Origin of the sequence: Streptomyces fradiae, from assembly GCF_041270065.1 — a bacterium.
Taxonomy (GTDB): Bacteria; Actinomycetota; Actinomycetes; order Streptomycetales; family Streptomycetaceae; genus Streptomyces.
This window is the reverse complement of sequence record NZ_CP065958.1, coordinates 3,425,207-3,482,143: the sequence shown is the minus strand read 5'-3', so window position 1 is coordinate 3,482,143 and position 56,937 is coordinate 3,425,207. Positions and strand designations below refer to the sequence as shown.

Here is a 56,937-nt window from a genome sequence, read left to right as displayed (position 1 = left end):
TCGAGGTCGACACGATGCACCAGGTCCGCGAGGTCCTGGACGCGGGCGCCGACCTGATCCTGCTGGACAACTTCACGCCGATCGAGACGGAGGAAGCGGTCGCCCTGGTCGCCGGCCGCGCGGTCCTGGAGTCCTCGGGCCGGCTCACCCTGGACAACGCGGCGGCGTACGCGGCGACCGGCGTCGACTACCTCGCGGTGGGCGGCCTCACCCACTCCTCCCCGATCCTGGACATCGGTCTGGACCTGCGCGAGGTCGACGCCTGATGCTGCTCACGATCGACGTCGGCAACACGCAGACGGTCCTCGGTCTCTTCGACGGCGAGGAGATCGTGGAGCACTGGCGCATCTCCACGGACCCGCGCCGGACCGCCGACGAGTGGGCGGTCCTGCTGCAGGGCCTGATGGGCATGCACCCGCTGCTCGGCGTCGAGCTGAGCGACGGCATCGGCGGCATCGCGATCTGCGCCACGGTCCCCTCGGTGCTGCACGAGCTGCGCGAGGTCACCCGGCGCTATTACGGGGACGTGCCGGCGGTCCTGGTGGAGCCGGGCGTCAAGACGGGCGTCCCGGTCCTCACGGACAACCCGAAGGAGGTCGGCGCCGACCGCATCATCAACGCGGTGGCGGCGGTCGACATGTACGGCGGCCCGGCGATCGTGGTCGACTTCGGCACGGCGACGACGTACGACGCGATCACGACGCGCGGCGAGTACGCGGGCGGCGCGATCGCCCCGGGCATCGAGATCTCCGTCGAGGCGCTCGGCGTGAAGGGCGCGATGCTCCGCAAGATCGAGCTGGCCCGCCCGCGCAGCGTGATCGGCAAGAACACGGTCGAGGCGATGCAGTCCGGCATCGTCTTCGGCTACGCGGGCCAGGTCGACGGCGTCGTCGCCCGCATGAAGCGCGAACTCGTCGGCCCGACCGGCGACCCCTCCGACGTCACGGTCATCGCCACCGGCGGCCTGGCCCCCATGGTCCTCGCCGACTCGAAGGAGATAGACGCCCACGAGCCCTGGCTGACCCTGATCGGCCTCCGCCTGGTCTACGAGCGCAACGCGCCGCGGATGTAGGCGGGGCCGGGGGCGGGGGGCCCTCGCACGCCGCGCCCGGTGTCCGCCCTGCCTCGGGGCCACGCGTGACGGGCCCGCAGCCGGGCGCGCGAGGCTGCGCCCGGTCTGACCGGGCTCGGCGTCGGCGCGGCCTTCGGCCGCCGCTTGGCCCTGGCCGCAGGCCGGGCCCGTGCCGCGGCGCCCTGCGGGGCGCGCACGCCCGCGGGCGTGGCCTTCGTCCTCTGCCTGACCAGTCCGCCCGAGGACCGGGTGGTGTACGCCGCACCCGGCGTGGGCCCCGGGCCCTGAGGGCCGCACCCGCCACCCCCGTTGCGCCGTACGGCTTGATTCCGCCGCCGCGAAGATCGAGAAGGGGCGGATTTGTCCGATTAGCGCGTATCGTCGGTCCATGCCCACGCCCTACGGATCCCGCGGCGGCATGGCGTTCAGCGCGGACGAGCTGCGGGTGCTCCGACGCGCGCTCGCCACCGCGCTGAACCCTGCCCCCCTTCAGGACGACGACGTGCAGGACTGCCTGCGTCTGGCCGACTCCGTGGACGAGGCCGTGCGCGAGGCCGGGCGGCTGCGCGCGTTCCTCGTCGACGATCTGGTCCGGTACCGGCAGGCCCTGCCCGGGTCTCTCGGCGGCTATCTGGAGCTGCTCCAGGACGCCCTGGCCGCGGGGTACGACCCCGGGGCCGACGACCTCGCCGCGCTCCGGGCGCTCCGGGGCAACGCGCGGGCCGCCGGGCTGCTCGCCCGCTGCCAGGTGCTGGCGGAACGATCCGTCCGGGCCCGGCTCGCCCGGGTCACCCAGGCGACGGCGCGGCCCCGCGCCCGGCTGCTCGCGCTGCCCGGAGGGCGGGCCGCCGACGAGCGGCCCAAGCCGCCGGCGCCGTCCGGCCCGGCCAAGCCCGCCCCGAACGCCCCGAAGCCGCCCGCGCCGGGCGAGAAGCCCGTGCCCAAGCCCTCCGAGGTGTTCCCGCCGCGCCGCCGCCCCGTACCCCCGCCCCCGCCCGAAGAACGCGCCGCCGGATAGCTACGCTGGACGCCATGGACTACGTATCCGCGCTCGTTCCCCCCGTGGTCATGGCGGTCTTCTTCATCGCCCTGATCGTCGTGATCGTGAAGACCCAGGGCGGGCCCAACAAGGCCAAGGAGGACGCCGCCGTGGACGCCGCCCTCGCCCGCGCCGAGGCCGCCCGCCAGCAGGACGGCACCCCCGCCCCGTAGTCACGGCGCCCGAGGACGTACGACCGGCAGTGCCCGGCCGTACGTCCTTTTTGCTGTCTCCCGGGGCGTTTCATCCATAAATGGACGTATATTCGGTGATCTCGCACTAAGGTGGCGCCGTGCCCCGTCAATTGGGAGAGCTGGAAGACGCCGTCATGACCCGCGTCTGGCAATGGAACCGCGCGGTGACCGTCCGGGAAGTCCTGGAGGATCTCCAGCAGGAACGGTCCATCGCCTACACCACCGTCATGACGGTATTGGACAATCTCCATCAGAAGGGCTGGGTGCGCCGGGAAGTCGAAGGCCGCGCCTATCGATATACGGCGGTCTCCACCCGCGCCGCCTACTCGGCCGCGCTCATGAACGAGGCCTGGGCGCAGAGCGACAACCCCGCCGCCGCCCTCGTCGCCTTCTTCGGCATGATGTCGCCCGAACAGCGCGAGGCGCTGAACGACGCCATCCGTATCGTCCAGCGCGACAACCCCGATCCGCCCCCCGCCGGCGCCGAGGGCGGCGAGGAGACGGAAGGCCCCGGGCGATAACGTCCCCCCATGTCATCCGCGTCATCCTTCTCGCCGGCGCCTTCCGCCCACGCCGTCACCGTGCGCCGGGCCCGTACCTCCGATGTCGCCGCGGTGCGCCGGCTCGTCGATCCCTTCGTGCGCCGCGGCATCCTCCTCGACAAGGCGACCGTGACGCTTTACGAGTCCATCCAGGAGTTCTGGGTCGCCGAACGCGACGACGACGCCACCGTCGTCGGCTGCGGCGCGCTGCACGTGATGTGGGAAGACCTCGCCGAAGTCCGCACTCTCGCCGTCGATCCCGACTTCAAGGGCGCCGGAGTGGGACATCAGGTGCTCGACAAGTTGCTGCACACCGCGCGCTGGCTCGGTGTCCGCCGGGTTTTCTGCCTCACCTTCGAAGTGGACTTCTTCGCGAAGCACGGCTTCGTCGAGATCGGCGAGACTCCGGTCGACGGAGATGTCTACAGCGAGCTCCTGCGTTCCTATGACGAGGGTGTCGCGGAGTTCCTCGGTCTCGAACGAGTGAAGCCGAACACCTTGGGCAACAGCCGGATGCTTCTGCACCTGTGAGACGGGCCCGGGGCCGAGTGCTTCGGAGTGCCTATGTCCGAATCGCGCACGTTTCCCGCGATGCCGAGGTTCTGAACCTCTGCCAGGGGTTTGTGTTTTTCCGGGAAAAGCGGTTTCCTTTCCGCGTACTGCATTTTCGATGAAAGGAAATCCGGTGGCACAGAAGGTTCAGGTCCTTCTTGTCGACGACCTCGACGGCGGCGAGGCGGACGAGACCGTGACGTTCGCGCTGGACGGCAAGTCCTACGAGATCGACCTCACCACCGCCAACGCGGACAAGCTCCGTGGCCTGCTCGAGCCGTACACCAAGGGTGGCCGACGCACCGGTGGCCGCACCGCCGGCGCCCGCGGCAAGGCCCGCGTCGCCGTCTCCGGCGGCAGCCAGGACACCGCGAAGATCCGGGCGTGGGCCAAGGAGAACGGTTACAACGTGAACGACCGCGGCCGCGTGCCGGCCGACATCAAGGCGGCTTACGAGGACGCCAACCGCTGACCGCCCGCAGCCGCCGGCTCCGGCCGGTGGGCCCGGGCAGCACTCAGCAGCCGCGCGCGATGGCACTCGGCGGCCGCCGCGGCCACCAGCCTGACCAGGCAGGGAGCGGCCCCGTCGGCCGAGGCGCCGCTCCGCGACGAGGGCCGCAGGGCCGGCAGCGAGGACTCCACCTCGCGCCCCGGCTCCGGGGCCCTCAGCCACACCGCGGGTCCGGGCGCCGCGCCGTACGCGCTCCGGCCGGTCGGGCGCCCGCCGGGGGGCACCGGGGCGGTCATCCGGCCGTCGGCGCCCAGCATCGCCAGATCCAGTGAGATCCCGCGCCACTCCAGCCAGTCGAGCAGCCCGGGCAGCTCCTCGGCGCTCCCCGCCGCGACGAGCAGCCGCATCCGCCGCCCCATCAGGGCCACCGGACCGGTCGCCGCGCCCACCCGGCGCAGCACACCGCGGCCGGCCGCCGTGGGCAGCTCGAGGACGTCGAAGCGCAGCCCCGTGACCAGCTGCACCGGAGGCCCGGCCGCCGTCGCCCAGCCGAGCTCGTGCTCGTACCACCGCGCCACACCGCCGTCCGACGGGGTGCGGGGCAGAGGCACGGCGATCGTCATACCGGGGGAACGCTCACGGGCGACTTTGGTCACGCTCGGTCCTTGATCCGGAGCGCAGAGTGTCCATGATGGGGGCGTACGGGTGCATTCGAGCGCGCAAGGTTGTTCGCCCGTAGCGGAGGGACCCGGGGTGCGCCGCATGGAGTGTCAGTACTTACGGGTAAGACATTCCATGTGAGGAGGGGCGTCTCGCGGGCAGAAGTCGGGCAGAAGCGTCTCACGTTCGCCATCGGCGTACTGGAGGCGTGGGTAACTGCTTGGCCTGCGGGAACATCGTCTCGCACCATCGAGTTGGAGCATTTGTCGGCTGTTCGGCAGCAGGTCTCCCCAAGAAGTAAGGGGGTGATCCGGACGGATGTCGGCAGTTGGAATGAGCGGTCCCCGCTTGCGGGACTAAGCTGCGGAAGGACAGGGAGGGGATCGACCCCTAACTGACTGACCGCTCTGAGGAGCGATTAACGATGTTCGAGAGGTTCACCGACCGCGCGCGGCGGGTTGTCGTCCTGGCTCAGGAAGAAGCCCGGATGCTCAACCACAACTACATCGGCACCGAGCACATCCTCCTGGGCCTTATCCACGAGGGTGAGGGTGTCGCCGCTAAGGCCCTGGAGAGCCTCGGGATTTCGCTCGAGGCGGTCCGCCAGCAGGTGGAGGAGATCATCGGCCAGGGCCAGCAGGCCCCGTCCGGGCACATCCCCTTCACCCCTCGTGCCAAGAAGGTCCTGGAGCTGTCGCTCCGGGAGGCCCTCCAGCTCGGCCACAACTACATCGGCACCGAGCACATCCTGCTCGGCCTGATCCGCGAGGGCGAGGGCGTCGCCGCCCAGGTCCTCGTGAAGCTGGGCGCCGATCTCAACCGGGTCCGGCAGCAGGTCATCCAGCTGCTCTCCGGCTACCAGGGCAAGGAAGCCGCCACCGCCGGCGGTCCTGCCGAGGGCACCCCCTCGACGTCCCTGGTCCTCGACCAGTTCGGCCGCAACCTCACCCAGGCGGCCCGCGAGTCCAAGCTCGACCCGGTCATCGGGCGCGAGAAGGAGATCGAGCGGGTCATGCAGGTGCTGTCCCGCCGTACGAAGAACAACCCGGTCCTCATCGGCGAGCCCGGCGTCGGCAAGACGGCGGTCGTCGAGGGCCTGGCGCAGGCCATCGTCAAGGGCGAGGTGCCCGAGACCCTCAAGGACAAGCACCTCTACACCCTGGACCTCGGCGCGCTGGTCGCCGGCTCCCGCTACCGCGGTGACTTCGAGGAGCGCCTGAAGAAGGTCCTCAAGGAGATCCGCACCCGCGGCGACATCATCCTGTTCATCGACGAGCTCCACACCCTGGTGGGTGCGGGCGCCGCCGAGGGCGCGATCGACGCCGCCAGCATCCTCAAGCCGATGCTGGCCCGCGGTGAGCTCCAGACCATCGGTGCCACCACCCTCGACGAGTACCGGAAGTACCTGGAGAAGGACGCCGCCCTCGAGCGCCGCTTCCAGCCGATCCAGGTCGCCGAGCCGTCGCTGCCGCACACGATCGAGATCCTCAAGGGTCTGCGCGACCGTTACGAGGCCCACCACCGGGTCTCCATCACGGACGAGGCCCTGGTCCAGGCCGCCACCCTGGCCGACCGCTACATCTCGGACCGCTTCCTGCCGGACAAGGCGATCGACCTGATCGACGAGGCCGGCTCCCGGATGCGCATCCGCCGGATGACCGCGCCGCCGGACCTCCGCGAGTTCGACGAGAAGATCGCCTCCGTCCGCCGGGACAAGGAGTCCGCGATCGACTCGCAGGACTTCGAGAAGGCCGCCTCCCTGCGCGACAAGGAGAAGCAGCTCCTCGCCGCGAAGACCAAGCGGGAGAAGGAGTGGAAGGCCGGCGACATGGACGTCGTCGCCGAGGTCGACGGCGAGCTGATCGCCGAGGTCCTCGCGACCGCCACCGGCATCCCGGTCTTCAAGCTGACCGAGGAGGAGTCGAGCCGCCTGCTGCGCATGGAGGACGAGCTCCACAAGCGCGTCATCGGCCAGAAGGACGCCGTCATCGGCCTCTCGCGCGCCATCCGGCGTACGCGAGCGGGTCTGAAGGACCCGAAGCGTCCCGGTGGCTCGTTCATCTTCGCCGGCCCGTCCGGTGTCGGTAAGACCGAGCTGTCCAAGGCGCTCGCCGAATTCCTCTTCGGCGACGAGGACGCGATGATCTCCCTCGACATGTCGGAGTTCAGCGAGAAGCACACCGTCTCGCGTCTCTTCGGCTCCCCGCCCGGATACGTGGGCTACGAAGAGGGCGGCCAGCTCACCGAGAAGGTGCGCCGCAAGCCGTTCTCCGTGGTTCTCTTCGACGAGGTCGAGAAGGCCCACCCCGATATCTTCAATTCCCTTCTCCAGATCCTGGAGGACGGTCGCCTGACCGACTCCCAGGGCCGGGTCGTGGACTTCAAGAACACGGTCATCATCATGACGACCAACCTCGGGACCAGGGACATCTCGAAGGGCTTCAACCTCGGCTTCGCGGCCCAGGGCGACACGAAGTCCAACTACGAGCGGATGAAGGCGAAGGTCAGCGACGAGCTGAAGCAGCACTTCCGCCCGGAGTTCCTCAACCGTGTGGACGACATCATCGTCTTCCCGCAGCTGACCCAGGACGACATCCTCCAGATCGTCGACCTCATGATCAGCCGCGTCGACGAGCGCCTGAAGGACCGGGACATGGGCATCGAGCTCTCCCAGTCCGCGAAGGAGCTCCTCGCGAAGAAGGGCTACGACCCGGTCATGGGCGCCCGGCCGCTGCGCCGGACGATCCAGCGCGAGGTCGAGGACAGCCTCTCCGAGAAGATCCTCTTCGGCGAGCTGCGCCCCGGTCACATCGTGGTCGTGGACACCGAGGGCGAGGGTGAGGAGCAGAAGTTCACCTTCCGCGGCGAGGAGAAGTCGGCCCTGCCGGACGTGCCGCCGATCGAGGCGGCGGGCGGGGCGGGCCCGAACCTGTCCAAGGAAGCGTGACGTGACGCTGCGCCGGGCCTGAGCCTGTAGCGCGTGAGGGGCGGCCCCGGGACCGGAAACGGTCCTGGGGCCGCCCCTTTGCCGTGCCTACCGGACGGTGAGCCGGTTGCCGAGGGCGGCGGCGCCGCGGATGCGCTTGCGCGGGATGCCTTCCACGGCGATGTGGACACCGGTACGGTCGGCCAGGGCCCTGAGGTCCAGGGTGGTGTCCGGACGCAGACCGGTCAGCTCGAGCAGTCTCAGGGCGCTGAGCTCCGCGAGGGCGGACACATCCGTCAGATTCGGGCACTTCGACACGTAGAGCATGGTGAGTCGGGCGAGGTTCAGGGAGCGGACCGGGGCGAGGTCGGTCAGCAGCGGATTCGCGGCGAGCGACAGCGAGCCCAGGTCGCGGCCGTGCAGTGCGGTCGCGACAGCGGCCGGGTCGTGCTCGCCGGTCAGGATCAGCGCCAGGGCGTGCGGGACGTGGCGCAGGGCGTGCAGTTGTTCCGGGGTCCGCACGATGACGAGGGGATTCTTCGCCTCGGCGAGCACGTCCCGGGCGAAGGCCTCGGTGGGGAAGGAGTCCCACTCCAGACAGATCTGCCTGAGCCCCGCCCGGGAGTACGCCCGGGCGTAGGGCAGTGCCTCGGCTCCGCCGATCGCGGCGATCAGGTGGACGACCGCGTCGGCGGCCTCCGCCGACAGGGTCTCCGGTTGCGGCAGCAGCGGCAGTACGTAGCCGCCGAGCCGGGCCAGCTGGGTCGCCTGTTGCTGGTTCCGGGGCGGGAGCACCGACCGCACCGCCTTCCGCACCCAGCGATGCACGCTCTCGTCCAGCATCGCCGCATGCTGCGCGCACAGTGCTGCCATCACGTACAGCGTCGTCTTCGGGTCCCGCTTCCGGGTCCCGGAGCCGGCCGTCAGCAGGCCCTCCACGAGAACGGGGAGGTCTCGTCGCGTGCAGTGGCCCGCGGCAAGGAGCAGGACGTCGTGCCACTGCTGGTCGTGGGCCTTGAGCAGGGCCTCGCGGAGGCAGTCGTCCTCGACGAGCTCCTTGGCGGCGAGGAAGTCCTGGAAGGTGCGGTGGGCGAACTGGAAGACGTCGTCCGTGCGCTCCTGGAGGAGGCCGCTGCGGTTGATCAGATGGGTGAGGATCTCCTCCGGGGTGCCCTGGTCACGGACCCGCGGCATGCCCGGCAGATCGCGCTCCAGGCTCTGCAAGGCCTGCTCGCGGGTGAACTCGGTCTGGCCGGTGCGGACCAGGCGGACGGCGATGCGCTGGAGGAGCTGGCGGTGCTCCTCGACCGACATGCGGATGCCGTCGGGGGAGCCGACCCGGCGGCGCTCGTCGCGGGTGCCGAGCAGCATGGTGAGGGCGGAGTCGTACAGCTCCCAGCGGGTCTCGGGCAGGAAGCCGTCCCGTAGCCGGTGCAGGGCGCAGATCACCGCGCAGAGCAGCGGGGTGCGGGCGAGCTCGGCGAGGTTGGGGTTGTGGCGGAACTGCTGGGCGAGGTCGCGTTCGAGCTCGTCGAGGGCGGCCCGGTCGTAGGCGTCGGCGTCGAGGCGGGCCGCGTCGTGCCAGGCGGTGACGAAGGCCTGGATGTCCTCGCCGCGCAGCGGGAGCAGAGTCAGCTCCTCGAAGCGTTCGGCGCCCAGCCAGTCGGGGGCGACGGCGTGCGGGCGTACGGTCGCCACGCACCGGGTGTCCGGGAAGCGGGCGAGCAGCCCGCTGAGCCAGGTGTGGGCGTCGTCGCGGTCGTCCTGGGTGACCTCGTCCAGGCCGTCGACGAGCAGCAGCCCGCGCCCGGCGGCGAGCACCCGGCCCGCCCAGCCCTCCGGGGCCGCGTCGATCATGAGCCCGGCGACCCGGGGCAGGTCGCCGGGGGAGGGGAAGCCGTCGTCCCGTGCCCGCAGCGACCGCAGGGGTACGACGAAGGGGACGAGCCCGTTGAGCGCGGCGAGCCCCGGCCCGAGGGTGCCGGCGGCGGCGTGCGCGGCCAGCCACCACACCAGGGTGGTCTTCCCGGCGCCGGCGTCGCCGCGCAGCAGCACCCGGGGCCGGTCGGCGAGCAGGTCGTCGATCCGGCGCGGTACGGGGACGGCGGCCCGGTCCCGTATCCGGTCGGTGTCCCGGGGCGCGGCCTCCAGGGAGATGTACGCGGTGTCGAGGTCCCACTCGGAGGCGCGCTTGCCGAGCTCGTCCAGGCCGAAGATCCGGGTGCGGCGGTAGGCGGCGCCGACGGCCTGGGCGTACTCCTCCTCGTAGGGCTGGTCGCGGGGGTGGGTGGCGGTGACGGGCCGGGGCGCGGCGAAGTCGTCGGGGAGCCAGCGGTACGCGTCCTTGTCGGCGAGCAGCGCCGTGAGCGGGAGGCATTCCAGGCGGCGGTGCCCGCGGCCGCGCGGGACGGCACGGACGATCCCGAGGAGTCCGTCGTCGGCGTAGACGGGAGCCCCCGACAGGCCGGCGAGGGGCGAGGGGCCGTCCGCGATCTCGGTGGCGGGCGGGCGGTCGAGCTCGACGGTGAGGGTGTGGCGCAGCAGCCCGGCCATGGGCAGGACGGTGCCGGTGAACTGGTCGAGGTCCGGTCTCCCCTCCTCGTACCGCTGGATGCGGGGGAAGCCGAGGATCGTGCAGTCCGGGATGGGCCGGTCGGTGGCGACGGCGCTGAGCCGGGGGGTCGGGCCGAGGCGTACGTCGCTGTAGAGGAGTGCGGCGTCGAGCCGGTCGTCGGACCAGACCACGCGTAACTGCTGGGGCGCCCGGTGCGCTCCGGCCACGGTGGCGCTGTGGGCGCCGCCAATCACATGGGCGGCGGTCAGGACCAGGTTCCGGGCGAGGAGCACGCCGCTGCCCTGGGCCCTGCCCAGGACGGCGAACACGAACTGGCTGCTCCTCACCGGGCCTCAGTCCCGCGCGCCCGAGTCCCGTCACCGGACCCGTCACCGGACCCCTCCCCGGTCCCGTCGCCGAGCCCCCCGAACCCCGACAGATCCGCCTCCTCCTCGTTCCCCACCAGCCACGCCCCGCCCGTCGCCGCGTTCCGCGGCTTCAGGGTGAAGGAGACCCGGTGGGTCTCGCCGCGGGAGCGGCCGGCCTCGGCGCCGGCCTCGACGACCCAGGCCTTGACCTTGCCGCCGCCCTTCGCCTCCTTGCGGAGCTCGACGGTGAACTCCATCTCGATGTCGCCGACCTCGAAGGAGACGGGGTGGCCGGTGGCGCGGCGGGCGGCGGTCAGGAGTTCGTCGCGTACGGAGGCGATGGCGTCGGCCAGTTCGATCTTGGGCGTGGTGTCGGTCATGCCTCGGAAGCTAGCCCGCCGAAAGCGGTGGTGGAGGGGGTTCCGGACGGTTCGGTCGCGTGACCCAGGTCGCAATGGCGGGGTGGGCGTGGTGACAAGGCGCACAGGGGTTTCGGGCGGTACTAGGCGGAATAGTGGTGGCGTTCCACCGTGATCCGGGCCTTTCGGGGCGAACCGCCGGGACGTAGGTCCCGGATAAGGCGGAAGCGGGCGGCGGCGGGCGTTTCGGGCGGTTCGGGGCGGGCGCGACATGGGGTTAAACGGGTCTACGCGGGTCGCATTTGTCCGATTTCGCGCCGCGGTCCGCGAGGGGGTGCGGGGTTGATTCCCGGCGAGATCGCTACGACGCAATGTCGTAGATGGGGTGTTTTACCCGGGCCGGGAGTCCGGGTTACCAAGGATGAGCAAGCCCGGTGCTGAGCCGCTCTCACGCCGGGTCCCGTTCTGTCCGGAGGTTCTCCCCCGTATGTCGAAGCGCGTCATGAAGCCCAGCATCCGTACCACCGCCGTCGCCCTCGCCGCCGCGGGTCTGGGAGCGTCGCTGGTGGCCGGAGCCGGCTCCGCGTTCGCCGCCGAGGGCAAGGCCGCCGTCGCGTCCACCACCAACGTCGCCGCGTCCGCCGCCGTCGCCCAGCAGGCCGCCACCCAGGCCAAGGTCGCCGCGCAGGCGAAGGCCGCGCAGCTGAAGGCGGCGCAGGTCAAGGCCGCCGTCGCCAAGGCGAAGGCCGCGAAGACCGTCAAGCCCGCCGCCGCCAAGAAGGCCGCGTCCTGGGTCAAGCCGGTCAGCTCCTACACCCTGTCCGCCAGCTACAACCAGGGCGGCGCCATGTGGGCCCACAAGCACTCCGGCCAGGACTTCGCCGTCCCGACCGGCACCTCGGTCAAGGCCGCCGGCGCCGGCACCGTCGTGAAGGCCGGCCCGAACGGCGGCGGCGACGGTCCCGCGTACGGCAACGCGATCGTCGTGAAGCACGCCAACGGCACGTACTCGCAGTACGCCCACCTGTCGAAGATCAAGGTGCACATCGGCCAGAAGGTCGCCGCCGGCCAGCAGATCGCCCTCTCGGGCAACACCGGCAACTCCTCCGGCCCGCACCTTCACTTCGAGATCCGCACCACGCCTAACTACGGCTCCGCCGTGAACCCGGCCGCCTTCCTGCGGACCCACGGCGTCACCATCTGACGCTGACGGCGGTCTCAGGACCGCAGTCAGGCCTGCTTGGCCTGCTTGGCCTGCTCGGCCTGCTCGATCAGATCGAGGGCGACCTCGAGGACGGCTTCCTGCTTCTCCTCGGGGTCGCCCTCGATGTTCTGCATGAAGAACGTCCCGGCGTGCAGCGCGAAGATCGCGCTCACGGCGCGCACCTTGTCCTTGATCGGGGCCGCGGGGTCCTGGATGAACTCGTTGAGCGCGACGAAGCGCTCCTTGAAGGTGAGCCCGATGCTGAGGTCGCGCACGGTCGCCTGGTTCTCGTGCATGAAGCGGAACAGCGGCGCCGCATCGGTCAGGGCGCTGTGGTAGCGGCGCAGGATCTCCTTCTTGGTCTCCAGGGTGCGCGGCTGCTCGGCTGCCCAGGCGACGAGCTCGTCGATCGGTCGCGCCAGGTCCTGGAAGATCCCGATGATGATGTCTTCCTTGGTCTTGAAGTGGTAGTACAGCGCCGCCTTCGTGACGTCCAGACGCTCGGCGATCTCGCGCAGCGAGGTCTTCTCGTAGCCCTGCTCGGCGAAGAGTTCGAGAGCCACGTCCTGGATGCGCTGGCGGGTGTTGCCTCGGGCCTGGGCCATGTCTCTGTCTCTCGTTTCCTTCGCTGACACACAAACTTACTTGACGACCGGCAAGTTACGGGTCTACTTTCCCCAGTGTAGTAACTAGCCGGGCGGCAAGTAAGGGAGCAAGGGGACGGCATGGCAACGACACTGACACCCGAGGCAGCCAAGGGGGAGGCCGCACCCGCGCGCAGCGTTCGCGTCGTCCTCCTCGCCCTCATGATCGCGATGCTGCTCGCGATGCTGGACAACATGATCATCGGCACCGCGATGCCGACCATCGTCGGCGAGCTCGGCGGCCTGGAGCACCTCTCCTGGGTCGTCACCGCCTACACCCTGGCCACCGCCGCGTCGACCCCGATCTGGGGCAAGCTCGGCGACATGTTCGGCCGCAAGAGCGTCTTCCTGACCTCGATCGTGATCTTCCTGATCGGCTCCGCGCTCAGCGGCATGGCGCAGGACATGGGCCAGCTCATCGGCTTCCGCGCCGTGCAGGGCCTGGGCGCCGGCGGACTGATGGTCGGCGTCATGGCGATCATCGGCGACCTGATCCCGCCCCGGGACCGCGGCAAGTACCAGGGCATGATGGCCGGCATCATGGCGCTCGCCATGATCGGCGGACCGCTGGTCGGCGGCACCATCACCGACCACTGGGGCTGGCGCTGGTCCTTCTACATCAACCTGCCGCTCGGCGCCGTCGCCCTCGCGATGCTCGCCACCGTGCTCCACCTGCCGAAGAAGGGGCGCGCGGCCGGCACCCGGATCGACTTCCTCGGCGCCGCGCTGCTGACGATCGGCATCACCGCGATCGTCCTGGTCACCACCTGGGGCGGCACCGAGTACGCCTGGGGCTCGGCCACCATCATCGGCCTCGCCGTCGGCGGCGTCCTGGCCCTCGCGGCCTTCCTCCTCGTCGAGACCCGCGCGAGCGACCCGATCATGCCGCTGCACATCTTCCGCAGCCGCAACTTCACCCTGATGTCCGTGATCGGCTTCCTCACTGGCTTCGTCATGTTCGGCGCGGTGCTCTTCCTGCCGCTGTTCCAGCAGTCCGTGCAGGGCGCCTCGGCGACCAACTCCGGTCTGCTGCTCCTGCCGATGCTGCTGTCGATGATGGTCGTCTCGATGATCGCCGGCCGGGTCACCACCAGCAGCGGCAAGTACAAGATCTTCCCGATCATCGGCGGCGCGTTCATGGTCGTCGGCCTGTACCTGCTGTCCACCATGGACACCGACACCACGCGGTTCGTCTCGGGCGTCTACATGGCCGTGCTCGGCGCCGGCATGGGCTTCCTGATGCAGATCACCATGCTCGTCGCGCAGAACAGCGTCGAGATGAAGGACATGGGCGTCGCCTCGTCCTCGACCACCCTCTTCCGGACCCTCGGCTCCTCCTTCGGTGTCGCGATCATGGGTGCGCTCTTCAACCACCAGGTCCAGAACGAGATGGCCGCCCGTGGCGGCGGCGCCGCGACCGCGCGCTCGGCGCAGCTCGACGCCGCGAGCCTGGCCAAGCTGCCGGATGCGGTCCGCGAGGCCTACCAGCACGCGGTCTCCTCCGGTACCCACTCGGCCTTCCTGGTCGGCTCGATCGTGGCCGTCCTCGGCTTCGTCCTCGCCTTCTTCGTGAAGGAGGTGGCGCTGCGCGGCACCGGCCTCCCGAAGGCGGACGAGGCCAAGACGGACGACGCCGAGCCCGCGAAGGCCACCGCCTGACGGCCCGCACCCGCGCTCCCGCGCGAGCCGCGGCCGGCAGCCGAACGGCCCCCGGTGTCCCTGTGGACACCGGGGGCCGTCGCCGTACGAGCGAGGAGCGGGGGCTCAGTCGGCTAACCGCAGTATCGGGAAGCTCCCCGTGGTCGTCGGCGCGTGCTCCGGGAGCCACAGCACCGCGATGGCGCCGCCCGCGCCGTCCGGGGTCCCCTCCGGGGCGGCGTTGCGGAAGGTGAGGCGGGCGCCGAGGACCCGGGCCTGGCCGGTGGCGATGGTCAGGCCCAGGCCGTGGCCCTGGCCCGCGCGGTCGCTGCTTCCCGTACGGAAACGGCTCGGGCCCTCCTTGAGGAGCGCCTCGGGGAAACCGGGCCCGTGGTCCCTGACCCGGACCACCCGGCCCTCGACGGTGACCTCCACCGGCCCGCCGGTACCGCCCGCGCCTCCCTTGCCGCCCTTGCCGTGCTTGGCGGCGTTGGCGAGGAGATTGCCGAGGATGCGCTCCAGGCGGCGCGGATCGGTGTTGACCCAGGACTCGTGGACCACATGGACCACCGCGTCCGGGTCGAGCGCCCGCACCCGCCGCTCGACGAACTCGCCCAGCGCGATCTCCTGCAGCTCGGCCCGCTCCGACGCGCTGTCGAGCCGGGCCACCTCCAGGACGTCCTCGACCAGGGTCCGCATGGCCTGCGCCCGGTCCCGTACGAGCTCGGTCGGGCGGCCCGGCGGCAGCAGCTCGGCGGCCGTGAGCAGCCCGGTCACCGGGGTGCGCAGCTCGTGCGCGATGTCGGCGGTGACCCGCCGCTCGGCCTCGATCCGCTCGCCCAGGGCATCGGTGAGGGCGTCGACGGCCCGGGCCAGCTCGTCGGTCTCGTCGCGCACGACGCCGCCGATGGCGTCCCGTACCCGTACCTCGGTGTTGCCCTGGGCGACCCGGCCGGCCGCCGCCGCGGCCTTGCGCAGCCGCCGCGAGAGCTGCCCGCCGATGAGCACGCCGAGCGCGCAGCCGCCGAAGACCACGGACACCGAGCCGATGATCAGCGCCCGGTCGAGGTCGTTCATGATCGTGGCGCTGCGGTCGGCGAACGGCACGTGGAGCGAGAGCACGTCGCCGTTGGCGAGCGGCACGGCCGCCCACACGTCCGGCGGGCCGCTGCGGTGCTCCTGTACGTAGGTGCCGCGCCGTCCGTCGCGCATCAGCTGGTCGAGCTGGGGCGGCAGCGCCGGGTCGTTGATCTTGGTGCCGAAGCGCGGCTCCTTCGGCTTGGAGGTCTCGTAGACCCGCTGGGCGAAGACGAGCCGCCACATCTGCACATCGCGGGCGTTGTCGAGCATCGAGACCCGGGCCGCGTTGTGGACGACCAGGCTGAGGGTGACCGCGACGAGCGCGCCGACCGCCGCGATGGCGACCGCGATCTTCCAGCGGACCCCGGTCCGGAGGGCTCTCCTCCGTCTGATCCGCTTCCCGAACGGCTTCATCCCTTGAGCTTGTAGCCGAAGCCGCGGACCGTCTCGATCCGGTCCTGGCCGATCTTGGTGCGCAGCCGCTGCACATGGACGTCGACGACCCGGGTGTCGCCGCCCCAGCCGTAGTCCCAGACCCGCTCCAGGAGCTTGTCCCGGGACAGTACGGTGCCGGGCGCCGACGAGAACTCGAGCAGCAGCCGCATCTCGGTGGGCGTGAGGGCGACCGGTGCGCCGGCCCGGCGCACCTCCATGCCCTCGGTGTCGACCTCCAGGTCGCCGAAGACCAGGACCCCGCACTCGGCGCCGGCCGCCTCCGCGTCGCCGCCGTTCCCGCCCGCGTGGCCGAAGCGGCGCAGCACGGCGCGGATCCGGGCCATGAGCACCGAGCCGTCGAAGGGCTTGGTGACGTAGTCGTCGGCGCCGGCCTCCAGGCCGAGGACGACGTCGATGGAGTCGGCCCGCGCCGACAGCATGATCACCGGCACGGTCGACTCGTCGCGGATGCGCCGGCACAGGCTCACGCCGTCCATGCCGGGCAGCATCACGTCCAGGAGCGCGATGTCGGGCCGGTGCGCGCGGAAGGCCTCCAGGCCGGACAGCCCGTCGGGCATGGCCGTCACCGTGAAGCCGTCCCGCTCCAGGGCGAGCTGGGTGGCCTCACGGATGACGTCGTCGTCCTCGACGAACAGGACATGGGTCTCGGCCATGGGTGGTGGTGCCTTCCGCTTACGCGCTTGCCGGTCGTGGGGGAGTGGGGGGTGCGGGGTGGGTGTGGGGGCTGCGTCTTTCGGATCAGGGGGATCAGGGGCTAGCTCGACGGGACCGGCGTCGGCTCGATGCCGCCGTCCCCGACCGCCTTGCTGTAGTCGTTGTGCACCCAGTCGTGCTGGGTGAACTTGTTCCCCGCCCAGCGGTACGTGATCACGTCCTCGCCCGAGGGGAAGGCGACCGGGTCGCCCTTCGCGTACACCTGCTTGGTGACGATCAGGTCCCCGCGGTCGATCGTCCCGTACACCGCCGCGTCCTCGGCCATGAACACGTTGCGGTACGCGTTGTTCTCCTCGCGGTACACGTACGTGCCGATGCCGACGGCGTCACCGCAGGTCATCACGTTGACGACGACATCGGGGGAGGAGGAGTTGGTGAGGTTCCCGTACGAGGTGTCCACCGGGTAGGCGTCGGCCGTGCACGGCTTGAGGTCGGCCTTCAGGCGCTCGCCGATCTTCGGATCGTTCTTGATCAGCGCGATCGGGTCCACCCGCTTGGCCTTCAGGCCCGCGTCCTCGCCGGACGGGGCGGACGGGCTCGGGGTGGCCGGGGCCGTCGAGGCGACCTCGTCGGACCGGGCGGCGCCCTCGTCGCGCGAACCGGTGCCCCCGGTGGAGCAGCCGGCCACGAGCAGCCCGAAGGCGGCGAGCCCGGCCGCCGCCGTGCCACCCGCCGCCCACCGTCCGCCGGCCGTTTCACCTGGTCTCAGGCCGCGCACCGCTCCTGCTTCCGCTCGTCGCCTCGTACGGTCGTGATCTTGTTCGTGTTCGCGCCCCGCTCCAGGACGCCGGCGCCCAGGGCCCGGGCGTCGCCCTCGGCGGCCCGGCTCTCCAGCTCCTGGCGCAGTCGGGCCAGGGCGCGGTGGAGCGTGCTCTTCACCGTACCGGTCGACATGCCGAGCGCGGCGGCGGTCTCCTCGGTGCTCATCTGCTCCCAGTGGCGCAGCACGACCACGCTGCGCTGCTTGGGCGCGAGCACCTTCAGGATGTCCATGAGCAGGGCCCGGTCGGCGTGCTGCTCGGTGGCGTCCTCGACGCGTGCGTCGGGCAGCTGCTCGGTGGGCACCTCTTCGAGCTTGCGGGCCCGCCACCACTCGGTCCGGGTGTTGATCATGACCCGGCGGAGGTACGCGTCGGCCAGCGACTTGTCGGCGATGCCGTCCCAGCGGCCGTACGTACGGACCAGGGCGGTCTGCAGCAGGTCCTGGGCGTCCACCGGGTCGGGCACGAGCCGGCGGGCGCTGCGCAGCAGCGCGTCCTGCCGCGTACGTACGTACTCCTCGAAGTCGAGCACCTCGCCGAGCGTCTCGCCGTGCGCCATCCCGAACCGCCTCCGATCCCCGTGACCAGCCCTGCCGCTGTTCTGATCCCTGTCCTGATCCCTTACGCCGACGACGCTACGGAGCAGTTGTCACGGGGCTGTGCGGGGCAGCCGTCGGCGGACGCACGGCTGTCCATCGGTTGTGTAACAGCGGATGCAAAGGTTCCGGATCCTTCGGATCGAAGGCGCGGTCCGGACCGGGGACCCGGATGCACGGACTGGAGGCCCGGATGCACGGACCGGGGGTCCGGATGTACGGATCAGGCCCGGCCGCCGGTCCCGGTGCCGGCCCCCGTCAGCCCAGCGGAAGCCGGTAGCGGCCGCCCTCCAGCGGCTCGACCAGACCGTCCGCGACCAGGCCGTCGAGCGCCCGGGCCCGCTGCACCGGCTCGTCCCACACCGCGTCGAGCGCGGCCTGCGGCACCGGGTCCACGGCCTCCCGCAGGACGGCGAGCAGCTTGCCCCGCACCTGCCGGTCCGTGCCCGCGTACGTCTGACCGCGGCGCGGCGGACCGTCGTGAGCCGGCTTGCCCGCGAGCCGCCAGGCGCACACCTCCGCCACCGGACAGCGCCCGCACTCCTCGTTCTTCGCCGTGCACACCAGGGCGCCCAGCTCCATGGAGGCCGCCGCCCACCGGGCGGCCGTCGCCTCGTCCGCGGGCAGCAGCGCCCGGGCGAGCCGGCGCTCGGCGGCCGTGGTCGCGTTCGGCGGGTACTGCACCCCGCTCGCCGCCCGCGCGAACACCCGTCGCACGTTCGTGTCGAGCACCGCGTGCCGCTGCCCGTACGCGAAGGAGGCCACCGCCGCGGCCGTGTACTCGCCGATCCCCGGCAGCGCGAGCAGCTGCGCGTGATCGCTCGGTACGTCCCCGCCGTGCCGCTCCTTTATGGCCACCGCCGCCGCGTGCAGCCGCAGCGCCCGGCGTGGATAGCCGAGCCGGCCCCAGGCGCGGACCGCCTCGCCCGGCGCCTCGGCGGCCAGGTCGGCCGGGCGCGGCCAGCGCGCCAGCCACTGCTCGTACACCGGAAGCACCCGCACCACCGGCGTCTGCTGGAGCATGAACTCGCTGACCATCACGCCCCACGCCCCGGCCTCGGGGCGGCGCCACGGCAGATCGCGGGCGTGCCGGTCGAACCAAGCGAGGACGGGCCCGTGCAGCGCGGCGGGCGACCCCTCGTACCCGGCGGCGGACGGGGCGTCGTGGGAAGCACCGCGGGGAGCGTCGTGTGGAGCGGAGGGCGCGGCGGCGGGTGCGGCGGCGCGGGGAGCGGCGCTGGAGGCGGAGGCGCGGGATGCGGAGGCGTCGATGGAAGTCATGGCACCTCCGATCCTGGCATGTCCGCCGGGGGATCAGCGCGCGCCGTGGCGCGCACCCACGGGGCGCGCGGAGGCGTGCGAGCGCACCCCGCGCCCCACGCACCACACCACCGCGCCGCTCCGGCTCGACCTGGCCGTCTCCACCAGGGCGAGGACCGGACGCCGGCCCGCCTTCACGGCCACGAACGCGACCGCGCCGCCGGCCAGCAGGCCGACCGTGACGTCGTGCGGGTAGTGCACGCCGACGAACACCCGGGAGAACGCCATGAGGAGCGCCATCGGCGCGGTCAGCCACACCATCCCGCGCCAGGACAGCGCGAGCGCGACGGCCGCGGCCCCGGCGATCGCCGAGTGGTTGCTCGGGAAGGACCAGTCGCCGTGCTGCGGGCACGCGACGAGCGAGACCGGCGCCCCGGCCACCGCCCGGCACGGACGCTCCTCGTCCACCAGGGACTTGAGACCCTCGCTCACCACATAGCCGAAGGCGGTCGCGAGCGGGGCGAGCAGCGCCAGGGCCATGGCGTCGGAGGAGCCGCGGCGCGAGCGCCACCAACCGGCCACGAACAGCACCCCGAAGAGCAGCAGCCCGAGTTCGGTCCACACCTCCGCGATCTTCTGGAACCAGTGCGGGGTGGTGTGGGCGAACTCGCTGATGTCGAGATACAGGCCGTCGGAGAGCTGGGGGAGGTTGTCCATGGTCAACGACGGTATCCGGCCCGGGGAGTCCCTCGCCCCGGCCCTTCGGCGACGCCTCTCCCCGACGAAAGTAGGGGGTGCGGGTGTGAGTCGAGGCGGGCCCGGATCCGAGCCCGGATGTGAGCCCGGATGTGATCATCGGCAAAACTTGGTGCCTGGAGCGGCATGGGGGGCGGGAGTTGGCCCTGATCTCTCGTAAGGTTCGTGGCGTGGGATCACTGCGCAATCCGGTCGGGCCGCTTCCCTCCTCCATCTACTGGCGTCGGAGGGCCGTGGCGCTGTGCCTGGTTGCCCTGCTCGCGCTGATCGCCGTATGGGCCCTCACCTCCGGTGGCGGCGGCGGGGGCAAGAAGCCGAACGACGCCGCCAACGGCTCCTCGCCCGCCCCCTCCATCACCCCCGGACCCTCCGGCACCGGCCCGGCGATCAGCCAACAGCCCGGTGGCCGCGACGAGTCGGGTGACTCCGGCGACTCGGACGGCGCGGGCGGCGACAGCTCCGGCGCCGGTGACGGCGGTACGGACGCGGGCGCGGGCGGCGCGGACGCCGGGGCCTCGGCCGGCAAGAACGGCGACACGGACGGCGCGGGCGGCGACGGCGGCGCGGGCACCGGCGCCGGACAGCAGGTTCCGGCCAATTCTCCGCTGCCGAACTGCCCGGCCGGCGCCCTGCAGTTGACCTTCCGCAGCGCCGAACTGGCCTACGGACCGGGCGAGAAGCCGCGCTTCCTGCTGACCGTCAAGAACACCTCGGCCGCCGACTGCAAGGCCGATCTCGGCCCGAAGAGCGCGGTGTTGACGGTCCGCGACACCAAGGGCGTGCTGTGGTCCTCCAAGGACTGCCCGGCCGCCGCGCCCCCGCTGTTCCTCAAGATCCCCGCCAAGGGCACCATCACCCACACCGTGGAGTGGGACCGCCACCGCAGCGCCCCGCAGTGCGCGAGCGCTCCGGCGGGCGAGGCGGCCCCGGGCAACTACTTGGTGGAGGCGGCGGTGCCGGGCCTGAAGGTGTCGCCGGTGGCGTTCCGCCTGGACAAGGACTGAGCGCCGGCACACGTACGGACGCGAAGAGGCCCCGGGACGAGCCGTCCCGGGGCCTCTTCGCGTACTCGCGTACGGGGATGCGGTGGCGCTGTGCGCTCTGTGCGCTAGACGTACCGCTCCAGGATCGAGGACTCCGCGAGCCGCGACAGGCCCTCGCGGACGCTGCGCGCCCGGGCCTCGCCGACGCCGTCCACGGTCTGCAGGTCGTCCACGCTCGCCGCGAGCAGCTTCTGAAGGCCGCCGAAGTGCTCCACGAGCCGCTCGATGATCGCGCCGGGCAGCCGCGGCACCTTGGCGAGCAGCCGGTAGCCGCGCGGCGAGACCGCCGAGTCCAGGGTCTCCATGGAGCCGCTGTAGCCGAGGGCGCGGGCCACTATCGGAAGTTCGAGCAGCTCGGCGTGGGTCAGCGCGTCCAGCTCGGTCAGCGCCTCCGGGACCGTGCGGGAGCGCTTGGCGGTGGGCTCCGGCACGTAGTCGCGGATGACCAGCTCGCGCTCCGGCTCCACGCCCGCGATCAGCTCGTCCAGCTGGAGAGAGAGCAGCCGGCCGTCGGTGCCGAGCTCCACCACGTACTCGGCGATCTCGGTGGCGATCCGGCGCACCATCTCCAGGCGCTGCGCGACCGCGGTCACGTCCCGGACGGTCACCAGGTCCTCGATCTCCAGGGCGGAGAGCGTGCCGGCCACCTCGTCCAGGCGCAGCTTGTAGCGCTCCAGGGTCGCGAGCGCCTGGTTCGCGCGGGACAGGATCGCGCCCGACTCCTCGAGGACCCGGCGCTCGCCGTTCACGTACAGGGCGATCAGCCGCATCGACTGGGAGACCGAGACGACGGGGAAGCCGCACTGCTTGGAGACCCGGTCGGCGGTGCGGTGCCGGGTGCCGGTCTCCTCGGTGGGGATCGACGCGTCCGGCACCAGCTGCACGCCGGCCCGCAGGATCTTCGAGATGTCCTTGTCGAGGACGATCGCCCCGTCGAGCTTGCACAGCTCGCGCAGCCGGGTCGCCGCGAAGTCGACGTCGATGACGAAACCGCCGGTGCACATCGACTCGACGGTCTTGTCCATGCCCAGCACGATCAGACCGCCGGTGTTGCCGCGGAGAATGCGTTCGAGCCCGTCGCGGAGGGCGGTGCCGGGGGCGACGGCGCTGAGCGACGCACGCATCAGTGCCTCGTTGTCCTTGGCTGCCACTAGACTCCTCCGGCTCGTACGGATGGGCGAGACCAGGGCAAAGTCTAGCGACACCGCCCCGCGGCCCAGGGCCCCGCGCCGCGAGCCCTTCGCGCCCGCACACCGCGAACCCCCGCCGGACGGCCCTCACGGACCCTCCCGGACCGTGCCCGGGGCCGGCGCCCGGCACCGTCGGCCGGCCGCACGGACCGGAGTCCGGCCCCCCCGTCCGCCGTCGCCGGCGGCTAGGCGCGCTCCTCCGCCTCGGCGCGCGGGCGCCGGCCGCGCGGCAGCACCCGCAGCGCGTCGCCCATGTCCGCGACCTCGGTCACCTTCATGCCCGGCGGCACCTTCCCCGGGTCGGCCGGCACGAGCGCGTGGGTGAAACCGAGCCGGTGCGCCTCCGCGAGCCGCCGCTGCACACCGGTCACCCGGCGCACCTCGCCCGCGAGGCCGACCTCGCCGATCGCGACCAGGTTCTTCGGCAGCGGGGTGTCGCTCGCGGCGGACGCCAGCGCCAGCGCGATGGCCAGGTCGGCGGCCGGCTCGGACAGCTTCACGCCGCCCACCGTCGCGCTGTAGATGTCCCGCTTGCCGAGCGCGCTGATCCGGCCGCGCTGCTCCAGGACGGCCAGCATCATCGACACCCGGGAGGTCTCCAGACCCGAGGTGGTCCGGCGCGGTGAGGGGATCTGCGAGTCCACCGTCAGCGCCTGCACCTCGGCCACCAGCGGCCGGCGGCCCTCCAGGGTCACGGTGAGGCAGGTGCCGGGCACGGCCACGTCGCGCCGGGTCAGGAACAGCCCGGACGGGTCGGCGAGCCCGGTGATGCCCTCGTCGTGCAGCTCGAAGCAGCCGACCTCGTCCGTCGCCCCGTACCGGTTCTTCACGCCCCGGACCAGGCGCAGGCGCGCGTGCCGGTCGCCCTCGAAGTGCAGCACCACGTCGACCAGGTGCTCCAGGAGCCGCGGACCGGCGATCGCGCCGTCCTTCGTCACATGGCCGACGAGGAGGGTCGACATGCCCCGCTCCTTGGAGGCCCGGATCAGCGCGCCCGCCACCTCGCGGACCTGCGCCATGCCGCCCGGCGCGCCGTCGATCTCCGGCGAGGCCACGGTCTGCACCGAGTCCAGGATCAGCAGCGAGGGCTTCACCTCGTCCAGGTGCGCGAGAACGGCGGACAGGTCAGTCTCGGCCGCCAGATAGAGATGGTCGCTGAGCGCGTGGATCCGGTCGGCGCGCAGCCGGACCTGGCTCGCGGACTCCTCGCCCGTCACGTAGAGGGTGCGGTGCTCGTCGCTCGCGGCCTTCGCCGCGACGTCGAGCAGCAGCGTCGACTTGCCGACGCCCGGCTCGCCCGCGATCAGCACCACCGCGCCGGGCACGAGCCCGCCGCCGAGCACCCGGTCCAGCTCGTCGACGCCCGTGCCGCGGGCGGTCGCCTGCCGCCCGTCGACCTGCGCGATGGGCAGCGCGGCGCTCGACACCCGCCCGGCGGCGGTGGTCCGCACGGCGGGCGCGCCGTACTCCTCGACGGTGCCCCAGGCCTGGCACTCGGGGCAGCGGCCGAGCCACTTCGCGGTCTGCCAGCCGCACTCGGTGCAGCGGTAGGACGGCCTGTCCTTGGCGGTTTTGGTACGAGCAGCCATGACCGACACCGTATCGGCCCCCACTGACAACGCCTTTTTTGAGGCCTCGGCTCGCCTCCGGGCGCTTTCAGCCGGGCTCACGACCCCGACCGTGCTCGCCTCCTCGTTCCTCGGAGACTCCGCGCGCTCGGCGCCGTTCCCCCGGCGCGCCCTTTGGCTCGCTCGGCGGTTTCCCGGGCGGGCCCGCCCGGTTCGGCACCGGTCTAGGGGTGCCGTTAACCCGTACGGGTTAAAAGCGTGCAAGGGGTGAGAAGTGGCGCCGCCCTCCTGCCTACGGTCGCCCAGTGACGAGCAGCCGCCTGGAACGACCCGACCGAAGCACCGGAGGCCCCCGCACCCTCGGCCGGCGGCCTCCCGCGCGCTACGAGGAGTATCTGGACGGCCTGTTCACGTACTGCCTCTCCGTGCTCTGCGACCACGACACCGCCACCGCCGTCCTCGGTGACGTCCTGGCCGTCGCCGAGCGGCACCACGGCCGCTGCCCGTCCGACGCGAGCGGCCGCCGGGCCTGGCTGTACGCGCTCGCCCGCTGGGCCTGTCTGCGCAGCCTCGGCGAGCAGCGCCGCCGCCGGCAGGGCGCGCACACCGGCCGCCCGGCGGTCGCCGCGCCCGCCCCGCCCCGGGTCTCCCCGGAGGTCGCCGAGCGCCGCCGTACCGAGCTCGCCGCACTGGCCTGGCCGGAGGCGGCCGGGACGACGCCGGAGCAGCGCGAGGCCCTGGAGCTCGCGGTGCGCCACGGGCTCGGTTCCCGTGAGGTCGCGGCCGTGCTGTCGCTCGACCCGGTCGCCGCCCGTGAGCTGCTGTCCTCGGCCGGCTGCGAGGTCGAGCGCACCCGGGCCGCCCTCGCGGTCGTCGAGACCGGCGACTGCCCGACCGTGGCCCGGTTGACCGGCGACCACCAGGTGCTGCTCTCGGCGACCCTGCGGGCCGAGCTGGTGCGGCACGTCGACGACTGCCCGCGCTGCCGCCGGGCCGCCGAGCGGGCGGGTGCCGCCGGGCCCTGGCCGGGCGCGACCGCGTTGCCGGCCGGCCGGCTCCCGGTCGTCGAGGCGCCGCGCGCCGCCGCGTACGTGGCGATGCTGCACGTCCCGCGGGCCCGCGCGGGTGCGCCCCGGTTCGGGCCGACCGGCTTCCCGCTGGACCCGAAGGACCACGCGGCCCGCCGCGACCGGATGCGGGCCCGCGCGGTCACCACCACCGTGGTCGCCGCGGTCGTCGCCGCCCCGGTGCTGGCGCTGTGGACCTCGTACCGCGGCACCCCGGCCGGCGGCGAGGGCCAGGACGGGCCCGGGATCAGCGCCCGCGAGGCGGACGAGCGGGGCGACACGCAGGGCGGCACCGGCAAGCGCCCGTACGACCGCTACGAGAACGCGGGCAACGCCCGCACCACCCCCGGCCCGCGCTTCACCCGCGGCAGCCGTTCCCCGGACGTGTCCGTCGAGGTCATCAGCCCCGGCGCGCCCGGCAGCCCGGCCGTGCCCGGACAGCCCGCGCCCGCCCTGCTCACCGTCGAGGCCCGCGGCAGCGGCGGAACGACCCTGCTGACCGTCACCAACGGGGGCGGCTCGCCGGGCGCCTGGTCGCTGTGGTCGGACGCGCCCTGGCTGTACGTGAGCCAGGCCTCCGGCGTCCTGCGCCCGGGCGAGTCGATCACCGTGCGGATCTTCGTCGACCGCTCCCGCGAGCCGGCCGGCGCCTGGAGCGCGCGGGTGGGGGTGAACCCCTCGGGCGCGGTGGTGCGGATCCGCGGGTACGGGGCGGTCCCGCCGCCCACGACGACGCGGCCGACGACTCCGCCGGCGACCGGGACGGACGAGCCGACGACCCCGCCGCCGACCAGCGAGCCGCCCACGGGGGAACCCACCACCGACCCGACGACCGAGCCGCCCACCGGCGAGCCCACGACCGACCCGACCACCGAGCCGCCGACCACGGAGCCCACCCCGGAGCCGACGGACTCGGCGACGAGCGGCTCACCGAGCACCGACCCGACGCCGTCCTCCAGCTGAGAGCTATGCGGGGTCGGCCGGGTGCGGGGCCACCAGCGGCAGCTGGGAGGCGAGCCGCGCCTCGCACAGGCCGACGAGGACGTCGTACGCCGCCTGCCCCATCATCTCGACGAGCTCGGGGCGGTAGGAGACGTACACCGGCTCCTTGCCGACGTGCGCCGAGCTGGCCGTGGTGCAGTACCAGTGCAGGTCGTGACCGCCCGGGCCCCAGCCGCGCCGGTCGTACTCGCCGATCGACACCTGGAGCACCTTGGTGTCGTCGGGCCGCTCGATCCAGTCGTAGGTCCGCCGCACCGGCAGCTGCCAGCACACGTCCGGCTTGGTCTCCAGCGGCTCGCGGCCCTCCTGCATCGCCAGGATGTGCAGCGAGCAGCCGGCGCCGCCCGCGAACCCGGGCCGGTTCTGGAAGATGCACGAGCCCTGCCAGCGGCGGGTCTGCCGCTCGCCGTCCTCGTCGACCTGCACCCAGCCGGTCTCCGTGCCCACGTCGTGGAACTGCCACAGCTCCGGCGTCAGCCGCGCCACGTGCTGGGCGACCCGCTTCTCGTCGTCCTCGTCGGAGAAGTGCGCGCCGAGCGTGCAGCAGCCGTCGTCCGCCCGGCCCTCCCGGATGCCCTGGCAGCCGTTGCCGAAGATGCAGGTCCAGCGGGAGGTGAGCCAGGTCAGGTCGCAGCGGTAGACCTGCTCCTCGTCCTCGGGGTCGGCGAACTCCACCCAGGCGCGGGGGAAGTCCAGACCCTTCTCGTCGGGCTCGGCGTCCTTCACACGCTTCTTCCCGACCTTCACGGCCTTGGCCGCGTGCGAGACCCTCGCGGCCTTCGCGGCCTTCGCGGCACTCTCGTCAGCACTCGTGTCGGCGCTGCCTTTGCCCGGCTTCGCCTTTTTCGTCTTTGGCACGACACCAAGCGTATGCGGCGCGCGCAGTAGCGTTTCCGTCCATGAGACTCGGAGTCCTCGACGTCGGTTCGAACACAGTGCATCTGCTGGTGGTGGACGCCCACCCCGGCGCGCGCCCGCTGCCCGCCCACTCCCACAAGGCGGAGCTCCGCCTCGCCGAGCTGCTCGACGAGCGCGGCGCCATCGCCGAGGCGGGCGTGGAGCGGCTCGTCGCCACCGTCCGAGACGCGCTGACCGCCGCCGAGGACAAGGGCTGCGAGGAGGTCCTGCCCTTCGCGACCTCCGCCGTCCGCGAGGCCAGCAACGCCGACGAGGTGCTGGCCCGGGTGTACGAGGAGACGGGCATCGCGCTCCAGGTCCTCACCGGCCCCGAGGAGGCCCGGCTCACCTTCCTGGCGGCCCGCCGCTGGTACGGCTGGTCGTCGGGGAAGCTGTTCCTCCTCGACATCGGCGGCGGCTCCCTGGAGGTCGCCTTCGGCATCGACGAGGAGCCCGACGCGGCGGTGTCGCTGCCGCTCGGCGCGGGCCGGCTCACCAAGGGCTGGCTGCCCGGCGACCCGCCGGACACGGCGGACGTGAAAGCGCTGCGCCGGCACGTACGGGCGCAGATCGCCCGTACGGTCGGCGAGTTCAGCCGCTTCGGCCGGCCCGACCACGTGGTGGCCACCTCCAAGACCTTCAAGCAGCTCGCCCGCATCGCCGGCGCCCCCGGCTCCGGCGAGGGCCTCTACGTCCAGCGCACCCTCTCCAAGTCCTCCCTGGAGGAATGGGTCCCGCGCCTCGCCGCCATGACCACCCCCGAACGCGCCCTCCTCCCCGGCGTCTCCGAAGGCCGCGCCGCCCAACTCCTCGCCGGCGCCCTGGTCGCCGAGGGCGCGATGGACCTCTTCGGCGTCGACCGCCTCGAGATCTGCCCCTGGGCCCTCCGCGAGGGCGTGATCCTGCGACGCCTCGACCACCTGCCGTAGGCGTACGGGCACGGGTACGGGTGGGGGGTGCGGGTCCCGGCACCGGGTCCCGCCGCCCGGCCCGCCCCCGGCGCCTTGCGGGGCGTGACCGGAACCACGCCCCGGGCCACAGCCCCGCCCCGTACCCTGTCTCCGTGGCAGAACCAGTGGTGCGCGTCCCGGATGCGAAGGTCGCCCTGTCGACGGCCTCGGTGTATCCGGAGTCGACGGCGACGGCCTTCGAGGTCGCCGCGCGCCTCGGGTACGACGGCGTCGAGATCATGGTGTGGACCGATCCGGTCAGCCAGGACATCGAGGCGCTGCGCCGGCTCTCCGACTACCACCAGGTGCCGATCCTCGCCGTGCACGCGCCCTGCCTCCTGATCACCCAGCGGGTCTGGTCCACCGACCCGTGGGTCAAGCTGCAGCGCGCGCAGGCCGCGGCCGAGAAGCTCGGCGCGTCGACCGTCGTCGTGCACCCGCCGTTCCGCTGGCAGCGCCAGTACGCGCGGGACTTCGTCACCGGCATCTGGCGGATGGCCGACGAGACGGACGTCCGTTTCGCCGTCGAGAACATGTACCCGTGGCGGTACAAGGACCGCGAGATGCTCGCGTACGCCCCCGAGTGGGACGTCACCAAGGACGACTACCGGCACTTCACGATCGACCTCTCGCACACCGCGACCGCCCGCACCGACACCCTCGCCATGATCGACCGCATGGGCGACCGCCTCGGCCACGTCCACCTCGCCGACGGGCGCGGCTCGGCCAAGGACGAGCACCTTGTGCCCGGCCGCGGCAACCAGCCGTGCGCGGAGCTGCTCGAACGCCTCGCCCACCGCGGCTACGACGGCCACGTCGTGATCGAGGTCAACACCCGCCGCGCGATGTCCTCCGCCGAACGCGAGGCCGACCTCGCCGAGGCCCTGGCCTTCACCCGGCTCCACCTGGCCGCCGCCTCCCGGGGCACGCGCGCGTGAGCGACGACGGTTCGACGGGCGGTGCTCCCCGGCGGCGCGGCCGCCCCTCCCGTACGGCGGCGGACGAGGGCGGACCCGGCGCGCGGGAACGGATCCTGGAGGCGGCGCGCGAGCAGTTCGCCGAGCGCGGTTACGACAAGACCTCGGTGCGCGGCATCGCGAAGGCGGCCGGGGTCGACCCGGCGCTCGTGCACCACTACTTCGGCACGAAGGACGAGGTCTTCGCCGCGGCGATCGAGGTGTCGTTCGAACCGACCGCCGTCGTCCCGGCCATCATCAGCGGCCCGCGCGATGCCATCGGCGAGCGCCTGGCCCGCTTCTTCATCGGCATCTGGGAGAACCCGGCGACCCGCGCCCCGCTGCTCGCGATCATCCGCTCGGCGCTGACCCACGAGGCCGCGGCCAAGGTGCTGCGCGGCTTCGTGCTGCGCCGGCTCCTGGAACGGATCGCCGCCGACCTCGACGTACCGGACCCGAAGTTCCGGGCGGAGCTGGCGGCCTCGCACATGATCGGGATCGCGATCCTGCGGTATGTGATCCAGGTGGAGCCGCTGGCCTCGGCGGAGCCGGAGACGATCGTGGCCCAGGTGGCGCCGACGCTGCAGCGCTACCTGACGCAGCCGTGAGGCGTGGCCGGGGTGGTGCTGACGCGCCGCGTCCGGCCGGCGACGTCCTTCCGGCCGGCGGCCCCGACCGTACGACGGCCCCGACCGTACGGCGAGCCCGACCGTACGGGCCACGGGCCACGGGTTCCGACCGCCCGGCCCACCGGTGCGCGTCGCGCCCGTACGCTGAACCGGCCGTCCGCCATGCGGACACCCTTGTCCAGATCTTGGAGTCGAAGCGTACGCTCGACTCCAGACACACCCATCACGAGGAGCGAGCGACGATGCCCGAGCTGAGGTCCCGCACAGTCACCCACGGCCGCAACATGGCGGGCGCCCGCGCCCTTATGCGCGCCTCCGGTGTACCGGGCGCGGACATCGGACGGAAGCCGATCATCGCGGTGGCCAACTCCTTCACGGAGTTCGTCCCCGGCCACACCCACCTGCAGCCGGTGGGCCGGATCGTCTCCGAGGCGATCACGGCCGCCGGCGGCATCGCCCGCGAGTTCAACACGATCGCCGTCGACGACGGCATCGCCATGGGCCACGGCGGCATGCTCTATTCGCTCCCCTCCCGCGACCTGATCGCGGACAGCGTGGAGTACATGGTCGAGGCGCACTGCGCCGACGCCCTGATCTGCATCTCCAACTGCGACAAGATCACCCCCGGCATGCTGATGGCGGCCCTGCGCCTCAACATCCCGACGGTCTTCGTCTCCGGCGGCCCCATGGAGTCCGGCCGGGCGACGCTCGTCGACGGCACGGTCCGCACGCTCGACCTGGTCGACGCGATCTCCGAGGCCGTCAACGACAAGGTGTCGGACGAGGACATCCTCCGCATCGAGGAGAGCGCCTGTCCGACCTGCGGGTCCTGTTCCGGCATGTTCACCGCCAACTCGATGAACTGCCTGACCGAGGCGATCGGCCTCTCCCTCCCCGGCAACGGTTCCACCCTCGCCACCCACACCGGGCGCCGGGCGCTGTACGAGAACGCCGCGCGGACGGTCGTCGACATCACGCGCCGCTACTACGACGAGGACGACGCTTCCGTCCTGCCGCGCAGCATCGCGACGAAGGCCGCCTTCGAGAACGCCATGGCCCTCGACATCGCCATGGGCGGCTCCACCAACACGATCCTGCACCTGCTGGCCGCCGCCCAGGAGGCGGAGCTCGACTACGGCCTGTCGGACATGGACGAGATCTCGCGCCGCGTGCCCTGCCTGGCCAAGGTCGCCCCGAACGTCGCCCCGCGCGGCACGTACTACATGGAGGACGTGCACCGGGCCGGCGGCATCCCCGCCATCCTCGGCGAGCTGCACCGCGCGGGTCTGCTCAACGAGGACGTGCACGCCGTCCACAGCCCGTCCCTCGCGGACTGGCTGAAGAACTGGGACGTGCGCGGCGGGTCTCCGTCGGAGGAGGCCGTCGAGCTGTGGCACGCGGCTCCCGGCTGCGTCCGCTCCGCCGAGGCGTTCTCGCAGTCCGAGCGCTGGGACACGCTCGACGTGGACGCGGCGGCCGGCTGCATCCGCTCCGCCGAGCACGCCTACTCCAAGGACGGCGGCCTGGCCGTCCTGCGCGGCAACATCGCCGTCGACGGCTGCGTGGTGAAGACCGCCGGCGTCGACGAGTCGATCTGGACCTTCGAGGGGCCGGCCGTCGTCTGCGAGTCGCAGGAGGAGGCCGTCGAGAAGATCCTCAACAAGCAGGTCAAGGACGGCGACGTGGTCGTCATCCGCTACGAGGGCCCCAAGGGCGGCCCCGGCATGCAGGAGATGCTCTACCCGACCTCCTTCCTCAAGGGCCGCGGCCTCGGCAAGACCTGCGCCCTCGTCACCGACGGCCGCTTCTCCGGCGGCACCTCGGGCCTCTCCATCGGCCACGCCTCCCCGGAGGCGGCCTCGGGCGGCACGATCGCCCTCGTCGAGGACGGCGACCGCATCCGCATCGACATCCCCAACCGCTCGATCGACCTCCTCGTCGACGCCCCCACCCTCGCCGCCCGTCGCGAGGCCCTCGGCGGCGTCTACGCCCCGAAGAACCGCACCCGCAAGGTCACGGCGGCCCTGCGCGCGTACGCGGCGATGGCGACGAGCGCGGACAAGGGCGCGGTCCGCGACGTGACGAAGCTGGGCTGACGCCCCACGGGAACGGACAACCGGCGGTGGCCGGGGCCCTCGAATCGGGGACCCTGGCCACCGCCGTTTCGCGCGCGGGGCGCGTGCCGGTCCGGCCGACGCCCTGGGCCTGCGGCCCTGGCGTTCCCCGCGCGGGGCGCGTGCCGGTCCGGGCGGCGCCCTGGGCCTGCGGCCCTGGCGTTCCCCGCGCTCCCGGGGGTCACCGCCGTTCGCGCGGTGCCGCGCTCCGGGCCGGGCATGGGCGTGCGCCCCGGGCCCCCGGCCCCGAGGGCTTGCCGGGGCGGCGCCTCACCAGCTCCGCCAGGCGGGGCCCCGGCCCCGCAGGGCCTGGGGCACGGCGGCGGGCCCGTGCCGGAGCGCCCGGCCGCCCAGGCCAGGCGGGGCCTCCGGGCCGCAGGCCCGGTGAATCGCCCCCGGCCCGCGCCGCGGCGACCGCCCTACCACCCCGCCGGATCCCCCGCATCCACCGCGAAGACCGAGCCGTCCGGGGCCGTGCCGTAGACGCGGTCGGGGGCGAGGGAGGGGGCGGGGACGGCGGAGGTGGGGGAGGAGGGGCGGCCGTCGTGGAGGCGGGGGGTGGTTTGGCCGAGGATGGTGCCGCGGTGGGCGTCGACGGCGAGGAGGCGGCCGTCCGGGGCGGAGAGGTAGAGGCGGGCGCCGGCGGCGTCGAGGACGGGGGCGGAGAGGTGGGCGGTGGCCGTTTCCAGGTCCCAGAGAAGGCGGCCGCGCGGCCCGGAGATGTCGACGGCGCCGAGCCGCCCGCTCGGCGACAGGAGGAGGACGACGTCGCCGTGCGCGGCCAGGGACGGGCCGTCGACCAGGTCCGGCAGGACGGACCGGTGGACGGAGCCGTCGGCGAGGCCGTAGCGCACCAGGGCCTCGGCCATCCCGTCGCGGTTCAGGGCGGCCAGGACCAGCGCGCCGCCCCGCACCGAGTCGGCGGGGGAGAGCTGGCCGGTGAGCCGTTGTTGCCGGACGACCTCGCCGGTGCGCGGCCGGACGGTGCTCACGCGCGTGTGGCGCCCGTCGACGAGCACCTCGGTGACGGTGAGCAGGCCGGTGGCCGCGTCGTACGCGCCCGGCACCGGGTACTGGTGCCCGCGCAGCGCGTGGTGCCACAGTTCCCGGCCGCTCGCCGCGTCGACGCCGCGCAGCGCGGCCGTGCCGTCGGAGATCACGAGGACGTCGCCGGCGGCGTGCGCGCCCTCGGCCCGGCCGCCCTTCGCCGTCCGCTGCCAGCCGGGGACGCCGTCGGCGCCGTACGTCCGGAGCTCACCGGTCGCCGACACCGCGGCGAGCCGCCCGCCGGCCAGCGCGGCCGGGGCCGGCGGCGGGAACGCGTCGGCGGGCCCGGGCCGGGACCAGAGGACCCGCCCGGTGGCCGGGTCGAGCCGGGCGGCGGCGATCCCGCGCCCGGAGCAGTACAGCGCGCCGCCGTCGAGGGCGCAGGCGGGCGCGGCCGGTTCGCCGCTCTTCTGGAGGGCGGTCTGCCAGCCGCTGAAGGCCTTCGCGGCCTCGGCGGGCGGCCTGGGGGCGGGCGCCGGCCCGCCGGCGTACGACAGGGCGGCGACGGTGCCGCCGGCCGCGAGCACGAACGCGGCGCCGACGGCGAGCGGCCCGCGCCGCAGCCGCCTGCGCCGCCGGGGCGCGGGCCCGGGCGCGGGGGCCCGTACCGGCGTGTCCGCGTCCCAGGCGGCACCGGGCCCGGCCTGGGCCGGAACCGGCAGAGCGCGCAGAGCGGGCCGCCGCTGCGCCGGTATGAAGGCGGTCGCCTCGTACGACGGCGGCAGCAGCGCCGCCATGATCTCGGCAGGCGTGGGCCGTTCGCCCGGCTCCTTGGCCAGACACCGCGCGACCAGCGGCGCGAGCTCCTCCGGAACCCCCGTCAGATCCGGCTCGTCGTGCACGACCTGGTACGCGACGATGTACGGGCTGTCGGAGTCGAACGGCCCGTGCCCCGTCGCCGCGTGCACCAGCACCGAGCCGAGCGCGAACACGTCCGCCGACGGCCCGACCTCCCTCGGCCGCTGGAACTGCTCGGGCGCCATGAAGGGCGGCGAGCCGATCAACTTCCCGGTCTCCGTGTGCAGATCGCTGTCCACGGGGCGGGAGATGCCGAAGTCGATGACCTTCGGACCCGAGTCGGTGAGCAGCACATTGCTCGGCTTGAGATCGCGGTGCACCACACCCGCCCGGTGGATGTCGCGCAGCGCCTCCGCGAGCCCGGCGGTGAGCCGGCGCAGCTCGGCGGGGGACAGCGGGCCGCTCCGCTTCACCTGGTCGGCGAGGGTGGGCCCGGGCACGTAGAGGGTGGCCATCCAGGGGCGCACGGCATCGGGGTCGGCGTCCACGACGGGCGCGGTGAACGCCCCGCTGACCCGCCGCGCGGCCGCGACCTCCTGCCGGAACCGGGCCCTGAACTCGGGGTCCTCCGCGTACTGTTCGTGCACCACCTTGACCGCGAGCCGCAAACCCGAGGCGGAGGTGGCGAGATGGACGACGCCCATGCCACCGGCGCCGAGACAGGCCTGGAGCCGGTACTCGCCCGCGTAGTCGGGCCCTTCCGCTTCCCGGTCGGCACCGGTCCTGCGCAACGGCGGCATCGCCAACCCCCGTGTGGTTCCCCGTCGGTGTCCGCGCGCCCGCGCGACGCACGGAGCCTAGTCGATGACGGGGCCGATGTCGGTGGGGCTTGCTAGCCTGCGCGTCGCAGAGAGTGAAATTCGGCGGAGCGCTTCACGGGGAGCGTGTTCCGGCCGACGGGGGAGGAAAACCATGAGCATCCAGCGCTACCCGGTCGCGCCCGGGGTCCGGCTCAACGTCCGCTCGGGCCCGGGCACCCAGTACCCGATCGTCCGCACCCTGCCGCTCGGAGCCACGGTGCCGGTCTACTGCCAGACGTACGGCACGTGGGTCACCGGCCCGTACGGCACCACGAACATCTGGGACAAGATCGACGACGGGGCGGAGTACGTCTCCGACGCGTACGTGCACACGGGCAGCGACGGCATGGTCGCCCCGCGCTGCTGACGACGGTTTTCCGCCTTCTTTGGCCGTCCGGGGATAATCGATCCCGTGAGCGACGCACGCGAGGACAAGCAGGACAGGCAGAGCAGGCAGAGCAAGGCCGGCGCGACCCCCGCCGGGCCGCAGCCCGAAGAGCTCCGCTTCTTCGGCACGACCTGGCTGGACCACAGCGGCAACTACGGGCTGCGCCGGATCGGCGTCGCGGCCGGTTCGCTGGTGGCCGCGGTCGCCGGCTGCTTCGTGCTGCGCTTCGCCTACCAGGGCCTGGAGATCGCGAAGGTCGGCGGCTTCGTGAACCTGCTGGTGGTCGTGATGTTCGCGATCTGCAGCGCGATCGCCTTCCGCAAGACCTGGGAGGGCTTCGTCCGCCGCCCGGCCGACCCGGCCCGTGAGGACGCCCTGCGCAGCCTGAAGGCCATCGGCTTCATCGGCTCGCTGCTCGCCTACTTCTTCCGCAGCCTCAGCGAGGCGCCCGGCGAGAAGCTGCGGCGCGCGGAGTACGAGGAGGCCGTCACGCGCTTCGAGAAGCGCCGCGGCCGCAAGAAGCCCAAGCGCGGCTGACCCCCCACCCTCGCCAAACCCCCTCCGAGAACCCCGGACGTTCACCGTCCGGGGTTCTTGACGTTCCGCACCCCTCAGCCCATTATTCATCACATGATGAATAAAATCGGTGAGGCCCCACCGGCCGCCCCGTCCGCCGCCATCACGGCGACCGCGCTCACCGTCGTCCGCGGCGACCGCACCGCCCTGCGCGGCCTCGACTTCACCGTCCCCCGCGGCCGCATCACCGGCCTCCTCGGCCCCTCCGGCTGCGGCAAGACCACCCTCATGCGCGCGATCGTCGGCACCCAGGCCAAGGTCACCGGCACCCTCGACGTCCTCGGCCGGCCCGCCGGCGACCCCGCCCTGCGCTCCCGCATCGGCTACGTCACCCAGGCGCCCTCCGTCTACGACGACCTCACCGTCCGGCAGAACCTCGACTACTTCGCCGCGATCCTGCTCCCCGGCCGCGCCCACCACGCCGAGCGCCGCGCCGCCGTCGACCGGGCGATCGAGGACGTCGACCTCACCTCCCACGCCGACGCCCTCGCCGGCCGCCTCTCCGGCGGCCAGCGCAGCCGCGTCTCGCTCGCCGTCGCCCTGCTCGGCACCCCCGAGCTCCTCGTCCTCGACGAACCCACTGTCGGCCTCGACCCCGTCCTGCGCCGCGACCTGTGGGACCTGTTCCACCGCATCGCCGCCGACCGCGGAACCACGCTCCTGGTCTCCTCGCACGTCATGGACGAGGCCGAGCGCTGCCACCGGCTGCTGCTGCTCCGCGAGGGCGAGCTGCTCGCCGAGGACACCCCCGAGGCGCTGCGCCGCCGCAACGACACCGCCACCGTCGAGGACGCCTTCCTCCGCCTCGTCGACGCCGCCGCGGCCCGCGCCGCCCGCGCCCAGACCCGTACCGCCACCGGCACCGCCGCCAAGGAGGAGCGCCGATGAACAGCGCCCGCACCCTCGCCACCGCCGCCCGCGTCCTGCGCCAGCTCCGCCACGACCCGCGCTCGATCGCCCTGATGCTGCTCGTGCCCTGCCTGATGCTCTTCCTGCTCCGCTACGTCTTCGACGGCAGCCCGCAGACCTTCGACAGCATCGGCGCCTCGCTCCTCGGCATCTTCCCGCTGATCACGATGTTCCTGGTGACCTCCATCGCCACCCTGCGCGAGCGCACCTCCGGCACCCTCGAACGCCTCCTCGCCATGCCCCTGGCCAAGGGTGACCTCATCGCCGGCTACGCCCTCGCCTTCGGCCTCGTCGCCGTCGTCCAGTCCGTCCTCGCCACCGGCCTCGCCCTGTGGTTCCTCGGCCTCGACGTCATCGGCTCGCCCTGGCTGCTGCTGCTCGTCGCCCTGCTCGACGCGCTGCTCGGCACCGCCCTCGGCCTGTTCGTCTCGGCCTTCGCCGCCTCCGAGTTCCAGGCCGTCCAGTTCATGCCGGCCGTGATCTTCCCGCAGCTGCTGCTGTGCGGCCTGTTCACCCCGCGCGACCGGATGGCCCCGGCCCTGGAGGCGATCTCGGACGTCCTGCCCATGTCGTACGCCGTCGACGGCATGAACCAGGTCCTGCGCCACACCGACGTCACCACCGACTTCGTACGGGACGCCCTCGTCGTCGCCGGCTGCGCGGTCCTCGTCCTCGGCCTCGGCGCCGCCACCCTCCGCCGCCGCACGGCATGACCGGATGGCGTGACCGGATCATGTGCCCGCCCCTCGGACAGCCACGTCGCCGGAGCGGGCGCGGTGCGAGGATGGCCGCACGTACCCCCTCCGGCGAGGTGAACAGAGCCATGACCCAGACCGTCGCAGTCCTCGGCACCGGCAAGATCGGTGAAGCGCTCCTCAGCGGCATGATCCGCGCCGGCTGGCGCCCCGCCGACCTCCTCGTCACCGCCCGCCGCGCCGAGCGCGCCGACGAACTGCGCGCCCGCTACGGCGTCGAGGCCGTCAGCAACGCCGACGCCGCCAAGCGCGCCGACACCCTCATCCTCGCCGTGAAGCCCCAGGACATGGGCCGGCTGCTCGACGAGCTCGCCCCGCACGTCGCCGCCGACCGCCTGGTCGTCAGCGCCGCCGCGGGTATCACCACCGCCTTCATCGAGGAGCGGCTCACCGCCGGCACCCCGGTCGTCCGCGTCATGCCCAACACGCCCGTGCTCGTCGACGAGGGCATGTCGGTGATCTCCGCCGGCAGCCACGCCACCCCCGACCACCTCGCCCACACCGAGGAGATCTTCGGCGGCGTCGGCAAGACCCTGCGCGTCCCCGAGTCCCAGCAGGACGCCGCCACCGCCCTCTCCGGCTCCGGCCCGGCGTACTTCTACTACCTCGTCGAGGCCATGACCGACGCCGGCATCCTCCTCGGCCTGCCCCGCGCCCAGGCCCACGACCTCATCGTCCAGGCCGCCATCGGCGCCGCCGTGATGCTCCGGGACAGCGGCGAGCACCCGGTCAAGCTCCGCGAGGCCGTCACCTCCCCGGCAGGCACCACCATCTCCGCCATCCGCGAGCTGGAGAACCACGGGGTACGGGCCGCCCTCATCGCCGCCCTCGAAGCCGCCCGCGACCGCAGCCGCGAGCTCGCCTCCGGCAACGGCTGAGCCTTCGGCTGAGCCCGACCTCTTACTGAGCGGACGCGCCCTTGAGCACGTCCTCCGTGGTCACCACCCGGGCGAACTTCCCGCCGTGCAGCGACACCGCCGTCGCCCGGGTCAGCTCCTCCGCCGTCTGCTTCCACCCGAACGGCCCGGTCAGGTCGAAGGTGTGCATCGCGTCGAGCGGGAACAGCACGTCGTAGCCGAGGTTGCCGCCCATCCGCGCGGTCGTCTCGTTGCACATGTTCGTCTGGATGCCGACGATCACGAACTGCCGGATCCCCGCTTCCTTCAGCCAGGTGTCCAGGTCCGGCTCCCCGTAGAACACCGAGTTCACGGTCTTCGTGACGAACAGCTCCGGCCCGGTCCCCCTGCCCCGCCGCTCCTCCACGAAGTCCTTGAGGTCATTGCCCTCGGTCCCCAGGGCAAGCGGTGAACCAGCGCGCGGCGAGTCATGCCGTACGAAGACGACCGGACGCCCCGTCTCCTGCCACCGGTCGATCAGGGCCGCCATGTTCTGCTCGGCCTCCGCGTTGTCCCGCCGGCCCCAGAACGCGTCCTCGAAACCCTTCTGGACGTCGATGACGATGAGCGCCGCGTTGTTCTCGACCGTGATGTTCTCCGTGATCTCCATGCCCTGAATCCTGCCGTCGCCAGGACTCCGGTCCCAGAGGCAGGAAAGCCATCGATCGATGGTTTACTGCCACTCATGGCAGAAGCAGAAGCAGAAGCAGAAGCCGCGCAGGCCGCGCAACGCATCGCCCTCCTCGCCTTCCCCGGCATCCGCGCCTTCGACGTCTCCGTCATCACCGAGGTCTGGGGCACCGACCGCAGCACCCGCGGCGTCCCGCCCTTCGAACTGCGCCGCACCGCCGCCGACCCGGGCGCCCCCGTCCCGATCCGCGGCGGCCTCAGCCTCGCGCCCGACCGCCCACTCGACTGGCTCGACGAACTCACCCCCGCCGACCTCGTCCTCGTCCCCGGCATCGAGGACCCCACCGCCGACTTCCCCGCCCCCGTGCTCGACGCGCTGCGCCGCGCCCACGCCGCCGGCACCCCCGTCGCCTCCCTCTGCGCCGGCGCCTTCGTCCTCGCCCGCGCCGGCCTCCTCGACGGCCGCCGCGCCGTCACCCACTGGCGCCTCGCCCCGGCCCTCGCCGCCCGCCACCCCCGGGTGACCGTCGAGGCCGAGGCCCTGTTCGTCGAGGACACCGGCATCTGGACCTCCGCCGGTACGGCCGCGGGCATCGACCTCTGCCTCCACCTGGTCCGTACGGCCCACGGCGCCGAGGTCGCCGCCACCATCGCCCGCTCGATGGTGACGGCCCCGTTCCGCACCGGCACCCAGGCCCAGTTCATCGAGCACCCCACCCCGCGCGCCGACCGCGACGCCGACGCCCTCGCCGCCGTACGCGCCCACGCCCTCGCCCACCTCGACGAGCCGCACACCGTCGCGAGCCTCGCCGCCCGCGCGGGCATGTCCGCCCGCTCCTTCGCCCGCCACTTCCAGGCGACGACCGGCACCACCCCCGCCCGCTGGCTGATCGCCCAGCGCCTCGCCGCCGCCCAGAAGCTCCTCGAACGCACCGACCACCCCCTCCCCGAGGTGGCCCGCCGCGCGGGCTTCGGCAGCGAGGTCACGATGCGCCAGCACTTCGCCTCGCACCTTGCCACCAGCCCGCGCGACTACCGACAGGCCTTCCGCCAGAACGGCGGATAGAACGGCCGGTCAGAACGCCGGCAGCAGCCCGATCGCCCGATAGGCCCGGTCGACCACCGGCCGCGCCATCCCGCGCGCCCGCTCGGCCCCCGCCCGCAGCACCTTCTCCACGTACGCCGGATCCGCCGCCAGCTCGGCATGCCGCTCCCGCACCGGCCGCAGCAGTTCGACGACCGCCTCGGCGGTGTCCTTCTTCAGAGCGCCGTACGAGTCGTACGTGGCGGCGAGCTCGGCCACGTCGCGGCAGCCGGTGGCGGCGGCCAGCAGATCCGCCAGGTTCGCCACCCCCGGACTGACCTCCGGGTCGTAGACGACCTCGCGCCCGCTGTCCGTCACGGCGCGCATGATCTTCCGCCGTACGGTGTCCGCATCGTCGAGCAGATAGACGATCCCGGACCCGTTCTCGTGCGACTTCCCCATCTTCGACGTCGGGTCCTGCAGATCCATGACCCGCGCCGCCACCTTCGGATGCGTCGCCTTCGGCACCGTGAACACCTGCCCGTACCGCTGGTTGAACCGCACCGCCAGGTCCCGCGCCAGCTCCACGTGCTGCGTCTGGTCCTCACCCACCGGCACCTCGTCCGTCGCGTACGCGAGGATGTCCGCCGCCATCAGCGCCGGATACGTGAGCAGCGCGAGCCGCACCCCCTGCCCGGACTCCCGGGCCCGCACGCTCTTCTCCTTGTACTGGATCATCCGGCGCATCTCGCCGTCCGTGGCCACGCACTCCATCAGATACGAGAGCCGCGCGTGCTCGTCCACATGACTCTGTACGAAGACGGTGCACCGCTCCGGATCGAGCCCCGCGGCAAGCAGCAGCGTCGCCGCCTGCCGGCTCAGCCGCGTCACCCGCGCCGGATCGTGCTCCACGGTCAGCGCGTGCAGATCCACCACACTGAACAGCGCGTCCGCCGCGTACTGGTCCACCTCGACCCACTGCCGTACGGCCCCGAGGTAGTTGCCCAGCGTCAGGTGCCCGGTCGGCTTGACCCCACTGAAGATCCGCTTCATGAGCGTCGTTCTCCCTCTCTCCTGTGCTCTCTGGTCTGTCTGAGCACCGCCGGCCCGTCGGCCGGACTCCCGGAGGGGGATACGCGAACGGCCGCCGAGGCGGCGGCCGTTGTCTGCATGCGTGAGCTACGGGCCGCCGGTCAGGCGGCCCACCACTGGGTGGTGTGCGCATGCTTCGTCATACGCACAGGGTACGCCCAGGGCCCCGGGTTGACACGGGATTACCGGATCCGTAGTGTTCTCCGAGTTGTCCGACGTGAGCACCGACCCCGGTCGGCCCCGGACAGCCATTCCGCAAGAACCATCAATGCCTGACGGTGTCGATTCGTCGCGCCGTCCTGCGTTTCCGTGCGTTTTTGCGAAATGAGGAATCCGCGTTCGAAGGTTTGAACGCCGGCCCCCGATTAGCGTCGGAGCCGCGGAATCCGCTAAAGTCTCACTCGTCGGAACGGCCCAACGGCCGGGAAGACAAACCCCGCTGACTGGGAATCAGACGCCGAAAGGATCTGATAGAGTCGGAACCGCCGGAAGGGCCCGGAACGACGAAAGTCGAAAAGGGACCGGAAAGCACCGAGGAAATCGGATCGGAAAGATCTGATAGAGTCGGAAACGAAGGAAGCGCCCGGAGGAAAGCCCGCGAGGGTGAGTACAAAGGAAGCGTCCGCACCTTGAGAACTCAACAGCGTGCCAAAAATCAACGCCAGATTAGTTGATACCCCGTCCATCTTCGGATGGTCGAGGTTCCTTTGAAAAAGTCCTTCCGCGAGGAAGGCGCACAGCGAGGACGCTGTGAACAGTCGGCCACATTCCGGCATGACTGTTCCGCTCTCGTGTGTGTTGCACCGGATTACCGGTAAACATTCACGGAGAGTTTGATCCTGGCTCAGGACGAACGCTGGCGGCGTGCTTAACACATGCAAGTCGAACGATGAAGCCCTTCGGGGTGGATTAGTGGCGAACGGGTGAGTAACACGTGGGCAATCTGCCCTTCACTCTGGGACAAGCCCTGGAAACGGGGTCTAATACCGGATACGAGTCTCGAGGGCATCTTCGAGACTGGAAAGCTCCGGCGGTGAAGGATGAGCCCGCGGCCTATCAGCTTGTTGGTGAGGTAACGGCTCACCAAGGCGACGACGGGTAGCCGGCCCTGAGAGGGCGACCGGCCACACTGGGACTGAGACACGGCCCAGACTCCTACGGGAGGCAGCAGTGGGGAATATTGCACAATGGGCGAAAGCCTGATGCAGCGACGCCGCGTGAGGGATGACGGCCTTCGGGTTGTAAACCTCTTTCAGCAGGGAAGAAGCGAAAGTGACGGTACCTGCAGAAGAAGCGCCGGCTAACTACGTGCCAGCAGCCGCGGTAATACGTAGGGCGCAAGCGTTGTCCGGAATTATTGGGCGTAAAGAGCTCGTAGGCGGCTTGTCACGTCGGGTGTGAAAGCCCGGGGCTTAACCCCGGGTCTGCATCCGATACGGGCAGGCTAGAGTGTGGTAGGGGAGATCGGAATTCCTGGTGTAGCGGTGAAATGCGCAGATATCAGGAGGAACACCGGTGGCGAAGGCGGATCTCTGGGCCATTACTGACGCTGAGGAGCGAAAGCGTGGGGAGCGAACAGGATTAGATACCCTGGTAGTCCACGCCGTAAAACGTTGGGAACTAGGTGTTGGCGACATTCCACGTCGTCGGTGCCGCAGCTAACGCATTAAGTTCCCCGCCTGGGGAGTACGGCCGCAAGGCTAAAACTCAAAGGAATTGACGGGGGCCCGCACAAGCAGCGGAGCATGTGGCTTAATTCGACGCAACGCGAAGAACCTTACCAAGGCTTGACATATACCGGAAACATCCAGAGATGGGTGCCCCCTTGTGGTCGGTATACAGGTGGTGCATGGCTGTCGTCAGCTCGTGTCGTGAGATGTTGGGTTAAGTCCCGCAACGAGCGCAACCCTTGTCCTGTGTTGCCAGCATGCCCTTCGGGGTGATGGGGACTCACAGGAGACCGCCGGGGTCAACTCGGAGGAAGGTGGGGACGACGTCAAGTCATCATGCCCCTTATGTCTTGGGCTGCACACGTGCTACAATGGCCGGTACAAAGAGCTGCGATGCCGTGAGGCGGAGCGAATCTCAAAAAGCCGGTCTCAGTTCGGATTGGGGTCTGCAACTCGACCCCATGAAGTCGGAGTTGCTAGTAATCGCAGATCAGCATTGCTGCGGTGAATACGTTCCCGGGCCTTGTACACACCGCCCGTCACGTCACGAAAGTCGGTAACACCCGAAGCCGGTGGCCCAACCCCTTGTGGGAGGGAGCTGTCGAAGGTGGGACTGGCGATTGGGACGAAGTCGTAACAAGGTAGCCGTACCGGAAGGTGCGGCTGGATCACCTCCTTTCTAAGGAGCACAGCACCGATTGCGAGCAAACGTCTCGCACGGTCAGCTCATGGGTGGAACGTTGATTAGTTGGCACACTCGGAAGACTCCTTCGCTAGTACTGCTTCGGCGTGGAACGCGATGAGAAGTCGGAAGAGTGTGCTTGGCACGTTGTTGGGTATCTGAGGGTACGGCCGAAAGGTCTTGCCTTCGCGATGCCGGCCCCAGTGAACTCACCACGTCGTGGTGGGGTGATGGGTGGCTGGTCGTTGCTTGAGAACTACACAGTGGACGCGAGCATCTGTGGCCAAGTTTTTAAGGGCGCACGGTGGATGCCTTGGCACCAGGAACCGATGAAGGACGTGGGAGGCCACGATAGTCCCCGGGGAGCCGTCAACCAGGCTTTGATCCGGGGGTTTCCGAATGGGGAAACCCGGCAGTCGTCATGGGCTGTCACCCATGCCTGAACACATAGGGCATGTGGAGGGAACGAGGGGAAGTGAAACATCTCAGTACCCTCAGGAAGAGAAAACAACCGTGATTCCGGGAGTAGTGGCGAGCGAAACCGGATGAGGCCAAACCGTATGCGTGTGAGACCCGGCAGGGGTTGCGCATGCGGGGTTGTGGGATCTCTCTTCTGTCGTCTGCCGGCGACAGGACGAGTCAGAAACCGTTGATGTAGTCGAAGGACATGCGAAAGGTCCGGCGTAGAGGGTAAGACCCCCGTAGACGAAACATTAGCGGCTCGTTTGAGAGACACCCAAGTAGCACGGGGCCCGAGAAATCCCGTGTGAATCTGGCGGGACCACCCGCTAAGCCTAAATATTCCCTGGTGACCGATAGCGGATAGTACCGTGAGGGAATGGTGAAAAGTACCGCGGGAGCGGAGTGAAATAGTACCTGAAACCGTGTGCCTACAAGCCGTGGGAGCGTCGGATACAAGCTTGCTTGTATCTCGTGACTGCGTGCCTTTTGAAGAATGAGCCTGCGAGTTTGCGGTGTGTTGCGAGGTTAACCCGTGTGGGGAAGCCGTAGCGAAAGCGAGTCCGAACAGGGCGATTCAGTAGCACGCTCAAGACCCGAAGCGGAGTGATCTAGCCATGGGCAGGTTGAAGCGGAGGTAAGACTTCGTGGAGGACCGAACCCACCAGGGTTGAAAACCTGGGGGATGACCTGTGGTTAGGGGTGAAAGGCCAATCAAACTCCGTGATAGCTGGTTCTCCCCGAAATGCATTTAGGTGCAGCGTCGTGTGTTTCTTGCCGGAGGTAGAGCACTGGATAGGCGATGGGCCCTACCGGGTTACTGACCTTAGCCAAACTCCGAATGCCGGTAAGTGAGAGCACGGCAGTGAGACTGTGGGGGATAAGCTCCATGGTCGAGAGGGAAACAGCCCAGAGCATCGACTAAGGCCCCTAAGCGTACGCTAAGTGGGAAAGGATGTGGAGTCGCAGAGACAACCAGGAGGTTGGCTTAGAAGCAGCCACCCTTGAAAGAGTGCGTAATAGCTCACTGGTCAAGTGATTCCGCGCCGACAATGTAGCGGGGCTCAAGCGTACCGCCGAAGTCGTGTCATTGCAGCATGAGGGCCAACGCCCGCTGTGATGGGTAGGGGAGCGTCGTGTGCCGGGTGAAGCAGCCGCGGAAGCGAGTTGTGGACGGTTCACGAGTGAGAATGCAGGCATGAGTAGCGATACACACGTGAGAAACGTGTGCGCCGATTGACTAAGGGTTCCTGGGTCAAGCTGATCTGCCCAGGGTAAGTCGGGACCTAAGGCGAGGCCGACAGGCGTAGTCGATGGACAACCGGTTGATATTCCGGTACCCGCTTTGAAACGCCCAATATCGAGCCCATTAATGCTAAGCCCGTGAAGCCGTTCCGGACCCTTCGGGGAATGGAAAGTGGTGGAGCCGGCGAACCAAGGTGGTAGTAGGTAAGCGATGGGGTGACGCAGGAAGGTAGTCCAGCCCGGGCGGTGGTTGTCCCGGGGTAAGGGTGTAGGCCGTGTGGTAGGCAAATCCGTCACACGTTAAGGCTGAGACCTGATGCCGAGCCGATTGTGGTGAAGTGGATGATCCTATGCTGTCGAGAAAAGCCTCTAGCGAGTTTCATGGCGGCCCGTACCCTAAACCGACTCAGGTGGTCAGGTAGAGAATACCGAGGCGTTCGGGTGAACTATGGTTAAGGAACTCGGCAAAATGCCCCCGTAACTTCGGGAGAAGGGGGGCCACACCTGGTGATGAGTCTTGCACTCTGAGCTGGGGGTGGCCGCAGAGACCAGCGAGAAGCGACTGTTTACTAAAAACACAGGTCCGTGCGAAGCCGTAAGGCGATGTATACGGACTGACGCCTGCCCGGTGCTGGAACGTTAAGGGGACCGGTTAGTGACCTTTCGGGGTTGCGAAGCTGAGAACTTAAGCGCCAGTAAACGGCGGTGGTAACTATAACCATCCTAAGGTAGCGAAATTCCTTGTCGGGTAAGTTCCGACCTGCACGAATGGCGTAACGACTTCTCGACTGTCTCAACCATAGGCCCGGTGAAATTGCACTACGAGTAAAGATGCTCGTTTCGCGCAGAAGGACGGAAAGACCCCGGGACCTTTACTACAGTTTGATATTGGTGTTCGGTTCGGCTTGTGTAGGATAGGTGGGAGACTGTGAAGCGGCCACGCCAGTGGTTGTGGAGTCGTCGTTGAAATACCACTCTGGTCGTGCTGGATGTCTAACCTCGGTCCGTGATCCGGATCAGGGACAGTGTCTGATGGGTAGTTTAACTGGGGCGGTTGCCTCCCAAAGGGTAACGGAGGCGCCCAAAGGTTCCCTCAGCCTGGTTGGCAATCAGGTGTTGAGTGTAAGTGCACAAGGGAGCTTGACTGTGAGACCGACGGGTCGAGCAGGGACGAAAGTCGGGACTAGTGATCCGGCGGTGGCTTGTGGAAGCGCCGTCGCTCAACGGATAAAAGGTACCCCGGGGATAACAGGCTGATCTTCCCCAAGAGTCCATATCGACGGGATGGTTTGGCACCTCGATGTCGGCTCGTCGCATCCTGGGGCTGGAGTCGGTCCCAAGGGTTGGGCTGTTCGCCCATTAAAGCGGTACGCGAGCTGGGTTTAGAACGTCGTGAGACAGTTCGGTCCCTATCCTCTGTGCGCGCAGGAATATTGAGAAGGGCTGTCCCTAGTACGAGAGGACCGGGACGGACGAACCTCTGGTGTGCCAGTTGTTCTGCCAAGGGCATGGCTGGTTGGCTACGTTCGGGAGGGATAACCGCTGAAAGCATCTAAGCGGGAAGCCTGCTTCGAGATGAGTATTCCCACCTCCTTGAGAGGGTAAGGCTCCCAGTAGACGACTGGGTTGATAGGCCGGATGTGGAAGCCCAGTAATGGGTGGAGCTGACCGGTACTAATAGGCCGAGGGCTTGTCCTCAGTTGCTCGCGTCCACTGTGTTAGTTCTGAAGTAACGAACACGCCCCCCTACTAGGGGCGCGGCGGTTCAACTTCATAGTGTTTCGGTGGTCATAGCGTTAGGGAAACGCCCGGTTACATTCCGAACCCGGAAGCTAAGCCTTTCAGCGCCGATGGTACTGCAGGGGGGACCCTGTGGGAGAGTAGGACGCCGCCGAACAATCATTGTGGGAAAGCCCCGCACCTTATGGTGCGGGGCTTTTCTGCGTTCACGGCCGGAGTCGAGGCGTAGCCTCGCTCCGATGCCTCACCAGTCGGCCGGGTAGCTCTTGAGACTGGCCGTGTCGAGAGTCCAGCGGCCGGCGGTGACGCTGTCGCCGAATGCGTAAGGGACTTCCTTGCGATAGCGGATACCGTCGGGGCCCTGCGACGGGTCGCTGTGCACTGTGACGGTCCTCTTGTCCTTGCGCGGGTCCACGACGACGTACAGCGGGACTCCCATCTTGGGGTAGTCGCAGAGCTTGTCGCGGATGTCCGTGAGGGAATTGGACCGGGAGACGACCTCCACGACCATCAGGACATCGCGGGAGTTGATGCTCTTCGCCGTGTCGTCGGTGTCCTCCTCCGCGATGACCATGAGGTCGGGCACCTTGGTCAGGCCCGTCACGGGATCGCCCATGTTGGTGTCGTTGAGGGCGATGACCTCGGGCGTCTGCGCCTCGATCTGACGGCGCAGTCTCACCACGTTGAGACCGTGTGGAGCCGTGGGGCTCATCATGGTGAGGAAGATCTGACCGTCGGTGGTCTGCACCTTCCATTGGTCTTCCTGATGTTCGGCCAGCTCCGCCAGCTGCTCCGCGAAGTCGTGCAGCCGGTGCATCTGCTCGGGGGTGAGGTCGGCCATGCTGTCCTCCTGGTAGGTGCCCGGACCAGCGTATCCATCGGCCACCTGCAGGGATCTAGGTTTGTCCTATGCGCTACGACCTGGTGATCTTCGACAATGACGGTGTGCTCGTCGACAGCGAGCCCATCTCCAACCACCTCCTTGCTGCCTACCTCACCGAGCTCGGGCACCCCACCACGTACGAGGAGTCGGTTCGCGACTTCATGGGGTCCGCCATGCACCGTGTGCACGAGATCGTCGAGGAGCGGACCGGGCGGTCGCTGCCGGCCGACTTCGACTCGACCTTCCACCAGCGCGTGTTCGACGCGTTCCAGCGGGAGTTGGAGCCCGTGACCGGCGCGCCGGACGTGCTCAAGCGGCTCGTCGCCGCAGGGGTGCCGTACTGCGTGGCCTCGTCCGGGAGTCATGAGCGGATCCGGGTGGGGCATCGGAAGACCGGGCTCGACGCCTGGTTCCGGGAGGAGATCGTGTTCAGTGCCGAGGACGTCGGCCGGGGGAAGCCGGCGCCCGACCTCTTTCTGTACGCGGCCGAGCGGATGGGCGTGCCGTCGGGGCGTTGTGTCGTCGTCGAGGACAGCGCGCTCGGGGTGCAGGCGGCGGTCGCGGCCGGGATGGACGTGTTCGGGTTCACGGCGATGACGCCGAGGGAGCGGCTGACCGGGGTGACCGGGTACTTCGAGCACATGGACGAGCTGCTCGGCACATTGGGCATGTGATCCATCTACCGCTGGGTAGGTCCCGGCCCTACTGTGCCGCCATGACAGATGCGCGGTTGCGGCGTGGGCGGGGATCCCTCACGGTGAGCTTCTTCGTGCAGGGGGTCACCTTCGCCCTGCTCGTGACCCGGATTCCGGCGATCCAGGACCGGTACGGGATATCCGACGGGCTGCTGCCCGCGTTCCTGGCGGCGGTGCCGGTCCTTGCCGGGGTGTCCAGCGTCGTCACCGAGAAGGTGGCGGCGCGGGTCGGGCCGGCCGCCGTGCTGCGCTGGGCGCAGCCCCTGGTGCTGCTCGCGCTCCTCGCGGTGGGCGCCGGCGCGGAGTTGTGGGTGGCGGCGGTGGCCCTGGGGGTGTTCGGGCTCGCGGTCGGCGCCCTGGACGCGTCCATGAACATGCTGGGCGTGAGCCTGCAGCGGGCGTACGGGCGGAGCATCATGCTCGGCTTCCACGCCTCGTACAGCCTCGGCGGGATCGCCGGTGCCTCGCTCGCCTGGGCGGGGGCGCACTGGCATCTGCCGCTGTTCGTGTCGTATCTGCCGGTGGTCGTGGTGCTGCTGCCGGTGGCGTTCGTCGGGAGCCGTTGGTACGTGGACGGGGGCGGGGAGCCGGATGCCGCCACGGGCGCCGGCGAACAGGCGGGCTCCCAGGGCGTGGTGTTCCGGCTGCTGCTGCCGCTGTGCCTGGTGATGACCTTCGCGTACATCGGGGACTCGACGGTCTCCAACTGGTCGGCGAAGTACCTCCAGGACGTGCTGCACAGCTCGGAGGAGCTGGCGACGGTGCCGTACAACGCGTACATGGTGACGACCCTGCTCGGACGGACGGTCGGGGACTTCGGGGTGCGGCGGTTCGGCGCGGTCGTGGTGGCGCGGGCCGGCGCGGTGCTCGCGGCGCTGGGGTTCGCGGTCGTGGCGGCGGCGCAGGGGCCCTGGGTGGGCATGGCCGGGTTCACGGTCCTCGGGCTCGGCCTCAGCGTGGTCGTGCCGCAGACCTTCGCCGCGGCCGGAAGGCTCTTCCCCGGGGCGAGCGACGCGGCGGTGGCGCGGCTCAATGTCTTCAACTACGTGGGATTCCTGGTCGGCTCGCCGCTGGTGGGGGCGCTCGGGGACGCGTGGAGCTACCGCGGGGCGATGCTGGTGCCGATGGTGTTGGTCCTGGTGACGGTGGTGTATGCCACGTCGTTCGGCGCTCCGAAGGCCCGATACGGTGGCGGGCATGAGCAGCCGCGCACTGTTGATGTGGGATGAAGCTGTCACCGGTTACGACTTCGGGTCGGAGCACCCGATGGATCCGGTGCGGCTCGCGCTGACCATGGGTCTGGTGCGGGCGTTCGGGCTCGACCGTCAGGTGGACGTGGTGGCGGCGAAGCCGGCCGGGGACTCCACGCTGCGGCTCGTGCACCGCGAGGACTATGTGGCGGCGGTGCGGGCGGCTTCGGCGGACCCGCGGGCCGCGGACCAGACGTACGGCCTGGGGACGGTGGACGATCCGGCGTTCGCGGGGATGCACGAGGTGTCCGCGCTGATCGCCGGGCAGTCGGTGGGCGCGGCGGAGGCCGTGTGGCGGGGGGACGCGGCGCACGCCGTGAACTTCGCGGGCGGGCTGCACCACGCGATGCCGGGCGCGGCCTCCGGTTTCTGCATCTACAACGACGCCTCGCTCGCCATCGCCCGGCTGCTCGAACTGGGCGCGGAGCGGGTGGCGTACGTGGATGTGGACGTGCACCACGGGGACGGGGTGCAGGCGGCGTTCTGGGACGATCCGCGGGTGCTGACGATCTCGCTGCACGAGCATCCGCGGACGCTGTTCCCGCAGACGGGCTGGCCGGAGGAGACCGGCGGCGCGGGCGCGGGGGAGGGGAGCGCGGTGAACGTGGCGCTTCCGGCGGGGACCGCGGACGCGGGCTGGGTGCGGGCGTTCCACGCGGTGGTGCCGGAGCTGATCGCCGACTTCCGGCCGCAGGTCCTGGTGACGCAGCACGGCGCGGACACCCACTTCGAGGATCCGCTGGCCCATCTGGCGGTGTCGCTCGACGCGCAGCGGGCGGTGCAGGAGGCGTGTCACGAGCTGGCGCACGCGCATGTCGAGGGCGGGCGGTGGCTGGCGCTCGGCGGCGGCGGGTACGCGGTGGTGGACGTCGTACCGCGGTCGTGGACGCATCTGGTGGGGATCGCGGCGCACGCTCCGGTGGATCCGGAGTCGGTGATCCCGTCCTCGTGGCGGGACGAGGTGTACGCGCGGACCCGGCAGCTGGGGCCGGCGCGGATGACGGACGGGCGGTGGCCGGTCGGGGTGCGGGACTGGGCGGACGGTTACGATCCGGCGGACCGGCTCGACCAGGCGGTGCTCGCGACGCGGCGGGCGGCGTTCCCGCTCCGCGGGCTGCTGGCCTGATCCGCTGGCCTGATCCGCTGGCCTGATCCGCTTTGCCCGGTCCGTCTGCTGGCCTGATCCGTTCGTACGGGCGGGGGACAGCCGAAGCCGGGTTACGCCGACTGTGGGGCGCGTTCGGGGTTTCGGCCCCGGTGCAGTGTCGTTCCGGCAGCATCGTCAGGGTGCTGAGTACCGGGGCGCTGCGGGCGCATCTGTTGGCGGCCGGGTTGGCCGGGACCGTGGCGACCTCACGGGAGGAGAGCCTGCGGAGCTATCGGCTGTTCGCGGCCGGGGATCCGCGGGTGACGCTCGGGCTGGATCCCGAAGGGGGCTGGGACGAGGGTGAACTGCTGCGGCTGATGGCGGACAAGTGCGGGGTGTCGGGCGATCCGGCGCACCGCTCGGGGCCGGACGTGATCGATCCGGAGCGGACCCTTGGGGCTCTCGCGGCGTTCGCGGAGCGGCTCGGCGAGGCGGCCCGGCGGCGGGCTCCGGTGCTCCTCGGGACGGGCCATCCGCACCGGCTGCTCGGTTTCTACGCCGCGCTCGCAGACGCTTTGTCGGCGGCGGGCTGTCTTGTTCTCACCCCGGCGCAGGGGAGATGTGTCGACATAACGACCCGGTTCGGCGTACGCACGCACCTGCTCGACTACGTACGCGGTGTCGCGCTGGTGCGAGAACCGGACCTGTCGGCCGCAGGGCGCGAGCCAGGGGCGCACACGCACTCGCCGCTGCCGGTTCGGGCGGCCCTGGAGAGCGCGGCCGAGGCCGGCGGGCCGCTTCCGGAGCTGGTGGTGGGCGACCACGGCTGGGTCTGCGGGGCAGGTCAGCTGGGTATCGAGAGCATCGGGCTCGCCGACACGGACGATCCGGCGCTGTTCGTCGGGGAGGCCGAGGGGCAGGTGTCGGTGGCCGTTCCGCTTGATGACGGGGTCCGCTCGGACTACTACCGTCCACTCACTCGCTATGTACTCAATCGAGCGTGTCTGTCACGGTAAACGGCCGATGGTTGCTCCTCTTCCCCACTCGTACCACCCGCCCCTACTCTGGGCGTGAGCGCTCAGCGACGAAGAGTCACCGGAGGGGAAGCCGGTGGGCGTCGCGGCGGAAGGTACAGGTGGGTCATGGCTGCTGGCGACAGGCCTCTCAACGAGGTGAAGTTTCTGACCGTGGCGGAGGTCGCCTCGGTGATGCGCGTCTCGAAGATGACCGTGTACCGCTTGGTGCACAGCGGTCATCTGCCGGCGATCCGGGTGGGGAGGTCCTTCCGGGTGCCGGAACAGGCGGTTCACGAGTACCTCAGGGAATCCTTCGTGGGGGTGGCGACCGCTTAGCGGGCACGTACCGTCCCGGGATGACGCCCTCGGTTTACGAGCCGGTCGCTCGGGGCGGTAGGCTAGCCCCTCGTAGGTCGTGTGGGCCCAGACGCCCCGCACCGATCCCCGCTGGCGCGGGGATGTTCCGAGAAGTGAGCGAGGGTAGTCGTGGGCTCTGTTATCAAGAAGCGGCGTAAGCGGATGGCGAAGAAGAAGCACCGCAAGCTGCTCAAGCGCACGCGCGTTCAGCGTCGCAACAAGAAGTAAGCGCGCGCGCCGCTTCGACGGCGTCGTGCGTCCGGCGTGGCCCCTCACCGTTTTCCGGTGGGGGGCCACGCTTTTATTGCGCCGAAATGTGAAGGCGCTACGGTGGCGGTCAGCGGAACACCGATGGAAGACCGACGGAAGGCGCTTCTCTTGGGCAAGGTCGTGCTCGTCACCGGTGCGGCACGGCACCTCGGGGCGCGTTTCGTCCGGCGCGTGCAGCGCGATCCGGAGGTCGACCGGGTGGTCGCCGTGGACGCCGTCGACTCCCCGCACCCGCTGGGCGCCGCCGAGTTCGTCCGGGCCGACATCCGGCAGCCGACGGTCGCCAAGGTCCTCGCGCAGTACGACGTGGACACCGTCGTGCACATGGACGTCACCGGCACCGCGCTCGGCTCCGGCGGCCGCACGTCGGTCAAGGAGACCAACGTCATCGGCACCATGCAGCTGCTCGGCGCCTGCCAGAAGTCGCCGCGGGTGCGCCGGCTGGTCGTGAAGTCCAGCACGAGCGTGTACGGGGCCGCGCCCCGCGACCCGGCGGTCTTCACCGAGACGACCCCCGCCAAGTCGCTGCCGAGCGGCGGCTTCGCGAAGGACGCGGTCGAGGTCGAGGGATACGTACGGGGCTTCGCCCGGCGCCGCCCGGACGTCGCGGTGTGCGTGCTGCGCTTCGCGAACATCCTCGGGCCGCGGGTGGACTCCCCGCTCGCCGAGTATCTGGACCTGCCCGTCCTGCCCACCGTCCTCGGCTACGACCCGCGGCTGCAGTTCGTCCACGAGGACGACGTCATCGACGTCCTCGAACTGGCCTCCCGCGAGCCGCGCCGCGCCACCCTCAACAGCGGCACCTTCAACATCGCCGGCGACGGGGTCCTTCTGCTGTCCCAGTGCGCCCGGCGGCTCGGCCGGCCGACGGTGCCGGTGCTGCTGCCCGCGGTCACCTGGGTCGGGCAGGCGCTGCGCACCGTCGGCCTGACCGACTTCGCGCCGGAGCAGATCCGGCTGCTCACCCACGGCCGGGTGGTGTCCACGGTGCAGATGCGCGAGACCCTCGGCTTCACGCCCCGCTACACCACCGCCGGGGCCTTCGCGGACTTCGCGGGGAGCCGGGGCCCGGGTCTGCTGCCGCCGGAGCTCCTGGCGGGCGCCGTGGACCGGCTCACCGACCGGCTCGTGGACCGGCTCACGGACCGTCCCGTACCCGAACCGACCTCCCCGACCGCGGAATAGGAGCCCAGATCGCGATGGCGGACGCCAAGGTCATCCCCTTCGACGACGACCGGTCCCGGGCCCGCCGCCGGCCGCCCGGTGGCAGGAGCGACGGCGCGGCCGCCGTACGGGCGCTGCCGACGCAGCCGGCACCGGCATCGGCATCGGCCCCCGCTCCGGCGGAGCCCGAGGCCCGGGGCTCCGGCTGGGAGCGGCGGCTCGCGGGCGGGCTCGCGTTCCTGCGGCGGCGGGTCACCGGCGACTACGAGGTCGACGAGTTCGGCTACGACGAGGAGCTCACCGACCAGGTCCTGATGTCGCTGCTCCGCCCGCTGGCCGAGAAGTACTTCCGGGTGGAGGTGAAGGGCGTCGAGAACATCCCGAAGGACGGCGGCGCCCTGGTGGTGGCCAACCACTCCGGGACGCTGCCGCTGGACGGCCTGATGATGCAGGTCGCCGTGCACGACCACCACCCGGCCGGGCGTCATCTGCGGCTGCTCGCCGCCGACCTGGTGTTCATGCTGCCGGTGGTCAACGAGCTGGCCCGCAAGGCCGGGCACACGCTGGCCTGCGCCGAGGACGCCGAACGGCTGCTGAAGGCCGGGGAGATCGTCGGGGTGATGCCGGAGGGCTTCAAGGGCATCGGCAAGCCCTTCGCCGAGCGGTACAAGCTGCAGCGCTTCGGCCGTGGCGGCTTCGTCTCGACGGCGCTGCGGGCCGGGGTGCCGATCGTGCCGTGCTCGATCGTGGGCGCGGAGGAGATCTACCCGATGCTCGGCAACGCGAAGACGCTCGCCCGGGTGCTGGGCCTGCCGTACTTCCCGCTGACCCCGACCTTCCCGTGGCTCGGCCCGCTGGGCGCGCTGCCGCTGCCGACCAAGTGGACGATCCAGTTCGGCGAGCCGATCCCGACGGACGGCTACCCGCTGGAGGCGGCGGAGGACCCGATGCTGATGTTCAACCTGACGGACCAGGTCCGCGAACAGATCCAGCACACGCTGTACAAGTTGCTGGTGCAGCGCAGGTCGGTGTTCTTCTAGTCGGTGTTCTTCTGACGGTACGGAGAAGGGCCCGCCACCCGGGATGGGTGGCGGGCCCCTCCTCGTACCGCGTCCGCGTCAGTTCGCGTCGCTGCTGTCGATGCCGAGGCCCGGCAGCAGGCCCGGGAGGATCGGCGGGATCGTGACGTCCGGGACGGACGGGGTGGACTCGTCGCCGGACGGGGCGGTGCTGGTGCCCGTTTGCGGGGGCCTGAGCAGGTCGCCCGTGCCGCCGAGGAGGCCGCCGTCCTTCGGCGCGCCCGTGCCCGTGCCGGACGGCTGGGGCTGGGTCGCGTCGCCGCTGTGGGACGGGGAGGCGGACGAGGTGTGCGGGCGCTGGGTGGTGGCCGACGGGGTGCTTCGCGGCGCGCTCGGGTCGCCGGAACCGATGTTGCCGCGCTCGGGGGTGCGGGGCAGCACGGACTGGAGTGGCTCGACCTCTTCGTCTATGGCGATGAAGACGTCGTCCACCTCGTTGCCCACGTCGGTGAGCTGGACCGGGAGGCGGTCCCGCAGCCCGTCCCAGGTGGCGCGGTGGGCCTGGGCGAAGGAGTTGAGCCGGGCCATGGGCCCGATCTCGCCGTCCCGCTCGTAGGCCTGGCGGAGCAGCCGGTGGCCCTCGGAGGCGTCGTGCTTCATGCCGTCGAGGACCCGGCGGATCTCGCCGAGCGACTCGTGGTCGAGGTCGCCGGCCCGGCCGCGCTCCATGAGCCTGCGGGCCTCGCTCAGGCGCGTGGACGCCTGGTCGAGATAGAGCCCGCCCCGGTCGGCGTCGTCGTCCGCCATCCCGAGCTTGATGTCCTCCATGCCTCGCTTGAGCCCGTAGAGCGAGTCACCGGGAAGGGCGTCGGAGCTGGCAGCGGCGACTCCGCTGAACGCCCCGGCCGCCACACCGACCGTGAGGCCGCCGGCGGCCAGGCCCTTGGTCCAGCGGGAGCGCGGCCGGAGTTTGCGGAGCCGGTGCGCTCCCTTGCCGTGGGAGCTCCGCTGCTCCGGCACGGTAGGGCCCGCTCCGGCGCCCCCCTCCATGAGCATCGCTTCCATGGCGGCCACGAGCTGGGCTCGCTGCACCACCTTGACCTCGGGGTCCATCTCCGGCTTCGGCAGCTCGCCGAGTCCGTTCGCCAGGGCCAACAGCCGTCCGTGCTCGGCCGGTTCGGCCGATGCCTCGGGTGGCTCGGCCGCCGCGCCCTCGGACGTCCGATGCTCCAGGGCCTGGGCGAAGGCGTTCGCCCGCCGGTGCGCCGAAACGTTCGCGATCACTGGCGGCACCTCCTCTCGTCATGACGGTCGACTCCCCGAGGGGTTCGGAAGGTTGCACACCTTGAGCGCATCCACACGAAAGAGTGAGTGGAAGTGGACATGGCGTGACCACAGGGAGCCTGCATTTCGCACAACGAGCGGCGCGGCACTTGGGTTACGCGCGAAAGATGATCGGACCAGTGCGTCATCGAGTCGTCACCGACTGTGTATCGGACGGGGAGGGAGGGGTGTGGGGGGCGTGGGAGGAGGGGACGCGGGGAGCGGGGGGAGGGCTGCGCGTGTGGGGGGCGCGGAGCGCTCAGCGGGCGTCGTCCGGGAGGAGGCGGGCCAGCGTGCGCACGGCCCGGTACTGGAGGGTCTTGATCGCTCCCTCGTTCTTCCCCATGACCCGGGCGGTCTCGGCGACCGACAGGCCCTGGAGGAAGCGCAGCGTCACGCACTCCTGCTGCTGCGGGTTGAGGCGGCGGACGGCGTCGAGGAGGGCGGCGTTGGACAGCGACTCGAGGACGGAGTCCTCGGGGCTGCGCTCCACCTCGTTGGCGTCGAGCATCTCGCCGGTGGTGACCTCGAGCCGGAAGCGGCTGGACTTGAAGTGGTCGGCCACCAGGTTGCGGGCGATGGTGACCAGCCAGGCGCCGAAGTCGCGGCCCTGCCAGGTGAAGGTGGAGATCCGGCGCAGGGCGCGCAGGAACGTCTCGCTGGTGAGGTCCTCCGCCGTCGCCTTCCCGCCCACGCGGTAGTAGATGTAGCGGTAGACGGTGTCGCTGTACTGGTCGTAGAGCCGGCCGAAGGCGTCGGCCTCGCCCGCCTGGGCGCGCTCGACCAGGTCCATCATCCGGGCGCTGTCGCTGTCGGCGGTGGGCCGGCGGGCGGCGGTCGACGTGCCGGCGCCGCCCCGGGCGGAGCGTCTGCCGACGGCGGCGCCGCTCTCGGCCAGGGCATAGCAGGGCCCGGCGGGTGCCGGCCCCCCGGCGAAGGCGGGTCCGCCGAAAGCGGGTGCGAGGGCGGCGTACGCGGTGGGGACGAAGCCGCGCAGGTGGTCGAGGACCGTTGCGCGCAGCGTAGCCAGGCCCGAGGCGTCAACCCCGACGTGTGGGTACACGGGACTCCCAGAGGCAGAGCTTCCATCACGTGCAGTGCGGGACCGTTCACTCGTCGTGGCGACGGGTGGGTTCCGGTATGCGTCTGAGGAGAATAACGCTTAGTACAGGCAGTGCTACACCCAGTTGCTCAAATCACCGGTTCAGTCTGATCCGTTACTGCTTGTGGTCGTGATCACTCGTACTTGGTGACCGGTTGCTGATCGGTTTGCTTCCGAGTGTGATCAACCAGGGGTGTGCTTGTGCTCAAGTGCGCTAAGGGGGAATGGCCGGGGCCCGTGCCGGGTAGGGAGCCCGGATGGCTCGACGGGCCATGTGTGCGGGGGTGTTCGACCACGGACGGGTGAGCACCGGCGGTCCCGGGTTGTCGTGATCGATCGCGGCCGAAACGTATCGGCATGATCGGTAAATCCGCCCGCGCGCGCCGTGCCCGGTGGGCGCCGGCTCAGCGGCGGCGGTTCAGCGGCGGCGGCGGTGCAGGGCGAGCGCGGCGGCCGTGCCGCCCGCGAGGGCGCCCACGCCGGCCGCGGCGGGGATGCCGACCTTGGCCGCCTTGCGGCCGGTCCGGTAGTCCCGCAGCCGCCACTCGCGGTCCCTGGCGTACCGGCGCAGCTTGGTGTCCGGGTTGACCGCGTAGGGGTGCCCGACGAGGGACAGCATCGGGATGTCGTTGTGCGAGTCGCTGTACGCGGCGCAGCGCGCCAGGTCCAGGCCCTCGGCGGCGGCGAGCGCCCGTACCGCCTCGGCCTTGGCGGGCCCGTGCAGCAGCTCGCCGACCAGCTTGCCCGTATAGACGCCGTCGACGGACTCGGCGACGGTGCCGAGCGCGCCGGTCAGGCCGAGCCGGCGGGCGATGATC

General features: G+C 70.9%; 50 protein-coding genes and 3 rRNA genes (2 of these 53 only partly in view). 33 read left to right on the top strand and 20 right to left on the bottom strand.

Translation table 11 applies throughout. The features are described 5' to 3' along the window. The 7 genes from nadC to JAO84_RS15645 form a co-directional block, all read left to right on the top strand. Positions 1-266 carry the 3' end of a carboxylating nicotinate-nucleotide diphosphorylase gene (nadC, locus tag JAO84_RS15675; RefSeq protein ID WP_370413445.1) on the top strand. Its footprint begins 760 nt before the window's first position, so only the last 266 of its 1,026 coding nucleotides appear in the window; its start codon lies off the left edge, out of view; the stop codon is at positions 264-266. Further along, complete coding sequence (locus tag JAO84_RS15670; RefSeq protein WP_265865344.1) at positions 266-1,072, top strand: type III pantothenate kinase; 807 nt, start codon at positions 266-268, stop codon at positions 1,070-1,072. Before nadC ends, JAO84_RS15670 begins: the two co-directional genes overlap by 1 nt. Before the next feature lie 418 nt (positions 1,073-1,490). After that, positions 1,491-2,090: a hypothetical protein gene (locus JAO84_RS15665; protein WP_370416773.1), complete on the top strand. Its 600-nt coding sequence runs from the start codon at positions 1,491-1,493 to the stop codon at positions 2,088-2,090. Between the two features lie 14 nt (positions 2,091-2,104). Further along, positions 2,105-2,284, top strand: coding sequence for a hypothetical protein (locus JAO84_RS15660; RefSeq protein ID WP_370413444.1), 180 nt, complete (start codon positions 2,105-2,107; stop codon positions 2,282-2,284). A gap of 119 nt (positions 2,285-2,403) precedes the next feature. Further along, on the top strand, positions 2,404-2,826 hold the full coding sequence (locus tag JAO84_RS15655) for a BlaI/MecI/CopY family transcriptional regulator (protein ID WP_370413443.1): 423 nt from the start codon (positions 2,404-2,406) through the stop codon (positions 2,824-2,826). A 9-nt stretch (positions 2,827-2,835) separates the two neighbouring features. Then, positions 2,836-3,378: an amino-acid N-acetyltransferase gene (locus tag JAO84_RS15650; protein ID WP_370413442.1), complete on the top strand. Its 543-nt coding sequence runs from the start codon at positions 2,836-2,838 to the stop codon at positions 3,376-3,378. A gap of 154 nt (positions 3,379-3,532) precedes the next feature. Next, positions 3,533-3,871 carry an Lsr2 family protein gene (locus JAO84_RS15645; protein ID WP_265865348.1) on the top strand — a complete coding sequence of 113 codons (339 nt, stop codon included), beginning with the start codon at positions 3,533-3,535 and terminating at the stop codon, positions 3,869-3,871. Here the strand turns inward: JAO84_RS15645 and JAO84_RS15640 are convergent. After that, a complete protein-coding gene (locus JAO84_RS15640) occupies positions 3,850-4,473 on the bottom strand; it encodes an SCO3374 family protein (RefSeq protein ID WP_370416772.1) in 624 nt (207 codons plus the stop codon). The two genes, JAO84_RS15645 and JAO84_RS15640, sit on opposite strands and share 22 nt — an antisense overlap. Before the next feature lie 461 nt (positions 4,474-4,934). On the opposite strand from JAO84_RS15640, the gene JAO84_RS15635 reads away from it, so the two are divergent. Continuing rightward, positions 4,935-7,457 (top strand): ATP-dependent Clp protease ATP-binding subunit, encoded by a 2,523-nt coding sequence (locus JAO84_RS15635; RefSeq protein WP_265865349.1) that lies wholly within the window; start codon positions 4,935-4,937, stop codon positions 7,455-7,457. An 87-nt stretch (positions 7,458-7,544) separates the two neighbouring features. On the opposite strand, the gene JAO84_RS15630 is transcribed toward JAO84_RS15635, so the two are convergent. Together JAO84_RS15630 and JAO84_RS15625 are read right to left on the bottom strand one after the other, a co-directional pair. Further along, positions 7,545-10,337, bottom strand: a complete 2,793-nt coding sequence (locus JAO84_RS15630; RefSeq protein WP_370413441.1) for an NACHT domain-containing protein — start codon at positions 10,335-10,337, stop codon at positions 7,545-7,547. Then, entirely contained in the window at positions 10,334-10,738 is a 405-nt protein-coding gene (locus JAO84_RS15625; protein WP_370413440.1) for a trypco2 family protein, read from the bottom strand. The genes JAO84_RS15630 and JAO84_RS15625 overlap by 4 nt, the downstream gene beginning before the upstream one ends. 466 nt (positions 10,739-11,204) lie before the next feature. Here JAO84_RS15625 and JAO84_RS15620 point away from each other — a divergent pair, with 466 nt between their 5' ends. Then, entirely contained in the window at positions 11,205-11,921 is a 717-nt protein-coding gene (locus tag JAO84_RS15620; RefSeq protein ID WP_370413439.1) for a M23 family metallopeptidase, read from the top strand. Positions 11,922-11,947: 26 nt separating this feature from the next. Here JAO84_RS15620 and JAO84_RS15615 read toward each other — a convergent pair whose 3' ends face one another. Beyond that, a complete protein-coding gene (locus JAO84_RS15615) occupies positions 11,948-12,526 on the bottom strand; it encodes a TetR/AcrR family transcriptional regulator (protein WP_370413438.1) in 579 nt (192 codons plus the stop codon). 120 nt (positions 12,527-12,646) lie between these two features. Between JAO84_RS15615 and JAO84_RS15610 the strand changes: the two genes are divergently transcribed. After that, positions 12,647-14,224, top strand: a complete 1,578-nt coding sequence (locus tag JAO84_RS15610) for an MDR family MFS transporter (protein WP_370413437.1) — start codon at positions 12,647-12,649, stop codon at positions 14,222-14,224. Positions 14,225-14,329: 105 nt separating this feature from the next. Here the strand turns inward: JAO84_RS15610 and cseC are convergent, their stop codons facing one another. The 6 genes from cseC to JAO84_RS15580 form a co-directional block, all read right to left on the bottom strand. After that, positions 14,330-15,697 (bottom strand): two-component system sensor histidine kinase CseC, encoded by a 1,368-nt coding sequence (gene cseC / locus JAO84_RS15605; protein ID WP_370413436.1) that lies wholly within the window; start codon positions 15,695-15,697, stop codon positions 14,330-14,332. Then, positions 15,694-16,392 (bottom strand): two-component system response regulator CseB, encoded by a 699-nt coding sequence (gene cseB, locus JAO84_RS15600; protein WP_370413435.1) that lies wholly within the window; start codon positions 16,390-16,392, stop codon positions 15,694-15,696. Before cseB ends, cseC begins: the two co-directional genes overlap by 4 nt. A gap of 101 nt (positions 16,393-16,493) precedes the next feature. Beyond that, positions 16,494-17,171, bottom strand: a complete 678-nt coding sequence (locus JAO84_RS15595) for a hypothetical protein (RefSeq protein WP_370413434.1) — start codon at positions 17,169-17,171, stop codon at positions 16,494-16,496. Further along, a complete protein-coding gene (locus JAO84_RS15590; RefSeq protein ID WP_370413433.1) occupies positions 17,159-17,773 on the bottom strand; it encodes a SigE family RNA polymerase sigma factor in 615 nt (204 codons plus the stop codon). The genes JAO84_RS15595 and JAO84_RS15590 overlap by 13 nt, the downstream gene beginning before the upstream one ends. Before the next feature lie 295 nt (positions 17,774-18,068). Then, the gene (locus JAO84_RS15585) at positions 18,069-19,091 is read right to left on the bottom strand and encodes an A/G-specific adenine glycosylase (RefSeq protein ID WP_370413432.1); all 1,023 of its coding nucleotides are present in this window, start codon (positions 19,089-19,091) and stop codon (positions 18,069-18,071) included. A gap of 33 nt (positions 19,092-19,124) precedes the next feature. Then, entirely contained in the window at positions 19,125-19,787 is a 663-nt protein-coding gene (locus JAO84_RS15580) for a phosphatase PAP2 family protein (RefSeq protein WP_370413431.1), read from the bottom strand. A 209-nt stretch (positions 19,788-19,996) separates the two neighbouring features. On the opposite strand from JAO84_RS15580, the gene JAO84_RS15575 reads away from it, so the two are divergent. Beyond that, the gene (locus JAO84_RS15575; RefSeq protein ID WP_370413430.1) at positions 19,997-20,830 is read left to right on the top strand and encodes a hypothetical protein; all 834 of its coding nucleotides are present in this window, start codon (positions 19,997-19,999) and stop codon (positions 20,828-20,830) included. 104 nt (positions 20,831-20,934) lie between these two features. Here JAO84_RS15575 and disA read toward each other — a convergent pair whose 3' ends face one another. Both disA and radA read right to left on the bottom strand, forming a co-directional pair. After that, positions 20,935-21,993, bottom strand: a complete 1,059-nt coding sequence (disA, locus tag JAO84_RS15570) for a DNA integrity scanning diadenylate cyclase DisA (RefSeq protein ID WP_265865399.1) — start codon at positions 21,991-21,993, stop codon at positions 20,935-20,937. Positions 21,994-22,244: 251 nt separating this feature from the next. Further along, on the bottom strand, positions 22,245-23,648 hold the full coding sequence (gene radA, locus JAO84_RS15565; RefSeq protein ID WP_265865362.1) for a DNA repair protein RadA: 1,404 nt from the start codon (positions 23,646-23,648) through the stop codon (positions 22,245-22,247). A 284-nt stretch (positions 23,649-23,932) separates the two neighbouring features. On the opposite strand from radA, the gene JAO84_RS15560 reads away from it, so the two are divergent. Then, on the top strand, positions 23,933-25,657 hold the full coding sequence (locus tag JAO84_RS15560; protein WP_370413429.1) for a hypothetical protein: 1,725 nt from the start codon (positions 23,933-23,935) through the stop codon (positions 25,655-25,657). A 3-nt stretch (positions 25,658-25,660) separates the two neighbouring features. Here JAO84_RS15560 and JAO84_RS15555 read toward each other — a convergent pair whose 3' ends face one another. Then, on the bottom strand, positions 25,661-26,443 hold the full coding sequence (locus tag JAO84_RS15555) for a hypothetical protein (RefSeq protein WP_370416771.1): 783 nt from the start codon (positions 26,441-26,443) through the stop codon (positions 25,661-25,663). Positions 26,444-26,595: 152 nt separating this feature from the next. Between JAO84_RS15555 and JAO84_RS15550 the strand changes: the two genes are divergently transcribed. The 4 genes from JAO84_RS15550 to ilvD all read left to right on the top strand — a co-directional run bounded on the left by JAO84_RS15550 (position 26,596) and on the right by ilvD (position 31,224). Continuing rightward, positions 26,596-27,522 (top strand): Ppx/GppA family phosphatase, encoded by a 927-nt coding sequence (locus JAO84_RS15550; RefSeq protein ID WP_370413428.1) that lies wholly within the window; start codon positions 26,596-26,598, stop codon positions 27,520-27,522. A gap of 134 nt (positions 27,523-27,656) precedes the next feature. Next, entirely contained in the window at positions 27,657-28,481 is an 825-nt protein-coding gene (locus JAO84_RS15545) for a sugar phosphate isomerase/epimerase family protein (RefSeq protein WP_370413427.1), read from the top strand. Next, positions 28,478-29,107 carry a TetR family transcriptional regulator gene (locus JAO84_RS15540; RefSeq protein WP_370413426.1) on the top strand — a complete coding sequence of 210 codons (630 nt, stop codon included), beginning with the start codon at positions 28,478-28,480 and terminating at the stop codon, positions 29,105-29,107. Before JAO84_RS15545 ends, JAO84_RS15540 begins: the two co-directional genes overlap by 4 nt. Before the next feature lie 263 nt (positions 29,108-29,370). Continuing rightward, positions 29,371-31,224, top strand: a complete 1,854-nt coding sequence (ilvD, locus tag JAO84_RS15535) for a dihydroxy-acid dehydratase (protein WP_370413425.1) — start codon at positions 29,371-29,373, stop codon at positions 31,222-31,224. Positions 31,225-31,661: 437 nt separating this feature from the next. Here ilvD and JAO84_RS15530 read toward each other — a convergent pair whose 3' ends face one another. Beyond that, positions 31,662-33,827 (bottom strand): protein kinase, encoded by a 2,166-nt coding sequence (locus JAO84_RS15530; protein ID WP_370413424.1) that lies wholly within the window; start codon positions 33,825-33,827, stop codon positions 31,662-31,664. A gap of 172 nt (positions 33,828-33,999) precedes the next feature. Between JAO84_RS15530 and JAO84_RS15525 the strand changes: the two genes are divergently transcribed. The 5 genes from JAO84_RS15525 to proC all read left to right on the top strand — a co-directional run bounded on the left by JAO84_RS15525 (position 34,000) and on the right by proC (position 37,393). Beyond that, entirely contained in the window at positions 34,000-34,254 is a 255-nt protein-coding gene (locus JAO84_RS15525) for an SH3 domain-containing protein (RefSeq protein WP_370413423.1), read from the top strand. Between the two features lie 45 nt (positions 34,255-34,299). Continuing rightward, positions 34,300-34,812 (top strand): hypothetical protein, encoded by a 513-nt coding sequence (locus tag JAO84_RS15520; protein ID WP_370413422.1) that lies wholly within the window; start codon positions 34,300-34,302, stop codon positions 34,810-34,812. 93 nt (positions 34,813-34,905) lie between these two features. Beyond that, positions 34,906-35,739 carry an ABC transporter ATP-binding protein gene (locus JAO84_RS15515; RefSeq protein ID WP_370413421.1) on the top strand — a complete coding sequence of 278 codons (834 nt, stop codon included), beginning with the start codon at positions 34,906-34,908 and terminating at the stop codon, positions 35,737-35,739. Continuing rightward, positions 35,736-36,473, top strand: coding sequence for an ABC transporter permease (locus tag JAO84_RS15510; RefSeq protein WP_370413420.1), 738 nt, complete (start codon positions 35,736-35,738; stop codon positions 36,471-36,473). The genes JAO84_RS15515 and JAO84_RS15510 overlap by 4 nt, the downstream gene beginning before the upstream one ends. Before the next feature lie 110 nt (positions 36,474-36,583). Continuing rightward, entirely contained in the window at positions 36,584-37,393 is an 810-nt protein-coding gene (gene proC, locus JAO84_RS15505; RefSeq protein ID WP_265865374.1) for a pyrroline-5-carboxylate reductase, read from the top strand. A gap of 22 nt (positions 37,394-37,415) precedes the next feature. Here proC and JAO84_RS15500 read toward each other — a convergent pair whose 3' ends face one another. Next, a complete protein-coding gene (locus JAO84_RS15500; protein WP_370413419.1) occupies positions 37,416-38,021 on the bottom strand; it encodes a cysteine hydrolase family protein in 606 nt (201 codons plus the stop codon). 75 nt (positions 38,022-38,096) lie between these two features. Between JAO84_RS15500 and JAO84_RS15495 the strand changes: the two genes are divergently transcribed. Continuing rightward, positions 38,097-39,107: a GlxA family transcriptional regulator gene (locus JAO84_RS15495; protein WP_370413418.1), complete on the top strand. Its 1,011-nt coding sequence runs from the start codon at positions 38,097-38,099 to the stop codon at positions 39,105-39,107. Between the two features lie 9 nt (positions 39,108-39,116). Here the strand turns inward: JAO84_RS15495 and trpS are convergent, their stop codons facing one another. Next, a complete protein-coding gene (trpS, locus tag JAO84_RS15490) occupies positions 39,117-40,118 on the bottom strand; it encodes a tryptophan--tRNA ligase (protein ID WP_370413417.1) in 1,002 nt (333 codons plus the stop codon). An 860-nt stretch (positions 40,119-40,978) separates the two neighbouring features. Between trpS and JAO84_RS15485 the strand changes: the two genes are divergently transcribed. The 3 genes from JAO84_RS15485 to rrf all read left to right on the top strand — a co-directional run bounded on the left by JAO84_RS15485 (position 40,979) and on the right by rrf (position 46,110). Then, positions 40,979-42,506 (top strand): 16S ribosomal RNA (locus tag JAO84_RS15485). 284 nt (positions 42,507-42,790) lie between these two features. Then, positions 42,791-45,911 (top strand): 23S ribosomal RNA (locus JAO84_RS15480). A gap of 82 nt (positions 45,912-45,993) precedes the next feature. After that, a 5S ribosomal RNA gene (gene rrf, locus JAO84_RS15475) occupies positions 45,994-46,110 on the top strand. The 16S, 23S and 5S rRNA genes sit together here, the layout of an rRNA operon. An 87-nt stretch (positions 46,111-46,197) precedes the next feature. On the opposite strand, the gene JAO84_RS15470 is transcribed toward rrf, so the two are convergent. Next, positions 46,198-46,794 (bottom strand): Uma2 family endonuclease, encoded by a 597-nt coding sequence (locus JAO84_RS15470; protein ID WP_370413416.1) that lies wholly within the window; start codon positions 46,792-46,794, stop codon positions 46,198-46,200. 68 nt (positions 46,795-46,862) lie between these two features. Between JAO84_RS15470 and JAO84_RS15465 the strand changes: the two genes are divergently transcribed. The 8 genes from JAO84_RS15465 to JAO84_RS15430 all read left to right on the top strand — a co-directional run bounded on the left by JAO84_RS15465 (position 46,863) and on the right by JAO84_RS15430 (position 53,715). Beyond that, positions 46,863-47,510 (top strand): HAD family hydrolase, encoded by a 648-nt coding sequence (locus tag JAO84_RS15465; protein WP_370413415.1) that lies wholly within the window; start codon positions 46,863-46,865, stop codon positions 47,508-47,510. Positions 47,511-47,551: 41 nt separating this feature from the next. Then, positions 47,552-48,760 (top strand): MFS transporter, encoded by a 1,209-nt coding sequence (locus JAO84_RS15460; RefSeq protein ID WP_370413414.1) that lies wholly within the window; start codon positions 47,552-47,554, stop codon positions 48,758-48,760. Further along, the gene (locus tag JAO84_RS15455) at positions 48,729-49,907 is read left to right on the top strand and encodes an acetoin utilization protein AcuC (protein ID WP_370413413.1); all 1,179 of its coding nucleotides are present in this window, start codon (positions 48,729-48,731) and stop codon (positions 49,905-49,907) included. Before JAO84_RS15460 ends, JAO84_RS15455 begins: the two co-directional genes overlap by 32 nt. A 161-nt stretch (positions 49,908-50,068) precedes the next feature. Beyond that, a complete protein-coding gene (locus JAO84_RS15450; protein WP_370413412.1) occupies positions 50,069-50,884 on the top strand; it encodes a phosphatase in 816 nt (271 codons plus the stop codon). A gap of 126 nt (positions 50,885-51,010) precedes the next feature. After that, positions 51,011-51,220, top strand: coding sequence for a helix-turn-helix domain-containing protein (locus JAO84_RS15445; protein ID WP_046910004.1), 210 nt, complete (start codon positions 51,011-51,013; stop codon positions 51,218-51,220). 150 nt (positions 51,221-51,370) lie between these two features. Continuing rightward, a complete protein-coding gene (locus tag JAO84_RS15440) occupies positions 51,371-51,469 on the top strand; it encodes a 30S ribosomal protein bS22 (RefSeq protein WP_003948845.1) in 99 nt (32 codons plus the stop codon). A 150-nt stretch (positions 51,470-51,619) separates the two neighbouring features. Beyond that, a complete protein-coding gene (locus JAO84_RS15435; protein WP_370413411.1) occupies positions 51,620-52,696 on the top strand; it encodes an NAD-dependent epimerase/dehydratase family protein in 1,077 nt (358 codons plus the stop codon). Positions 52,697-52,710: 14 nt separating this feature from the next. After that, positions 52,711-53,715 (top strand): lysophospholipid acyltransferase family protein, encoded by a 1,005-nt coding sequence (locus JAO84_RS15430; RefSeq protein WP_370413410.1) that lies wholly within the window; start codon positions 52,711-52,713, stop codon positions 53,713-53,715. 78 nt (positions 53,716-53,793) lie between these two features. On the opposite strand, the gene JAO84_RS15425 is transcribed toward JAO84_RS15430, so the two are convergent. The 3 genes from JAO84_RS15425 to JAO84_RS15415 all read right to left on the bottom strand — a co-directional run. Continuing rightward, complete coding sequence (locus JAO84_RS15425) at positions 53,794-54,978, bottom strand: DUF5667 domain-containing protein (RefSeq protein WP_370413409.1); 1,185 nt, start codon at positions 54,976-54,978, stop codon at positions 53,794-53,796. Positions 54,979-55,276: 298 nt separating this feature from the next. After that, positions 55,277-56,080 carry an ECF subfamily RNA polymerase sigma factor, BldN family gene (locus JAO84_RS15420; RefSeq protein WP_265866476.1) on the bottom strand — a complete coding sequence of 268 codons (804 nt, stop codon included), beginning with the start codon at positions 56,078-56,080 and terminating at the stop codon, positions 55,277-55,279. A 457-nt stretch (positions 56,081-56,537) separates the two neighbouring features. Then, a protein-coding gene (locus tag JAO84_RS15415; RefSeq protein WP_370413408.1) for an HAD family hydrolase crosses the window boundary here: on the bottom strand, positions 56,538-56,937 show its 3' end. Its footprint extends 551 nt past the window's final position; 400 of the gene's 951 nt are visible here — the last part of the coding sequence; its start codon lies off the right edge, out of view — the gene reads right to left on this strand; it ends in the stop codon at positions 56,538-56,540.

Coding starts and splice junctions, on each gene's coding strand:
- JAO84_RS15620 (WP_370413439.1), top strand. CDS start 11,205: ATGTCGAAGCGCGTCATGAAGCCCAGCATCCGTACCACCGCCGTCGCC.
- JAO84_RS15510 (WP_370413420.1), top strand. CDS start 35,736: ATGAACAGCGCCCGCACCCTCGCCACCGCCGCCCGCGTCCTGCGCCAG.
- JAO84_RS15590 (WP_370413433.1), bottom strand. CDS start 17,773: ATGGCGCACGGCGAGACGCTCGGCGAGGTGCTCGACTTCGAGGAGTAC.
- JAO84_RS15525 (WP_370413423.1), top strand. CDS start 34,000: ATGAGCATCCAGCGCTACCCGGTCGCGCCCGGGGTCCGGCTCAACGTC.
- JAO84_RS15460 (WP_370413414.1), top strand. CDS start 47,552: ATGACAGATGCGCGGTTGCGGCGTGGGCGGGGATCCCTCACGGTGAGC.
- JAO84_RS15580 (WP_370413431.1), bottom strand. CDS start 19,787: ATGGACAACCTCCCCCAGCTCTCCGACGGCCTGTATCTCGACATCAGC.
- JAO84_RS15530 (WP_370413424.1), bottom strand. CDS start 33,827: ATGCCGCCGTTGCGCAGGACCGGTGCCGACCGGGAAGCGGAAGGGCCC.
- JAO84_RS15610 (WP_370413437.1), top strand. CDS start 12,647: ATGGCAACGACACTGACACCCGAGGCAGCCAAGGGGGAGGCCGCACCC.
- JAO84_RS15495 (WP_370413418.1), top strand. CDS start 38,097: ATGGCAGAAGCAGAAGCAGAAGCAGAAGCCGCGCAGGCCGCGCAACGC.
- proC (WP_265865374.1), top strand. CDS start 36,584: ATGACCCAGACCGTCGCAGTCCTCGGCACCGGCAAGATCGGTGAAGCG.
- JAO84_RS15615 (WP_370413438.1), bottom strand. CDS start 12,526: ATGGCCCAGGCCCGAGGCAACACCCGCCAGCGCATCCAGGACGTGGCT.
- JAO84_RS15470 (WP_370413416.1), bottom strand. CDS start 46,794: ATGGCCGACCTCACCCCCGAGCAGATGCACCGGCTGCACGACTTCGCG.
- JAO84_RS15445 (WP_046910004.1), top strand. CDS start 51,011: ATGGCTGCTGGCGACAGGCCTCTCAACGAGGTGAAGTTTCTGACCGTG.
- JAO84_RS15500 (WP_370413419.1), bottom strand. CDS start 38,021: ATGGAGATCACGGAGAACATCACGGTCGAGAACAACGCGGCGCTCATC.
- JAO84_RS15455 (WP_370413413.1), top strand. CDS start 48,729: ATGAGCAGCCGCGCACTGTTGATGTGGGATGAAGCTGTCACCGGTTAC.
- JAO84_RS15625 (WP_370413440.1), bottom strand. CDS start 10,738: ATGACCGACACCACGCCCAAGATCGAACTGGCCGACGCCATCGCCTCC.
- JAO84_RS15515 (WP_370413421.1), top strand. CDS start 34,906: ATGATGAATAAAATCGGTGAGGCCCCACCGGCCGCCCCGTCCGCCGCC.
- cseB (WP_370413435.1), bottom strand. CDS start 16,392: ATGGCCGAGACCCATGTCCTGTTCGTCGAGGACGACGACGTCATCCGT.
- trpS (WP_370413417.1), bottom strand. CDS start 40,118: ATGAAGCGGATCTTCAGTGGGGTCAAGCCGACCGGGCACCTGACGCTG.
- JAO84_RS15585 (WP_370413432.1), bottom strand. CDS start 19,091: ATGACTTCCATCGACGCCTCCGCATCCCGCGCCTCCGCCTCCAGCGCC.
- JAO84_RS15670 (WP_265865344.1), top strand. CDS start 266: ATGCTGCTCACGATCGACGTCGGCAACACGCAGACGGTCCTCGGTCTC.
- JAO84_RS15640 (WP_370416772.1), bottom strand. CDS start 4,473: ATGACGATCGCCGTGCCTCTGCCCCGCACCCCGTCGGACGGCGGTGTG.
- JAO84_RS15660 (WP_370413444.1), top strand. CDS start 2,105: ATGGACTACGTATCCGCGCTCGTTCCCCCCGTGGTCATGGCGGTCTTC.
- JAO84_RS15550 (WP_370413428.1), top strand. CDS start 26,596: ATGAGACTCGGAGTCCTCGACGTCGGTTCGAACACAGTGCATCTGCTG.
- radA (WP_265865362.1), bottom strand. CDS start 23,648: ATGGCTGCTCGTACCAAAACCGCCAAGGACAGGCCGTCCTACCGCTGC.
- cseC (WP_370413436.1), bottom strand. CDS start 15,697: ATGAAGCCGTTCGGGAAGCGGATCAGACGGAGGAGAGCCCTCCGGACC.
- JAO84_RS15650 (WP_370413442.1), top strand. CDS start 2,836: ATGTCATCCGCGTCATCCTTCTCGCCGGCGCCTTCCGCCCACGCCGTC.
- JAO84_RS15635 (WP_265865349.1), top strand. CDS start 4,935: ATGTTCGAGAGGTTCACCGACCGCGCGCGGCGGGTTGTCGTCCTGGCT.
- ilvD (WP_370413425.1), top strand. CDS start 29,371: ATGCCCGAGCTGAGGTCCCGCACAGTCACCCACGGCCGCAACATGGCG.
- JAO84_RS15465 (WP_370413415.1), top strand. CDS start 46,863: ATGCGCTACGACCTGGTGATCTTCGACAATGACGGTGTGCTCGTCGAC.
- disA (WP_265865399.1), bottom strand. CDS start 21,993: ATGCGTGCGTCGCTCAGCGCCGTCGCCCCCGGCACCGCCCTCCGCGAC.
- JAO84_RS15430 (WP_370413410.1), top strand. CDS start 52,711: ATGGCGGACGCCAAGGTCATCCCCTTCGACGACGACCGGTCCCGGGCC.
- JAO84_RS15665 (WP_370416773.1), top strand. CDS start 1,491: ATGGCGTTCAGCGCGGACGAGCTGCGGGTGCTCCGACGCGCGCTCGCC.